44 protein-coding genes (2 of these 44 only partly in view) are annotated in these 57671 nt (G+C 64.4%); 19 read left to right on the top strand and 25 right to left on the bottom strand.

Features of this window, described 5'->3' with window-relative positions:
• A protein-coding gene (locus HH213_RS06050; RefSeq protein ID WP_169111428.1) for an NRAMP family divalent metal transporter crosses the window boundary here: on the bottom strand, window positions 1–290 show its beginning. It extends 1027 nt beyond the left edge of the window; the window shows 290 of its 1317 coding nt (coding positions 1–290); the start codon lies at window positions 288–290; the stop codon falls past the left edge of the window.
• A gap of 187 nt (window positions 291–477) precedes the next feature.
• On the opposite strand from HH213_RS06050, the gene HH213_RS06045 reads away from it, so the two are divergent.
• The 4 genes from HH213_RS06045 (at window position 478) to HH213_RS06030 (ending at window position 5861) form a co-directional block, all read left to right on the top strand.
• Complete coding sequence (locus HH213_RS06045) at window positions 478–2730, top strand: TonB-dependent receptor (protein ID WP_169111426.1); 2253 nt, start codon at window positions 478–480, stop codon at window positions 2728–2730.
• Window positions 2731–2843: 113 nt separating this feature from the next.
• Window positions 2844–4550: a methyl-accepting chemotaxis protein gene (locus HH213_RS06040; protein ID WP_169111423.1), complete on the top strand. Its 1707-nt coding sequence runs from the start codon at window positions 2844–2846 to the stop codon at window positions 4548–4550.
• Window positions 4551–4639: 89 nt separating this feature from the next.
• Window positions 4640–5221, top strand: a complete 582-nt coding sequence (locus tag HH213_RS06035) for a TetR/AcrR family transcriptional regulator (RefSeq protein WP_110845061.1) — start codon at window positions 4640–4642, stop codon at window positions 5219–5221.
• Between the two features lie 82 nt (window positions 5222–5303).
• Window positions 5304–5861 (top strand): DUF308 domain-containing protein, encoded by a 558-nt coding sequence (locus HH213_RS06030; protein WP_229263321.1) that lies wholly within the window; start codon window positions 5304–5306, stop codon window positions 5859–5861.
• Window positions 5862–5882: 21 nt separating this feature from the next.
• On the opposite strand, the gene HH213_RS06025 is transcribed toward HH213_RS06030, so the two are convergent.
• Window positions 5883–6041, bottom strand: coding sequence for an oxidoreductase-like domain-containing protein (locus tag HH213_RS06025; RefSeq protein WP_110845059.1), 159 nt, complete (start codon window positions 6039–6041; stop codon window positions 5883–5885).
• Window positions 6042–6049: 8 nt separating this feature from the next.
• Window positions 6050–9148, bottom strand: a complete 3099-nt coding sequence (locus tag HH213_RS06020; RefSeq protein WP_169111419.1) for a diguanylate cyclase — start codon at window positions 9146–9148, stop codon at window positions 6050–6052.
• A gap of 141 nt (window positions 9149–9289) precedes the next feature.
• Here HH213_RS06020 and HH213_RS06015 point away from each other — a divergent pair, with 141 nt between their 5' ends.
• Window positions 9290–10768: a DEAD/DEAH box helicase gene (locus tag HH213_RS06015; RefSeq protein ID WP_169111417.1), complete on the top strand. Its 1479-nt coding sequence runs from the start codon at window positions 9290–9292 to the stop codon at window positions 10766–10768.
• Between the two features lie 41 nt (window positions 10769–10809).
• Here the strand turns inward: HH213_RS06015 and HH213_RS06010 are convergent, their stop codons facing one another.
• The 15 genes from HH213_RS06010 to HH213_RS05945 form a co-directional block, all read right to left on the bottom strand.
• Window positions 10810–11211, bottom strand: a complete 402-nt coding sequence (locus HH213_RS06010; RefSeq protein WP_169111415.1) for a GtrA family protein — start codon at window positions 11209–11211, stop codon at window positions 10810–10812.
• Window positions 11198–12139, bottom strand: coding sequence for a glycosyltransferase family 2 protein (locus HH213_RS06005; protein WP_229263320.1), 942 nt, complete (start codon window positions 12137–12139; stop codon window positions 11198–11200). Before HH213_RS06005 ends, HH213_RS06010 begins: the two co-directional genes overlap by 14 nt.
• On the bottom strand, window positions 12136–13833 hold the full coding sequence (locus HH213_RS30060) for a DUF6311 domain-containing protein (protein ID WP_229263319.1): 1698 nt from the start codon (window positions 13831–13833) through the stop codon (window positions 12136–12138). The genes HH213_RS06005 and HH213_RS30060 overlap by 4 nt, the downstream gene beginning before the upstream one ends.
• Window positions 13834–13856: 23 nt before the next feature.
• Window positions 13857–15005: a dTDP-4-amino-4,6-dideoxygalactose transaminase gene (gene rffA, locus HH213_RS06000; protein WP_169111411.1), complete on the bottom strand. Its 1149-nt coding sequence runs from the start codon at window positions 15003–15005 to the stop codon at window positions 13857–13859.
• A 10-nt stretch (window positions 15006–15015) separates the two neighbouring features.
• The gene (locus HH213_RS05995; protein ID WP_169111409.1) at window positions 15016–15378 is read right to left on the bottom strand and encodes a DMT family transporter; all 363 of its coding nucleotides are present in this window, start codon (window positions 15376–15378) and stop codon (window positions 15016–15018) included.
• On the bottom strand, window positions 15375–16109 hold the full coding sequence (locus tag HH213_RS05990; RefSeq protein ID WP_169111407.1) for a GNAT family N-acetyltransferase: 735 nt from the start codon (window positions 16107–16109) through the stop codon (window positions 15375–15377). Before HH213_RS05990 ends, HH213_RS05995 begins: the two co-directional genes overlap by 4 nt.
• Window positions 16110–16118: 9 nt before the next feature.
• A complete protein-coding gene (locus tag HH213_RS05985; protein ID WP_169111405.1) occupies window positions 16119–17072 on the bottom strand; it encodes a glycosyltransferase family 2 protein in 954 nt (317 codons plus the stop codon).
• A gap of 3 nt (window positions 17073–17075) precedes the next feature.
• Window positions 17076–19109 (bottom strand): hypothetical protein, encoded by a 2034-nt coding sequence (locus HH213_RS05980; protein WP_169111403.1) that lies wholly within the window; start codon window positions 19107–19109, stop codon window positions 17076–17078.
• Between the two features lie 77 nt (window positions 19110–19186).
• The gene (locus tag HH213_RS05975; RefSeq protein WP_169111401.1) at window positions 19187–22951 is read right to left on the bottom strand and encodes a glycosyltransferase; all 3765 of its coding nucleotides are present in this window, start codon (window positions 22949–22951) and stop codon (window positions 19187–19189) included.
• Entirely contained in the window at window positions 22951–24294 is a 1344-nt protein-coding gene (locus HH213_RS29835; RefSeq protein ID WP_217363493.1) for a class I SAM-dependent methyltransferase, read from the bottom strand. Before HH213_RS29835 ends, HH213_RS05975 begins: the two co-directional genes overlap by 1 nt.
• Window positions 24291–25511, bottom strand: a complete 1221-nt coding sequence (locus tag HH213_RS05965) for an ABC transporter ATP-binding protein (RefSeq protein ID WP_169111399.1) — start codon at window positions 25509–25511, stop codon at window positions 24291–24293. Before HH213_RS05965 ends, HH213_RS29835 begins: the two co-directional genes overlap by 4 nt.
• Window positions 25511–26308 (bottom strand): ABC transporter permease, encoded by a 798-nt coding sequence (locus tag HH213_RS05960; protein WP_169111397.1) that lies wholly within the window; start codon window positions 26306–26308, stop codon window positions 25511–25513. The genes HH213_RS05965 and HH213_RS05960 overlap by 1 nt, the downstream gene beginning before the upstream one ends.
• Before the next feature lie 146 nt (window positions 26309–26454).
• Complete coding sequence (locus HH213_RS05955; RefSeq protein ID WP_169111395.1) at window positions 26455–27222, bottom strand: Crp/Fnr family transcriptional regulator; 768 nt, start codon at window positions 27220–27222, stop codon at window positions 26455–26457.
• A 64-nt stretch (window positions 27223–27286) separates the two neighbouring features.
• On the bottom strand, window positions 27287–28609 hold the full coding sequence (locus tag HH213_RS05950; protein WP_169111393.1) for a tetratricopeptide repeat protein: 1323 nt from the start codon (window positions 28607–28609) through the stop codon (window positions 27287–27289).
• Window positions 28597–30408, bottom strand: a complete 1812-nt coding sequence (locus HH213_RS05945) for a CHASE2 domain-containing protein (protein WP_169111391.1) — start codon at window positions 30406–30408, stop codon at window positions 28597–28599. Before HH213_RS05945 ends, HH213_RS05950 begins: the two co-directional genes overlap by 13 nt.
• 250 nt (window positions 30409–30658) lie before the next feature.
• On the opposite strand from HH213_RS05945, the gene HH213_RS05940 reads away from it, so the two are divergent.
• The 6 genes from HH213_RS05940 to HH213_RS05915 all read left to right on the top strand — a co-directional run bounded on the left by HH213_RS05940 (window position 30659) and on the right by HH213_RS05915 (window position 40965).
• Window positions 30659–32032, top strand: coding sequence for a FecR family protein (locus HH213_RS05940; RefSeq protein WP_169111389.1), 1374 nt, complete (start codon window positions 30659–30661; stop codon window positions 32030–32032).
• A gap of 352 nt (window positions 32033–32384) precedes the next feature.
• Entirely contained in the window at window positions 32385–35885 is a 3501-nt protein-coding gene (locus HH213_RS30525; RefSeq protein WP_169111387.1) for a beta strand repeat-containing protein, read from the top strand.
• A gap of 312 nt (window positions 35886–36197) precedes the next feature.
• Window positions 36198–38033 (top strand): type I secretion system permease/ATPase, encoded by a 1836-nt coding sequence (locus HH213_RS05930; protein WP_169111385.1) that lies wholly within the window; start codon window positions 36198–36200, stop codon window positions 38031–38033.
• 2 nt (window positions 38034–38035) lie between these two features.
• On the top strand, window positions 38036–39397 hold the full coding sequence (locus HH213_RS05925) for an HlyD family type I secretion periplasmic adaptor subunit (RefSeq protein ID WP_169111383.1): 1362 nt from the start codon (window positions 38036–38038) through the stop codon (window positions 39395–39397).
• Window positions 39397–40755, top strand: a complete 1359-nt coding sequence (locus HH213_RS05920; protein WP_169111381.1) for a TolC family outer membrane protein — start codon at window positions 39397–39399, stop codon at window positions 40753–40755. The genes HH213_RS05925 and HH213_RS05920 overlap by 1 nt, the downstream gene beginning before the upstream one ends.
• A gap of 6 nt (window positions 40756–40761) precedes the next feature.
• The gene (locus tag HH213_RS05915; RefSeq protein ID WP_169111379.1) at window positions 40762–40965 is read left to right on the top strand and encodes a DUF6447 family protein; all 204 of its coding nucleotides are present in this window, start codon (window positions 40762–40764) and stop codon (window positions 40963–40965) included.
• A gap of 46 nt (window positions 40966–41011) precedes the next feature.
• On the opposite strand, the gene HH213_RS05910 is transcribed toward HH213_RS05915, so the two are convergent.
• Window positions 41012–41887, bottom strand: a complete 876-nt coding sequence (locus tag HH213_RS05910) for a sulfurtransferase (RefSeq protein ID WP_169111377.1) — start codon at window positions 41885–41887, stop codon at window positions 41012–41014.
• Window positions 41888–41972: 85 nt separating this feature from the next.
• Here HH213_RS05910 and HH213_RS05905 point away from each other — a divergent pair, with 85 nt between their 5' ends.
• The 3 genes from HH213_RS05905 to dnaE all read left to right on the top strand — a co-directional run bounded on the left by HH213_RS05905 (window position 41973) and on the right by dnaE (window position 46116).
• Window positions 41973–42209, top strand: coding sequence for a ParD-like family protein (locus HH213_RS05905; protein WP_169111375.1), 237 nt, complete (start codon window positions 41973–41975; stop codon window positions 42207–42209).
• Complete coding sequence (locus HH213_RS05900; RefSeq protein ID WP_217363492.1) at window positions 42209–42490, top strand: type II toxin-antitoxin system RelE/ParE family toxin; 282 nt, start codon at window positions 42209–42211, stop codon at window positions 42488–42490. The genes HH213_RS05905 and HH213_RS05900 overlap by 1 nt, the downstream gene beginning before the upstream one ends.
• Before the next feature lie 68 nt (window positions 42491–42558).
• The gene (gene dnaE / locus HH213_RS05895; RefSeq protein WP_169111373.1) at window positions 42559–46116 is read left to right on the top strand and encodes a DNA polymerase III subunit alpha; all 3558 of its coding nucleotides are present in this window, start codon (window positions 42559–42561) and stop codon (window positions 46114–46116) included.
• A gap of 95 nt (window positions 46117–46211) precedes the next feature.
• Here dnaE and HH213_RS05890 read toward each other — a convergent pair whose 3' ends face one another.
• On the bottom strand, window positions 46212–46445 hold the full coding sequence (locus HH213_RS05890) for a DUF6139 family protein (protein WP_110845026.1): 234 nt from the start codon (window positions 46443–46445) through the stop codon (window positions 46212–46214).
• A 42-nt stretch (window positions 46446–46487) separates the two neighbouring features.
• Window positions 46488–47459 (bottom strand): VirK/YbjX family protein, encoded by a 972-nt coding sequence (locus HH213_RS05885; RefSeq protein ID WP_169111371.1) that lies wholly within the window; start codon window positions 47457–47459, stop codon window positions 46488–46490.
• A gap of 233 nt (window positions 47460–47692) precedes the next feature.
• On the opposite strand from HH213_RS05885, the gene HH213_RS05880 reads away from it, so the two are divergent.
• Complete coding sequence (locus tag HH213_RS05880; protein ID WP_169111369.1) at window positions 47693–49318, top strand: sensor histidine kinase; 1626 nt, start codon at window positions 47693–47695, stop codon at window positions 49316–49318.
• Window positions 49305–49919 (top strand): response regulator transcription factor, encoded by a 615-nt coding sequence (locus tag HH213_RS05875; RefSeq protein ID WP_229263318.1) that lies wholly within the window; start codon window positions 49305–49307, stop codon window positions 49917–49919. Before HH213_RS05880 ends, HH213_RS05875 begins: the two co-directional genes overlap by 14 nt.
• Before the next feature lie 31 nt (window positions 49920–49950).
• Here HH213_RS05875 and HH213_RS05870 read toward each other — a convergent pair whose 3' ends face one another.
• Both HH213_RS05870 and HH213_RS05865 read right to left on the bottom strand, forming a co-directional pair.
• Window positions 49951–51033 (bottom strand): glycosyltransferase family 2 protein, encoded by a 1083-nt coding sequence (locus HH213_RS05870; RefSeq protein ID WP_169111367.1) that lies wholly within the window; start codon window positions 51031–51033, stop codon window positions 49951–49953.
• Window positions 51030–51842 carry a glycosyltransferase family 2 protein gene (locus HH213_RS05865; protein WP_169111365.1) on the bottom strand — a complete coding sequence of 271 codons (813 nt, stop codon included), beginning with the start codon at window positions 51840–51842 and terminating at the stop codon, window positions 51030–51032. Before HH213_RS05865 ends, HH213_RS05870 begins: the two co-directional genes overlap by 4 nt.
• A 217-nt stretch (window positions 51843–52059) precedes the next feature.
• Between HH213_RS05865 and HH213_RS05860 the strand changes: the two genes are divergently transcribed.
• The 3 genes from HH213_RS05860 to HH213_RS05850 all read left to right on the top strand — a co-directional run bounded on the left by HH213_RS05860 (window position 52060) and on the right by HH213_RS05850 (window position 55756).
• Entirely contained in the window at window positions 52060–53127 is a 1068-nt protein-coding gene (locus HH213_RS05860; protein WP_229263317.1) for an O-antigen ligase family protein, read from the top strand.
• On the top strand, window positions 53124–54167 hold the full coding sequence (gene waaF, locus HH213_RS05855) for a lipopolysaccharide heptosyltransferase II (RefSeq protein WP_169111363.1): 1044 nt from the start codon (window positions 53124–53126) through the stop codon (window positions 54165–54167). The genes HH213_RS05860 and waaF overlap by 4 nt, the downstream gene beginning before the upstream one ends.
• 65 nt (window positions 54168–54232) lie before the next feature.
• Window positions 54233–55756 (top strand): sensor domain-containing diguanylate cyclase, encoded by a 1524-nt coding sequence (locus HH213_RS05850; RefSeq protein WP_169111361.1) that lies wholly within the window; start codon window positions 54233–54235, stop codon window positions 55754–55756.
• An 82-nt stretch (window positions 55757–55838) separates the two neighbouring features.
• On the opposite strand, the gene HH213_RS05845 is transcribed toward HH213_RS05850, so the two are convergent.
• Entirely contained in the window at window positions 55839–56447 is a 609-nt protein-coding gene (locus HH213_RS05845; protein WP_229263316.1) for an alpha/beta hydrolase, read from the bottom strand.
• A 128-nt stretch (window positions 56448–56575) separates the two neighbouring features.
• A protein-coding gene (locus HH213_RS05840) for a methyl-accepting chemotaxis protein (protein WP_169111359.1) crosses the window boundary here: on the bottom strand, window positions 56576–57671 show its 3' portion. Its footprint extends 716 nt past the window's final position; 1096 of the gene's 1812 nt are visible here — the last part of the coding sequence; the start codon falls outside the window, past its right edge — the gene reads right to left on this strand; its stop codon occupies window positions 56576–56578.

Below are 57671 nucleotides of genomic sequence, written 5' to 3'. Positions count from 1 at the left end.
TGGCGGCGGATATTGGTCGCCAGGCCGTGCCCGCTAACGCGGCCGATCTGCGCGCTGATGGCCTGAATGCCGACCATCAGCGGATAGGTCAGGATCAGCGTCCACACCATGCCGTAGCCGAACTGCGCGCCAGCTTGCGAATAGGTGGCGATGCCGCTCGGGTCGTCGTCGGCGGCGCCGGTGATCAGGCCGGGGCCAAGCTTGCTGAGCCAGCCCTTGGCCGCTGCCTTGGCGGCCGGCGGCGGCGCGCTAGCGTCGGCTGCCTGCGTGGGTACTTCTGCTGTGTCCATGATGTCTCCTGTTTGCTTGATGCTAAGGCGGCCCGGGCGGCGCTTCCGTACGCAGCCGTACTGAGACTGGCTGAATAACTGTTGCTGTGTCATCAAGATGTCACGCCAGCGTCATCGCTTGGTCACATGCGCTTCCTACAATCTTGCCAGTTGATTATCCACCACCCTTGCAAGAAAGAATACTCTCATGTCACAGCGCTTCCCTTTGAAACCTTTGTGCCTGGTCGTCCTGCAAGCCTTGGCTTGCCAGGCTTATGCTGGCACCGCGGACGTTGCCGATGCCGCCGCCGATGACAGCGCTGCGGTCGGCGCCATGGCCGGTCCGGTGCAAACGGTGGAAATCACCGGCCGCGGCCAGTCGCGTCAGGTGCAAAACATCAATAAGGCCGACCTGGCCGAAGTCCTGCCGGGCACCAGCCCGCTGAAGGTGCTGGACAAGCTGCCAGGCGTAAACTTCCAGTCGGCCGATCCGTTCGGCGCCTACGAATGGTCCACCAGCTTCAGCATTCGCGGCTTCAACCAGAGCCAGCTGGGCTACACGCTGGACGGCGTGCCGCTCGGCGACATGAGCTACGGTAACAACAACGGCCTGCACATCAGCCGCGCCATCTCGTCGGAAAACATCGGCAGCGTGTCGGTGTCGCAAGGCGCCGGTTCGCTGGGCACCGCGTCGTCGAGCAACCTGGGCGGCACGGTACAGTTCTTCACGCTCGCGCCAACCGATGAGCGCGGCCTGACCTTCGCGCAAACCGTCGGCAGCGATTCGACCTCGCGCACCTTCGCCCGCGTCGACACCGGCCTGATCAACGGCGTCTTCAAGGCCTTCCTGAGCGGCACCCGCCAGCGCACCGACAAATGGAAAGGCGACGGCGGCCAGGACCAGGATCAGTGGAACTCGCGCTTTGTCTTCAACTTCGGCGACAACAGCCTGACCGGCTTCCTGAACTACTCGGACCGCAAGGAAATCGACTACCAGGATATGTCGCTGGAAATGGTGCGTCGCCTCGGCTACAACTGGGACAACTACCAGCCGGACTGGCAGCGCGCGGTCAATGCCGCCAAGGGCGTCTTCACCGGCGGCGTCACCAGCCTGGACGATGCCTACTATTCGGCTGGCGGCCTGCGCAAGGACACCATCGGCGGCCTGACGCTGGACCTGCACCTGACCCAGGGCGTGGATCTGAAGACCACCATCTACCACCACGACAACAAGGGCCAGGGCCACTGGTACACGCCATACGTGGCGACCAATGCCGCCAACCCGATCTCGCTGCGCACCACCGAGTACACCATCAACCGCGATGGCGTCACCAGCGACCTGAGCTGGGAAATCGGCGACCACACCGTCACCGCCGGCCTGTGGGGCGAGCGCAACAACCACACCGCCAGCCGCAACTACTACGGCGTGACCGGTCCGGCCGACACCATGTTCTACCTGACCAATCCGTTCGCCACCGACTGGAAGCAGAACTTTATCACCACCACCTCGCAGTACTACCTGCAAGACGCGCTGGCGCTGATGGACAACAAGCTGAAAATCAACGCCGGCTTCAAGGCGCTGGACGTCGATATCAAGGCCACCAATATCGTCGGCACCCGTGCCGCCGGCGACCTGGACGCTAACAAGAAATTCCTGCCGCAAGCCGGCTTCAACTACGCGCTGACCAGCGACGACGAAGTGTTCGGTTCGGCATCGAAAAACATGCGCGCGCACCAGCCGGGCGTCAGCGGTCCGTTCTCGCAAACGCAAGCCGCCTACAACGCCGGCGTCGCCAGCCTGAAACCGGAAACCTCGACCAACGTCGACCTCGGCTACCGCTTCAAACGCGCCAGCCTGCAAGGTTCGGTCGCGGTGTACAGCGCGCGCTTTGATGATCGTCAGCTGAGCGTGGCGACTTGCGCCGGTATCGTCGGTTGCCCATCGACCTTCGTCAACGTCGGCAAGGTCGACACCAAGGGTGCGGAAGCGGTCGCCGTGTGGAAGTTCAACCGCGAATTCAGCTGGTTCAACTCCTACACCTACAACGATTCCAAGTACAAGTCGAACTACATGGATGGCACCACGCTGGTCGCAGTCAGCGGCAAGACGGTCGTGAATGCACCACGCCAGCTGTTCAACACCGAAGTGTCGTATGAAGGCGGTCCGGTATTCGCCCGCCTGGGCGCCAAGTACACCGGCAAGCGCTACTACACCTACCTGAACGACCAGGGTGTGGACGCCTTCTGGCTGGCCAACCTGTCGGCCGGCTACAAGCTGAAGTCGCTGGGCTGGGCCAAGGAACTGTCGCTGCAGTTGAACGTGACCAATCTGTTCGACAAGCAGTACATCAGCACCATCGGCACCAATGGCTTCCAGGCTAGCGATCCGAACGGCACCGCGCAAACGCTGCTGACCGGCGCGCCACGCCAGTTCTTCCTGACCCTGAACGGCAAGCTGTAAGCAAGTCCAGCGCCACGTTGTTGCACGGAAAACACAAGCACAGCGTGGCGCTGGCATGGCGCTGCACATAGTTGCATACTGGCTAGCCAGAAGCCGCTATGAGGAGTTGGGCCATGAAATGGTTTTACGATCTGAAAATAGCCACAAAACTGTTCGTTTCTTTTGGCGCTGTGCTGATGTTGACCTTGGTGCTGGGCATCAGCAACATGGTGTCAATGGATCGCGTCAACCAAGCTTCGACCGACCTGGCCGAAAACTGGATGCCCAGTGTGCGCGCGGTGATGGACCTGCGCACCGACGTGGGCGAAGTGCGGCGCTGGGAACTGGCCCATCTGCTGAACGAGGACCCGGCCGCCATGGCCGATTATGAACAGCGTCTCGACAAGTCGCTGGCCCTCCTCAAACAACACCGCGACAACTACGAAAAGCTGATTTCCAGCCCGGAAGAAAAAGCCATTGCCACCGAGTTTGACAAGGGCGTGACGGCGTTCCTGGCCGACCACGGCAAGATGATCGAGATGTCGCGCGCCGGCAAGAAGGCGGAGGCGCGCACCTTGTCGTCCAACAGCTCGGCGCAGGCGCTGACCATCATCACTGACAACGTCAACAAGCTGGTCAAGCTGAACGTGGATGGCGGCGATGTCGCCAGCGACGCCGCTTCGGCCACCTATCAGAATGCCCGCATTACCTCGATCGTGCTGCTGGTGGTAAATATCGGCATCGGCATGGCGCTGGCGATGTGGGTGGCGCGCATCGTCGCCACGCCCTTGCAGGAAGCGGTGTCGCTGGCGCGCGATGTGGCCGACGGCGACCTGACCCGTTCCATCGACGTCAAGAGCGCTTGCGAGACGGGCCAGCTGATGCAGGCGCTGAAGGACATGACCGGCAATCTGCAGAGCCTGGTCAGCCAGGTGCGCAACGGTACCGACACCATCGCCACGGCGTCGTCGGAGATTGCCAGCGGCAACCAGGACCTGTCGTCGCGCACCGAGGAGCAGGCTAGTTCGCTGGAAGAGACGGCGTCGTCGATGGAAGAGTTGACCAGCACCGTCAAGCAGAACGCCGACAACGCGCGCCAGGCCAACCAGCTGGCGCAGTCGGCTTCCGGCATTGCCATGAAGGGCGGCGATGTGGTGGGGCAGGTGGTTGGCACCATGGCGTCGATCAATGAATCGTCGCGCAAGATTGTCGATATTATTTCGGTGATCGACGGGATCGCGTTCCAGACCAACATCCTGGCGTTGAACGCGGCGGTGGAAGCGGCCCGCGCCGGCGAGCAGGGCCGCGGCTTTGCGGTGGTGGCGAGCGAGGTGCGCAATCTGGCCCATCGTTCGGCGGCGGCGGCCAAGGACATCAAGCTGCTGATCAGCGATTCGGTGGACAAGGTGGAGGCTGGCTCGGTGCTGGTCAACCAGGCCGGCGAGACGATGAACGAGATCGTCACCAGCATCACCCGCGTGACCGACATCATGAGCGAGATCACCTCCGCCAGCGTGGAGCAGAGCGCCGGCATCGAGCAGGTGAACACGGCGATTGTGCAGATGGATCAGGTGACGCAGCAGAATGCGGCGCTGGTGGAACAAGCGGCGGCAGCGGCGGAGTCGATGCAGGAGCAGGCGGCCAAGCTGAGCGAAGTGGTCAGCGTATTCAAGCTGCTGGCGACGTCGCAATCCGCGCCGTCGGTGAAGCGTCCAGCGGCGCCGCGCAAGCCGGCGGTGCCGGCCTCGGTAGTGGCCAGTGCCAAGGCGCCGGCGCCACGTCCGGCGCTGAAAAAGCCGGTCAAGGAAACCGTCGGCGGCGACGAGTGGGAAGCGTTCTGACCGGGTAGCGGCCAGCAGCCGGCGCCTCTGAAAATGCGCCGGCTTTTAAATCGCTTGACTCTCAACCTACTAGAAGGTAGGATGAATGCATGAGTAAATTATCCAACACAGCGGAAGACATCCTCGGCAGCGCCCGGGTGCTGATCGCGGCGGGTGGATACAACGGCTTCAGCTATGCCGACATAGCCGAAGTGATTGGCATCCGCAAAGCCAGCATTCATCATCATTTCCCCAGCAAGGTGGACCTGGTGCGGACGCTGGTGGAGCAGTACCGCGCCGCCGCCAAGGACGGACTGGAAAAGCTGGAACTCAGCTTGCCCGATCCGGCCCAGCAACTGCGCGCCTACATCCAGTACTGGGAAACCTGTATTGGCGATGCCAGCGCGCAGTTTTGCGTCTGTGCCTTGCTGGCCAGCGAGTTGCCGATCCTGCCGGAAGAGGTGGCGCTGGAAGTCCGGTCACATTTCCGCGCACTGGCGGCGTGGATGGCACGCGCGCTGGAACGGGGACAGCAGCAGGGTGTGCTGAAGCTGGCACGCGCACCGCAGGTGGAGGCTGAAATCTTTATGGCGTCGGTCCATGGCGCCATGCTGTCGGCGCGGGCTTATGGCGATCCAGCCATGTTCGGCGCCATCATGAAACCGCAACTGGATTTGTTGACTGCAGTCTAAGCAGGGATGCCGGAATGATCAGGCATCCCTTTTTTAAAAACCATCGCTCTACCAACTAGTAGGTAGAAACAAAGGAATGATCATGAATGACAATCTCAACCAAGAAAGCTGGCTCAAGCAGTACTACTCCCTGCGTGCGGCGTTTTCCATCGCCTGGGTGATTGCGGCCTTGACGGTCGGCAAGCAATCGTGGCTGATCGGCGCGGTGCTGCTGGTCGCCTATCCGGCATGGGACGCGGTGGCCAACTTCATCGACGCCGCCCGTAACGGCGGGCTGGCCGCCAACCGCACCCAGGCCATCAACTTCGGCGTCAGCCTGGCGACCGCGCTGGCGGTCGGACTGTCGCTGCAAAGCATGCAGGCGGTGCTGGGCGTATTCGGCGCATGGGCGATTCTGGCGGGCCTGCTTCAGCTGGGCACCGGCGTGCGGCGCTGGAAAACCAACGGCGCGCAGTGGGCGATGATCCTGAGCGGCGGCCAGTCGGCACTGGCGGGTGGCGCCTTCATCTTCCAGGCGCTGCACACGGCCGAACCGCCGGCACTGGCCACGGTGGTGGGCTATGCGGGATTCGGCGCGTTCTACTTCCTGATCTCGGCGCTGTTGCTGGCATTCAGCGCGCGCCGTCGGCAACGCGCATAACGGCGAGGGTGCGCCGCCGGTTTATTCCGGATGGCGCGCCTGCCAGGCCTTGAGCGCCTCGCGGTAGCGGTCCAGTTCTTCCTGGTACAGGTCGTCTACGCAGTAGGTGCAGCCGCTGTGGCAGCAGTCGCCCGGTTCGGGCGGGGTGGGTGGTTGCGGCTTCGGGTCATCCATACTCATACTTTTCTCTACATCGGCGGCATGGCCAGCAGTGCCATGTTGCGTCCTTTTTCCTTGGCGCGATACAGGGCCCGGTCGGCCAGTTGCACCAGATCCTGCGGCGAGGTGTCGTCGGTCGGCACCATCACCGCCACGCCGATACTGATCGTCATGATACCAAACGGCGACTGTTCGTGCGGCAACGCCCGCCGCGCTAGCTCGGCGCAGATATCCTGCGCCACGCCAAATGCATCGGCCGCATCGGTGGCTGCCGCCAGCAACGCGAACTCTTCGCCGCCATAGCGCGCCACCAGGTCGGTGGTGCGGCGGCCGTGGCTGGTGATCAGATCGGCCACGGTGCGCAGCGCGGCGTCGCCGGCCAGGTGGCCGTAGTGGTCGTTGTATTTCTTGAAGTAATCCACGTCCAGCATCGACAGCGCCAGCGTCTGACCGGTGCGCGCGGCGCGCCGCCATTCGGCTTCCAGCGCCAGGTCGAAACCGCGCCGGTTGCTGACGCCGGTCAGGCCGTCTGTGGTGCTGAGCGCGGCCAGCTTGCGGTTGGATTCTTCCAGCTCGACGGTGCGCGCCGCCACGGTCTGTTCCAGCTCGGCCTGATGGCGCGTCAGCCGCGTGATGCGCACCTTGTACGCCAGCGCCAGCGAGCCCACCACCAGCGCCATCAGGCCGGAACGGAACCACCAGCGCTGCCAGAACGGCGGGGTGATGGTGATGTTGAGGGTGGCCGGCACCTGGTTCCATACGCCCAAGTGATTGGCGGCCTTGACGCGGAAGATGTACTTGCCCGGATTCAGATTGGTGTAGCTGGCGGTGCGGTGGCCGGCGTCGGTCTCGACCCAGTCGCGGTCGAAGCCTTGCAGTTGATATGAGTAGCGGTTGCCGGACGGTTCGGTGTAATGCAACGCGGCGAACTCCAGCGCAAACACCGACGCCTGCGACGACAAGGTCAGCGCCGTGGGCGCCGTCACCGGACCGTCGGCCTTGACGTTTTCGCTGGGCTGGCCGTTTTGCAGCGAATGGTTGAACACGGTGATGTCGGTAATCGCCACCTGCGGCGGTACCGAACTGGTCTTCACTTTCGACGGCGTCACCGCCGTCATGCCGTGCACGCCGCCGAAGAACAGCGTGCCGTCCGCGCCCAGTGCCGACGAGTTGACGGTAAAGCCTTCGGTCAAACCATCCGACGCGGTGAAGTGCGTGACCTTGCCGCTGTCCGGCTCCAGCCGGTACAGGCCGGTGATGGTGCTGCACCAGATCTTGCCCTCGTGGTCGTGCTGAATCGACAGGATCTTCGGCGCGCGCATCGCGGCCGCGTAGGACTTGAAGGTGATCGAGCCATCCGGCTTGACCACCACCAGGTTCAGTCCCTTGCTGGTGCCGACCCAGATGCGGCCTTGCGCATCTTCATGCAGGCTGGCGATGTTGTCGTCACTGAGGCTGTTGGCGTCCTGGTTGGCGTGGCGGTAGTGGCGGAACTTGCCGCTGGCCTGGTCCAGCAGGTCGAGGCCGCCGCCATTCCATTCCGAACCGGCCCACACGCGGCCCTGGCGATCTTCCAGCACCGCCGAGGTGCCGTTGACGCTGCGCGAACTCGGGTCTTGCGGATCGTTGTAGTAAATCTTGCGTACGTCGGTCTTGATCTCGTAGCGGATCAGGCTGTTGCCGGTGGCCAGCCACAGCATGCCGCCGGCGCCGGGCGCGATGGCGTTGATGTAGTCGCTGGCGGTGTTGCCGAAGTGGATGGCCTGGAACGGGCTGTCCGGCGTGTCCAGCCGGTTCAAGCCGTTGGACGTGCCTAGCCACAGCGGCCCCTTGCCGTCGTCGTCCTGGTACATGCTGTAGACGATCGAATGCGATAGCTTGCCGGGCACCTTGTCGTCGGCGTGGTAGCTGCGCAGCACCTTGCTGGATGCCGGGTCGTACAAGCTCATGCCCACATTCCCGCCCAGCCACATCTTGCCGTTCGGCGCGCGCGACAGGCTCAGCAGCGCGTTGCTGGCCGGCGCCGAGCGGCTGTCGATGCGGAACGGCACGTGGCGGGTAAAGCCTTCGCTGCTCAGGTTGGCCATGGCGATGCCGTCGGTGAAGGAGGCGATCCACAGCATGCCGCCGCGGTCCTGCATCACCGCGCGCAGGTTGTCGCCGGGCAGGCTGTACGGATCGTCGGCGGCGTGCACGAACTGGTCGAACGCTTCGTTGGCCTCGTTCCAGCGCAGCAGCCCGGCCGACAGCGTGGTGGCCCACAGCACGCCCTTGTTGTCGAGGCCGAAGTTGGTGATGCGGCTGTACGGCGAGACGATCGCCTTGCGCGTGTCCCAGTCGCTCTTGCCGTCCCAGCGGATGATGCCGGACTCGGTGCCGATCCACAGCGCGCCGGTGGTGTCGAACTGCAGCGCGCGGACGATGTTGACGCGCGCGTCCGGCTTGGCGGCCGGATCGACCTGGTGATGGCGGAAGGTCTTGGCGCCGGGCGCCAGGTAGTCGAGGCCGCCGGGCCAGGTGCCGATCCACACGCCGCCTTGCGCGTCCAGTGCCAGCGCGTTGAGGTCGTTGCTGGCCAGGCTGTCGGGATCGGCGTCGCTATGGGCGTAGATGGCGTCGAACTTGCCGCTGCGGGGATCGAAGTGCTGCAGGCCGCCCCAGGTGCCGATCCACAGGCCGTCCTTGCCGTCGGAAATGATGTTCTTGACGATGCGGTGGTTCTTCGGCGCCTTGTCGGAGGTAAACGTGGTGAAGTTGTTGGTGTCCGGATTGAAGCGCGCCAGGCCGTTCTGGGTGGCGGCCCAGATGCGGCCTTGCCGGTCCTCGAAGATGGCCGACACGCGGTCATGCGGCAGGCTGGCCGGATCGGCCGGATTGTTGGTGTACTTCACCGCCTGGTAGCCGTTGTAGCGGTACAGGCCGTCCGTGTGGGTGCCGACCCAGACGAAGCCCTTGCGGTCCTGGATCAGCGACAGCATCGACGGTTCGTCGCCGGCCAGCGGGCCGAGTTTCTTGAAACGCAACGACGGCGAGGGCGCCGCGCTGGTGACGGTGACACTGGCGGCGCTCAGCGCCAGCAACAGGCAAAGGAAGAGCAGGCGGCGCAGGGCCGAGAAGGGCGCTAACATGGGGGATCACAGTGAATTCTGGACAGATTGGCTATTATACATGCCATTGATGCAAGGGTTTCGTGATAAAAGCTGCTGGTTTTTAGCGCAGTTGTCAAAAATTAGGGTATAGTTTACGGCGCTTCACCATCCGTCCAGAATATGTCCGATACCGAGATCACCACCCCTACCGTCCCCGAGCAAGCCGCCGTCGCTGCCGCCGCCCCCGTCCGTTTCGCCGATTTCGGCCTGTCGCCCGACATCCTGCGCGCGCTGAACGACCAGGGCTACGAGCACCCGACGCCGATTCAAGCCCAGGCTATCCCTGTGCTGCTGCAAGGCCGCGACGTCATGGGCGCGGCCCAGACCGGTACCGGCAAGACCGCCAGCTTCGCGCTGCCGATCATCCAGATGCTGCTGGCGCACGCCAGCACCAGCACCTCGCCGGCGCGTCACCCGGTGCGCGCGCTGATCCTGACGCCGACCCGCGAACTGGCGGTGCAGGTGGCCGAGAACGTCAAGGCCTACGCGGTGCATACGCCGCTGCGCTCGACCGTGGTGTTCGGCGGCATGGACATGAAGCCGCAGACCGTAATCCTGAAAGCCGGCGTGGAAATCGTCATCGCCACCCCGGGCCGTCTGCTGGACCACGTGGAGCAAAAGAACATCAGCCTGGGCCAGGTGCAGATGCTGGTCATGGACGAAGCCGACCGCATGCTGGACATGGGCTTCCTGCCGGACCTGCAGCGCATCATCAACCTGCTGCCGAAGAAACGCCAGAACCTGATGTTCTCGGCCACCTTCTCGCCGGAAATCAAGAAGCTGGCCAACACCTTCCTGACCGACCCGATCACCATCGAAGTGGCGCGCAGCAACCAGACCGCCGACAAGGTGACCCAGGTGGTCTACAAGATCGCCGAGAACCAGAAGCATGCGCTGACCGCGCACATCCTGCGCCAGCGCGAGCTCAAGCAGGTGATCATCTTCTCCAACACCAAGCTGGGCGCCTCGCGTCTGGCGCGCGAGCTGGAACGTGAAGGCATGAAGGCAGTGGCGATCCACGGCGACCGCACGCAGCAGGAACGCATGGCGGCGCTGGACGCGTTCAAGAAGGGCGAGATCGACATCCTGGTGGCGACCGACGTGGCCGCGCGCGGCCTCGACATCTCCGACCTGCCGTGCGTGATCAACTACGACCTGCCGTACAACGCCGAAGACTATGTGCACCGGATTGGCCGCACCGGCCGCGCCGGCGCCTCGGGCGACGCCATCTCGATCTATTCGGACAAGGACGAGCGCCTGCTGGTCGATATCGAAAAACTGATCAAGCAGACCATCCGTCGCGCCGAGCCGGAAGGTTTCAATCCGGCCCCGAGCTTTGCCGACGAACGTGGCGAACGCCGTCCACGCCGCACCGAAGACATCGGCCGCGCCCCGGCCGGCCGTCCTGCCGAGCGCAGCGAACGTCCGCCGCGCAGCCTGGGGGGCGGCGGTCCACCACGCCGCGAGAAAGTCGATCCGTGGTTCCTCAAGCCCTACGAGCCGGCCAAGACCGCACCAGCGCCGGCGCCCGCAGCCGGCGGCGCGCTCACCAAGGCCAAGCCCAAGCTGGCCTTCCTGCTGGGCGGCGTACCGAAGTAATAAAAAAGCCATGTGCTCACAGTCACATGGCTTTTTTGTATTCAGGGCTGGTGTTTGCGGAAGGTAAAACTCTTGTGCAGCAGATAGGTCAGCACCGGCCCGCACAGCAGCACCATCGCCAGCCCGATCAGATAATGCCAGTGCATCATCTCGGCGAAGCCGGACAACAGCACCGTCAGCGCCAGGCTGCCCATCGACACCAATAAAAACTTCCAGTACAGCGCCAGCGTCGGCTGGCGGCGGAAGGTCAGATAGCTGTTGGCGTAAAACGACGCCGTATTGGCCAGCGCAAAGCCGGCCACATTGGCCGGCACCGGCGACACGTGGGCGCGTTCCACCAGCAGCACCACCATGCCCGAATGCAGCAGCGTGTTGACCACGCCGATGACGCCGAACACCAGCACATCGCGGTAGCGCAGCAATAGTTGCTTAAGGCTGGTCACGGCTGTGCTCTTCGCGTACCAGGTAGACCGGCCGGCGTTTGACTTCGTGGTAAATGCGGCCGATATATTCGCCCAGCACGCCAATCCCGATCAGCTGCACGCCGCCGAGGAACATCACGCTGACGATCAACGACGCGTAACCCGGCACATCGATGCCGAAGATCATGGTCTTGATGATGATCATCAGCGTGTACAGCAGCGCGAACGCCGAGGTGCCGAGGCCGATATAGGTCCAGATCTTCAGCGGCGCCGTGCTGAAACTGGTGATGCCTTCCAGCGCCAGGTTCCACAGCTTCCAGAAATTGAAGCTGGAGGTGCCGGCGCCGCGCTCGCCATGTTCGTACGGAATGGTCACCGTGCGGAAGCCTACCCAGGCGAACAGGCCCTTCATGAAGCGGTGGTTTTCCGGCAGCTGGCGCAGCGCCATCACCACCCGCTTATCCATCAGGCGGAAGTCGCCGACGTTGGCCGGCACGCGGATATTGGAAATCTTGTTGTGGAAGCGGTAGAACGATTCGGCCGACAGCTTTTGCAGGCGGCCGTCGGTGACGCGGTCGGTGCGCTGCGCCAGCACCACTTCGGCGCCTTGCTCCCACTGCGCCAGCATCTCGGCGAGCAGTTCCGGCGGGTGCTGCAGGTCGGAATCGATCGGCACCACGGCGTCGCCGTGCGCGCGGTCGAGGCCGGCGGTGAGGGCGGCTTCCTTGCCGAAGTTGCGCGACAGGTCGATCACCTGCACGCGCGGATACAGGGCGTGCGCTGCCAGCAGCTCGTTCCAGGTGTTGTCGCGGCTGCCGTCGTTGACGGCGATGACTTCGATGTCATAGGCCGGCAGGGCGGCGGCAACGACGGCCACGCGGCGGAAAAACTCCGCCACATTGCCCGATTCGTTGTAGAACGGGGCGACCAGGGATACTAGCTTCTTCACGGTTTCTTCTCCAATGCGACGGCCGGCTGGCGTTTGCACAGCCAGGCGAAGTCGGCTTCGATACAGGTGGCGGCGGCATCGCCCAGCAACTGTCGCACGGCGTTCAGGTCGACAAATTCCTCCTTGATGAACACAAACGCCGTACTCGGGGCGCGGATGCCGGCAATTTCTTGCGCGTAATTGTCGCATGGCTTCCGGACGCGCGCCACATAGCCGGTCGATATCGGCAGCTGGCGCGCCACCGCATAGCCCATGGTCGGCAACAGTGTCTGCAGCGCCACACCCTTGTTGCAGCCGAACGGCGGATACACTTGCAGCGCCTTGACGTCGGCGCCGAGGAAACTATCCCATTGTGCCGCATGCAGGCGCTCGACGGCGCCGACGCTGACCGATGCGCGCACCCGCTTGGCGTGCGGCCACAGATCCCAGGCGTGCAGGCACAGCAGCGCCAGCAGCAGCGCGCCGGCGCGCCGTGGCGGCAGGTGGCGCGTCAGGCTGATGACTGCAAACGCGGTGATGGCGTAGCCGACCGGCCAGAAGAAGCGGCCGGAACTGCGCAACACGGCCGTGATCTTGCCCACCCAGCCCGGCAGGTCCAGGTGGAACAGCTCGACCGGACCGAGGTAGACGATGTTGGAGAGGGCAAAGCAGGTCATCGCGGCCAGCGCCGCCAGCAGCGCGCGGTGGCGGGTCCAGAATGCCGGATCGAGGCGGCGCCGCAACGACACGCCGTAGGCGGCCGCCATCAGTACGAAGATGCCGACATAGGCATAGCCTTCGCCCTGGCCGTCGGTCGCGGTGGCATGCTGGAACTGCAGCAGGCGGCCGCCGGCGAACGGTCCCAGCAGGTTCATCGAGTAGTAGCCGAAGCCCCACTCGCCACCGCCGGCCTGGCCCGGCACCGGCAGCATCGTCACGAACAGGCTGGCCACCAGCAGCACGCCGCTGGCCACGGCGGTCAGCAGCGCGCGGCGTTGGTCGCCGCCGGTGAAGTGGCGCCACAGGTCGGCCGCGAACACCAGCGCCACCATGGCAAACAGGTAAATGTGGACATAGAACGCTGCCAGCACCAGCGCCACCCAGGCGCCGGACGCCAGCCGGCCCAGCCGCGTGCTGCGCAGGTAGCAGGCCAGCGCCAGCGGCAGCAGCCACTGGCCCATCAGGCCGAGGTGGTTGATGCGGTAGGCGAACGGCGGGAAGGCGGCCAGCAGCAGCGTCATCGCCAGCAGCGCCATCCACGAGCGCAGCTGCGCTTCGCGGCAGATCCACCACGCGCCCACGCCCTGCAGCACAAAGCACAGCGCGATCCATACCGGGTAGGGATTGCGGAACGGCGTATCCGGCCCGTGCTGCCACAGCTTCAGTAACAGCGAGTACAGCGGCACCGTGTCGAGGAAGGTGGCCAGCGTGCCGTCCGGCGCATTGATCGAATTGACGCGCAGCAGCGGCCAGTGCCACGCTTCGCGCACGAAGGCGTTGAAGCCGGCCACGTATTGGGCGATGTCGTTGTCCTGCTGGTGCCAGAACGGCAGCAGGCCGCGCATGAACGGTGTCGAGTACAGCAGATGGGCCAGCGCCAGCGCCAGCAACGCGGCCAGCACCAGGGCCAGCGGGCCGGCCGGAGCGGCCAGGGTGCGCGCCACCGGGGCCGGGCGCCAGCTCGGCGCCGCAGCGCCAGAAGTCAGAGGATTCACAGGGGCTTGATCAAAAATAAAAACTAGTGGTGCGCCGGATGCTCGCGCAATGCTTGCTTGAGCGCGTCCAGCACCTGTTGCTGCTGCGCCTCCAGGCCGACCCACAGCGGCAGCCGCAGCAGGCGTTCCGACAGGCGGTCGGTCTCGGTCAGCTCACCGTGGGCGCGGCCGAATTTGCGGCCGCCGGGCGCGCTGTGCAGCGGTACGTAGTGGAACACGGTGTTGACCCCCTGCGCCTTCATGCTGTTGATGACGGCAGTGCGCTGGTCCAGCGATTCGAGCAGGATATAGTACATGTGGGCATTTTGCACGCACCCGTCCGGCACGCGCGGACGGCGCAGCAGGCCGTCCGCCTCCAGCGGCGCCAGCGCCGCGTGGTAGCGGTCCCACAGCGCCAGCCGGCGCGCGGTGATGGCGTCGCCTTCCTCCATCTGCGCCCACAGGAAGGCGGCGATCACTTCGCCCGGCAGATAGGACGAGCCGATATCGACCCAGGTGTACTTGTCCACCTGGCCGCGGAAGAACTGGCCGCGGTTGGTGCCTTTCTCGCGGATGATCTCGGCGCGCTCGGCCAGCCGGGCGTCGTTGACCAGCAGCGCACCGCCTTCGCCGGCGATGATGTTCTTGGTCTCGTGGAACGAGTAGGCGCCGAGGTGGCCGATGGTGCCCAGCGGCCGTCCCTTGTAGGTCGACATGATGCCCTGCGCCGCGTCCTCCACCACCAGCAGGTTGTGGCGCCGGGCGATGTCCATGATGGTGTCCATCTCGCACGCCACGCCGGCGTAGTGCACCGGCAGGATGACCCGGGTGCGCGGCGTGATGGCGGCCTCGATCTTGGTCTCGTCGAGGTTCAGCGTGTCGGCGCGGATGTCGACAAACACCGGCACCGCGCCGCGCATGACGAAGGCGTTGGCGGTCGAGACGAAGGTGTACGACGGCATGATGATTTCGTCGCCCGGTTCGACCTCGGCCAGCAGCGCCGCCATTTCCAGCGCGGCGGTGCACGAGTGGGTCAGCAGCGCGCGGCGGGTGCCGGTGGTCTGTTCCAGCCAGGCGTGGCATTTCTTGGTGAACTGGCCGTCGCCGGACAGGTGGCCGTTGGTGTGCGCCTGGGCGATGTACCACAGCTCGCGGCCGGTCATGAAGGGCTTGTTGAATGGAATCGGGGTCATGGGATTTTCCTCAACCTTGCGAAGCGACGACGGTGCCGATGCAGATCAGCGCCACGCCCGCCATGCGCATCAGCGACATGGGTTCGTTGAACAGCCAGGCGCTTAGGCCCAGCACGATGACGAAATTCAGGCTCATGAACGGATAGGCATGGCTCAGCTGAAACTTGCTCATGGCGCCCATCCACGTCACCGAGGCCAGGAAGGCGGCGGCGAAGGCGGCGATGATCCACGGATTCAGCAGCAGCTTGATCAGGAACCACAGCTTGTCGGTGGCGTCGGCCGGCAGCGCACCGGCCTTGGCCACCTGCATCTTGATGGCGATCTGGCCGAATACGGTCAGCACGATGGTTGCGGCGATATACAGGTAATTCATGCGGCGTCTCCCCACCATTGGTGGAAGGTGTAATAACTGGACGAGGGTTCAAAGCCGAGCCGGCACCAGACCTTCTGCACCGCCAGGTTGACCACCTGGGTGGAGACGGTCATGGCGCCGAAGCCATGCTCGCGCCCCCAGTGCTGGGCTTGCTGCATCAGGGCCTGGTACAGCCCGCGTCCCTGGTGGGACGGGTGGACGCCGAACAGCACGCCTTCGAACAGCGGCGCGCCGCGGTCCTTGAGCGTGGCGAAAGCCACCGGCTGGCCGTCGTGTTCGATCAGCAGCACGGCGTCGGCCACCGCCGGGTGGCGGCAGGAGTTGGCGGCCCAGTCGGAATACACCAGGTCGGCGGTAGCGCGGTCCAGCCGCGGATCGGCGTGATAGTGGCCGGCATAGCCGGTGAAGGTCAGCGCTGCCAGGGTCGCAACGGCGTCGGCGTCGGCGGCGTTGGCCAGGCGCCAGCGGTAGCCGTCCGGCAGCACGGCCGGCTGCTCGGACAGCTGCTTGCGGCTGTAGTACAGCAGCGTGTCGGTCAGGAAGGCGCCGCCTTGTTCCAGCTGCTGCACCAGGGTGACGGCGCAGGTCGGCACGCGCGCGATCAGCATCTGCACGGCATGCGCGCGGCACCAGGCCGTCACGGCCGGCGCCTGGTCGTCGGCAGTCAGCGCCGCCTTGGCGGTCGTCACGCCGAAGCGTTCCAGGTCGAGGGGGGAGAGAGACAGGTCCATGCTGGTCTTTCAGAGATCGCGCACGACCGTGTTGGGCGTGGCGCGGCGCACGATGTACAGCGGACGCTTCTTGGTTTCGTCGAAGGCCTTGCCGAGGTAGATGCCGAGGATGCCGAGAATGCCGATGATCAGGCCGCCGATGAAGTACAGCGAGACGATCAGGCTGGACCAGCCGGCGATCGGCGAGCGGTGCACCAGCGACGACACCAGCAGGTACAGGCCGGCCGCCAGCGACACCGCCGCCATCGTCATGCCCAGCTTGGCGGCCATGCGCAGCGGCTTGTCGGAATAGGCCAGGATGGTATCCATCGCCAGCCGCCACAGCTTGGCGAAGGTATAGGTCGAGGTCCCCTCGGCGCGCTCGGCGTGCTGCACCTGGATGCCGGTGGTGGGGAAGCCCATCCACTGCACATGGCCGCCGAAGAAGCGCAGCTGCTCGCGCATGCGGACGAAATTCTTCACCACCTGACGCGACATGATGCGGAAGTTGCCGCTGTCGCCATCGATGTCGAGGTCGGCCAGGTAGCTGAACAGGCGGTAGTACAGCCACGAGGTGGCGCGCTTGAGCAGCGGGTCCTGGCGTTTGCCGCGCAGCGCCAGCACCACGTCGTAGCCCTCCTGGGCCTTGGCGTACAGGCGCGGGATTTCTTCCGGTGCGTCCTGCAGGTCGCAGTCCATCACCACCACCCAGTCGCCGCGGCACTGGTCCATGCCGGCGGTAATGCCGTAGTGCTGGCCGAAGTTGCGCGAGAATTGCAGGCCGACCACGCGCGGGTCGGCCTGCGCCAGGCGCTCGATCACCTCCCACGAGCGGTCGCCGCCGCAGTCTTCGACCAGTACGATCTCAAACGCGGGGCTGACGGTTTCCAGGGCGTCGCGCAGGCGACGGTACAACTCGTCGAGGATCTTCTCGGCCTTGTAGACCGGAATCACGACGGAAATCAAAGGGGTGCTTGTGCTCATTTTTTATTTTTGCTTGCCGGAAGTGGTGTTCAGTTCGATATTGCGCAGCGTGATGGCGCCATTGCCGTTGCTCAGCACCCGCAGTTCCAGCTGGGCGCCGTTCAGCGGCGGCACCGTCAGCGGCATGCTGAGGCGCTGGCGGCCCTGGGCCTTGATTGGCTGGTTGGCCAGCAGCACGGCGCCGTTGTCGGTGGCAGCGTCGACCATGCCGTATTCGGCCACGCCGTCGCCGCTGGTTTCCAGGTCGAAGCTGACGAGGTAATCGCCGGGCGGCGGCGTGACGATGCTGCCGAAGCGCAGGTGGCCGCCTTCGCCGGCCGCGCTATGCAGCGCCGTGCCGTTGTCGGTCAGCTGGCCGATGTGGTGCTGGGTGGCGGCCGTGACCGGCACTTGCAGCGCCGCGCCGTGCTGCAGGTTCCACAGCGGCAGCCTGGTGGCGATGTCAAAGTCGTAGATGTAGAACTTGCAGCCGGCGAAATCCAGCACCCGCACTGGCTGGCCGAGGTAGGCGGCCAGCTGGTTCCAGTCGATCTGTTTGACTTCGTCGTAGTTCAGCATCAGGTAGGTGACGCCGGCCGGCTGCGTGCCCTCGTACCAGCGCGACGACGACAGGTGGCGCACCGGCATCGGCAGGCCGTGGTCGATGGCGATCGGCCGCTGGCGCAAATCGTGGCCGCTCAGCACGGTGATGGTGCCGGCGCTCCAGAAGGTCGAGTAGCCGCGCTGCAGTCCCTGCTGCTCGATGAAGCGGGCAATTTTGCCGAACAGGTTGTATTCAACGATGCCGCCGCGCGGGAAATAGCGTGGCACGTCCGGCACATGGTAGTTGCGCGCCGGCGTCAGGCCCAGCAGCAACAGCGCCGCCAGCGCCGCCAGCGTAGCCGGACGGTCCCAGCGCAGCTGGTCCACCGCGTCGCCGGTCAGCAGCACCAGCGCGCCCAGCAGCGCTAGCACCAGATAGCGTACCGATGCTTCCGGCGAGCCCATGTCGGGAATGCTGGTCGCCAGCGCCACCAGCAGGTTGATGGCGGCGCCGGTCAGCGTATACATGGCGAAGTAGCGGCGGGCGTCGTGCTGCGCGGTACGCAAGGCGCGCCACACCGCCCACGGCAGCAGCACCAGCAGCGCCAGCGCGCCGCACAGGCGCAGCGCGTCCAGCGCGCCGCCGGTGGAGGCCACCTTGGCGCCCGCCGGCGGCAGGCCGCCGAGCAGACTGAGTACGCCGCGCAACGTGCCCAGCGTGTTGCGCACCATGCCGTCGAAGTCCAGCCAGGTCGGCGGCGGCAAGCCGCTGTTGCCGACCTGGCGCACCACCGCGCCGTGCAGCACGGCGCCGATGACGATGGCGACCAGCAGCAGCGCCGCCAGCAGCACGGCGCCGCGGCGTTGCACGGACAGCACGGGCGCTTGCGTGAGCGCCAGCGCGGCCAGCAGCGGCAGCGCGTAGAACACCAGCGCCCGTTGTGGATTGGACCAGCACACCAGCAGCGCCAGCACGGCAAACAGCGTGCCCCAGCGCCAGCGGGCGGCGCCGCAGGCGTGCAGCAGGCGCCAGCCGCTGACGGCCAGCAGGCACGCGTACGCAAACAGCACGCCATACGCACCCTGGCCGTACAGGTTTTCCGCCATATTCGGGGAGATGCCGCCGGCCAGCAGCAGCAACAGCAGCGTGCGCGCGGTGCGCGACTGGCCGAGCATGCCGCTGACGCACCAGGCGCTGCCCAGCACCAGCGCCGCGCACACCAGGCTGGAGAAGGCGTGCAGGCCAAAGGTGTTTTTGGTGAAGGGCAACAGCGCCGCAATCGGCAACTGGGTGGTGGCGATCCACAAATCGCCGTTGGCGTAATACCAGCTGGAAGGGAAGAAACTGCGCGTCTCAATCATTTCCTGCGCCAGCAGGTTCATCACCGCAGAGTCCGCGTGAAGTCCGACTTGATAATCGATGGCAACGTAGTACAGCAAGAGCAACAGATTGAGCGCGATCGCCAGCGGCAACAGCCGGCGCACCCACTGCTGCAGGAAAGGGGTTACCTGCATGGAAAGCTTAGTGATTTGAGAATTATCGAGAGTATAAGCCATCGCGGGCTGGACCGGCACCGCGATGTTACACTTTCTTACGCCGCTGGCGGGCCCTCATCCAGCCATGCCAGCAGCTGGACGGTATTGTCGTGCCAGCTGTTGCGCTGCATGCCGGCCGAGGCCGGGGCGGCGCCGGCCTGCTGCTGCGCCAGCCAGTGGCGGACGGCGTCGGCCAGCGCGGCCGGCTCCAAGCCGCTGAAGTAGCTGGCATGCTGCTGTGCCACTTCGCGGAACACTGGGATGTCGCGCGCCAGCACTGGCAGGCTGTGGTGGGCCGCCTCGATCAGCGGCAGGCCGTAGCCTTCGCCTTCGCTGGCCATCAGCAGGCAGTCGCTGGCCTGGTAGACCTTTTGCAGCAGCGTGTCGTCGATGCCGCGCAGCCAGAACAGCTGGCGTTCGCGCTGCGGATGCTGCTGCAGGCGCTCGACAATTTGCGGAATGGTGCGGCGCTCGGCCGCCGGCAGCGCGGTCCAGCCTTCGTGGCCGACGATGGCCAGATTGACTTCCACGCCTTGCTGCCATAGCAGGTCGAATGCGGCCAGCGCCTGCAGATGGCCCTTGCGCGGCTCGATGGTGCCGACCATCAGGAAGGTCGGCGCGCGGCGCAGCTGCGCCAGCCGGGACTGGTCGGCCGGATCGGCCGCGACGGCGGCCGGCACCGGCGCCTGTTCGAAGTCGGCGCCGTGGTGCAGTACGCCCAGGCGCGGCTGCCGCCCCTGCAGGTCGGCGCGGGTGGCGATCCAGGCGCGCAATTCCTGGCGCACCGCGTCGGAAATGCTGATCACGCTGTCGGCTTCGCTGACGATGGCGGCCAGCCAGGCGGCATGGCCGTCGGCGGCGCCGAGCGGGAAGAATTCCGGCCGCAGCACGGGCAACAGGTCGTGCACCAGGAAATGCACGCCAACGCCGCGCGCGCGCCACTGCGCGTACAGGCCCTGGCGGGCGGCCGCCATCATGGCTGCCGGCGCCGAGTCGGCGCTGTAGAAGGCGTCGCCGGCGGTGACGTCGGCGCGCGCGTCAACCACCTGGCCGGCGTCCAGTCCCAGCAGCTCGAGCGCGTAGCGGCGCGCGTAACGGTAATGCCAGTGGCCGCCTTCGTCGCTGAGATAGACCGGTTCGACCCGCCAGCCCGGGGTGCGCTGGCGCAGCAGTGCCAGCAGCTGCGCCCGCACCACCCGTTCGATGCCGGTCTTGAGGTCGTGGCGCGAAATGGCGGTCACGTCCACCAGCAGCTGGCGCGGCGCCAGCGCATCGGGCGCGCGGGCGATGCAGGTCGCCAGCTGCTGCAGGTAGCCGTCGTCGGCCGGCAACTGCGGCAAGGCCGCCAGGGCGCGCAGCAGGCCGCGCCGGCTGGTGGCGGCCTCGGCCTGCGCGAGGTCCAGCGCGTCGGCGTACAGCTGGGCGCAATGTTCCTGGCTGTGCTGGCGCAGCAGCAGCGCGCGGCTGGCGGCGGCCAGTGCGGCGCGCCGCCCGGCATCGCTGCGCAGGGTCTGCAGCGCGTCGCGCAGGGCATCCGGGGCGAACTGGTCGTCCAGCTTGCAGACCGCGTCGTCCGGCAGCGCCGCGAACGCGCCGTTGGCGTTGACGATGGTGGGCAGGCCATAACTCATGCAATAGAGCACCGCGCCCGAGGTTTCGCCGCGTGAAATCGCGCGCAGCTGCACGCCGACGTCGGCCGCCTGCAGGTATTGCCGGAACACCGCGTCGTCGGTCCAGCCGGCGATCCGGATGCGCTGGCCGCCGTGGTTGGCTTCGGCGATCAGTTCGCTCAGCTGCGCGCCGTACTCGCCACCGTGGTTGGCGCCCACCAGCACCAGTTCGCAATCGGGGTCGGCGTGCAGGCTCGAGGCCACCCACGCCGCCACCAGTTCACGACTCAGTTTGGTCGGATCGATAAAGCCGAAGCTGCACACGACGAACGCCTCGGGACGGATGCCGAGCGCGGCGCGCGCGGCGGCGCGGTCATGCTGGACCGGCAGCGCGCGCGGGTGCGGCACCATGCTCCAGTTGTGGCCGGCTTGGGGGCCGTACCACGCGCGCGCCAGTGTCAGCGCATACTCGGAATGGTAGATCACCCGGGTGGCGCCTTCCAGAACGCCGAGGCTGGCCGGGTAGTCGTATTTGGCGCGCTCGACGCCGTCCGGCTGCTGGCTCGCCAGCAGCGCCGGATAGCCGTGCGCATGGAACAGCGCCTGGTTCCACACGCCCGGCATGGCGCCGGTGATCTGCTCATACGACAGCATGCCGCTGAGGAAGAAATCGTGCAGCACCACCACGCCCGGATATTCCTTGAGCAGCTCCAGCATGTGGCTGTGGAACGGGCTGTTGCCGAACTGGTAGAGAATCTGGTCGAACTCGCCGGCGTGCTGGCGGAACCAGGCCACGTCGTGCTGCGCCAGCTGCGCCAGCGACGGCGGCAGCGTGCAGCGGGTCTGGTGCAAGATCAGTGCGATATCGAAGTGGGCGGTGAGCGCCGGCAACACTTCCAGCGCATAGTCGGCAATGCCGGTGCGCTCGGGCGGCAGCGGGCAGACGAAGGCCAGGCGGCGGCGCTGGTGGGGAATCACGGCCGGCGCGCGCTGCGCCACGTGGGCTTCCATCGCCCGCAGCGCTTTCTGTGCCGAGACGTCCCACGAGAAGCGGGCGGCCTGGCGGCGGCCGTGCGCGCGCAGGCGCTGCTGCAGCGCTGCGTCGGTCAGCACGGCGGCGATCTTGTCGGCGATCGCCTGCGGCGAGGCGGCGTCGAACAGCGCCTCGTCGCAGCCGATCACTTCCGGGATGCTGGTGTTGTCGGCGCCGATCACCAGCGCGCCGCAGGCCATCGCCTCCAGCGCCGGCAGGCCGAAGCCCTCATGCTTGGACGGGAACACGAACAGCGTGCAGGCGCGGTACAGCGCGATCAGCGTGGCGTCGTCGACATAGCCGGTCATCACCAGTTCGTCGTCGCGCAGGCCGGCGGCGCGCGCCGCGTCCAGCAGGCGCTGGCGTTCGCCGTCGTTGATCTTGCTGGCGATCAGCAGTTGATGGGCGTCGCGCACGGCGGCCGGCAGCAGGCCGAAAGCCTGGATCAGGCCGTCGATATTCTTGCGCGAATCGGCGCCGCCGGGGGCGTACATCAGCATGCCGCGGGTAATGCCGAAGCGGGCCCGCAGCGCCGCGACGGCAGCCGGGTCGGCCTCGGCGCGGCAGAAGCTGGCGTCGACCGCGGTGGAGATCGGGTGCACGCTGTCCGGCGCCAGTTGCAGCAGGTCGATTGCCTCCTGGCGCGAGTAGTCGGAAATCGACAGCACCAGGCCGGCGCGCTTGAGCGAGGCCAGCTTCCCTTCGTAGTGCTGGCGCTGGGTGGCGGTGGCGAGGTAGGCGGCCGGGTTCAGCGCCGGGATCAGGTCGTACAGGATGACGGCGGTGTCGGCGCCGCTGGTGAAGGCGCCGATCGAGGTGACGCTGTCGTCGACATAGCCTTCGAACAGGCTGGTGACCAGCACCATGTCCGGCTGCAACTGGGCGATGACGTATTCGCGCAGCAGTTCGGCGGCGCGCGCGCGGCCGTGGTTGCCGGCGTCCAGTTCGGCCACGTGCGGCACCACGTCGAACACGCGGATGCGTTCGGCCGGCACCAGGCCGGTAAACGCGGCGCGCAGGTCGGGGATGGCGGCGGCCAGCGCGCCGTTCAGCGCCAGCCAGACTTCGTGCTGGCCGGCGTTGCGGGCGATGCCCAGCGCCAGCGCCAGCGAATAGCGGCCGATGCCGCGGAAGCGGCTTTCCGATTGGGCTCCCTGCAGGTCGATGACAATGCGCATCAGTGTTTTCTCGCTTCCAGCGTTTGCTTCAGTTCTTGATAGATGCGGGCGGCGCGCGGCGACAGGTCGCCAGCGGCCGGCAGCGGTTCGGGCGGCAGCGCGGCGCCGCCTTGCACCGGCTGGTACAGCATGCCGCGCAGGCGCGCGTAGACGCCGGGGAAGCGGCGCACCACGCCGCGGGCGACGGCGCGCAGCAGCGGCTGGCGCAGCACGGCGCGGATCAGCTGCAGTAGCGGCCCGTGGGCGCGGTGCTTGAACGCTGCCTTGGCGCGCAGCACCTGGCCGCCGGCATAGCGGTAGGGGCGGGTGATGCGCCACGAACTGCTGTTGAGCATGGCCAGCACCTGCTGGTGCATGGCCTCGGCGTGTTGCAGCGCGGCGTCGGCGCGCTGCAGTGCCGCTTCGGTGGCCAGGTTGGACTGGTCGATGCGGCCGGACAGGTGGCCCAGCTGGCCTTCGACGCTGGCCGCGTGGCGGTTCAGGGCCGCGACGTCGGCGGCGACGGCGGCGTGCAGCCGGTTCAGCGTGACCAGCCCTTCGGCCTGCTGCGCCACCAGGGCGTGCACTTCGTCCAGGCGGGCGGCGCCGGTCTGTTCGAAGCGTTGCGCCATGGCGCCCAGCGAAAAACCATAGTGGCCGCTCCAGGCGGCGTCGAACGGCGCCAGCACGGCGGCCGGCGCCGCCTTCTGGGCAACGATGGCGTAGTCGGGGCTGACGTTTTCCAGCACGTCGATCAGGCCCACCGGGCGGGCGGCGTCATGCAGGTGCGCCGGCTCCTGCAGGCGCACGGTGCGCTGGCGGCCGAAGCCGGCGTAGTCGGCCAGGAATCCCAGCAGCAGCGGCGGCAGCGGCTTTTCGTGCGACGGGTCAAGATAGAAACTGGTGGCGCCGACGCTGAGGTTTTCCGGATTCGGCGTTTCCATGATCAGCAGGCCGCCCGGTTGCAGCGCGCGCAGCGCTTCGGTGATCAGCGCCTGCAGCACCTCGAACGGAATGTGCTCGACCAAGTGGAAGGCCGACACCAGCGCCAGGCTGTTGTCGGCGCAGGCGCGCAGCGCGCTGACTGCGTCGGTCTGCTCGACCTGCAGGCCGCGCTCGTAGCAGGCGGCCAGCATGCCGGCGTCGAGGTCGACGCCGCGGGCGGCGATGCCATATTCGCCCAGCAGCTCCAGCCACTCGCCGCGGCCGCAGCCGAGGTCGAGCGCGGCCGGTTGCGCGGCCGGGCCGCTCAAGGTCGCCAGCTGGTCGAGGAAGGGCGCGTAGGCGCGCAAGCGCTGCTTGATGACGTCGCGGTCGCCGCGATACGCATCTTCAAAGGCGCGGTAGAAGGGCACGGTGCTCATCGGCTGATCTCGATCTGCGGCTCCAGCCAGCTGGTGCCGACGAATTCTTTGCGGTTCATGTTCATCACGATAAACAGCAGCGCCAGATCGCGCCACTCGTAGTTGTTGGCCAAATGGGTTTCATTGCTGGTCAGCGCGGTGGTCACCGAATAGCTGCCCGGCCCCAGGTTGAGCGGGAAGGCGAAGCGGAACTCGATCTGTTCGCCGGCCTTTACGTTATCCAGCGCCTGTTCCATGTGGTGCGTGTTGGTGCCGTAGATCGGCTGGCCCAGGCGGTCCTTGATCATATACCCCAGCACCAGGCGCGGCAGGTCGGCGTGCGCCTGCACCCGCACCCGCAGCTGCACGGCGGCGCCGACGTTGGCCACTTCGATGGGCGCGCCATGCTCGTCGAGCAGCGCGATGTCGGCCACGGTGGCCTCGCGGCTGCCGGAGCTGGTCTGCACGCGGCCATCGTCGGTGACGCTCTGCGCGATGCTGCTGCCTTCGCGCTCGGCGATGACGGCGTTGTAGTAGTCCATCACTTCTTCCGGCTTGCCCTGATGCGCCAGGCGGCCGCCGTCCAGCAGGATGGCGCGGTCGCAGATCGACTGGATGGCGCCGCGGTCATGGCTGACGATCAGTAGCGTGGTGCCCTGCTGGCGGTAGTCGCGGATGCGGTCGAAGCTCTTGTGCTGGAAATAGGCGTCGCCGACCGACAGTGCCTCGTCGACGATCAGCACGTCCGGGCGCTTGACGGTGGCCACGCTGAACGCCAGCCGCATCTGCATGCCGGACGAATACACCCGCACCGGCTGGTCGATATAGTCGCCGATATCGGCGAACGCCTCGATCTGCGGCATCAGCGTGCTGATTTCATCCACCGTCAGGCCGATCAGCTGGCCCGCCATGTAGGCGTTCTGGCGGCCGGTGAAGTCGGGATGGAAACCCATGCCCAGTTCCAGCAGCGCCGCCACGCGGCCGGTGATGGTGACGCTGCCGGTGGTCGGCTGGGTGGTGCCGGTGATCAGCTTGAGCAGCGTACTCTTGCCGGCGCCGTTGACGCCGATGATGCCGACCGCCTCGCCCGGCGCCAGCTGGAAGCTGATGTCGTGGATTACCCACTTCAACTGATGGCGCGGGCCGCGGAACGGCAGCAGCCATTCGCCCAGCCGACTCCAGCGGTTGCCGTATTGCTTGTAGGCCTTGCCCAGTTGTTTGACGATAATTGCGCCCATTACAGTTCATCCACCATTTCGCCGGCGCGTTTACGGAACAGGCGCAGGCCCAGCGCGCAGCAGGCCAGGCCCAGCAAGGTGACCGGCAGCAGGCTGCCCCAGTGCGGCCAGGCGCCGTGCACCAGCACGGTCTGGAACGCCTGGATCAGCGCCACCATCGGATTCCAGCCCAGCGCCGCGCGCACTTCCTCGGGCAGCGTGGTGACCGGGTAGACGATCGGCGTGAACCAGAACCAGAATTGCAACAAGATGGTGAAGAACTGGCCGACGTCGCGGAAGAACACGTTGAGCACGCCGAGGATCATGCCGAGGCCGATGGCGAACAGCGCCATCAAGGCGATCAGCGGCAGCAGCGCCAGGTAGCTCCAGCCGGGGAAGGTGCCCGACAGCAGCAGGAAGGCGGTAAACAGGCCGAAGATGATGGCGAAGTTGACGCCGGCGTTGAGCACCACGATGATCGGCAGGCAGATGCGTGGAAACTGCAGCTTCTTGATCAGGTTGGCGTTGTCGATGAACATGCCGAGGCTGCGCGTGGTGATCTCGGCGAACAAACCCCAGGTCAGCACGCCGGCGCACAGGTAGATGCTGTAGGCGAACGGCGTGGTCGCGCCTTGCAGGCGATTGTGCATCACTTGCGAGAAGATCACGGTGTAGACCACGATCATGGCCAGCGGATTGAGCACGGTCCAGGCGGCGCCGAAAATCGAGTTGCGGTATTTAGACTGGAATTCACGCTTGACGCTGCCAAGGATGAAACCTCGGTAGCGCCAGATGGCCTGCAGCAGGGCGGCTGCCATGCTCAGGCTCCAGGCACGTGCGCAGGCACGGTGCGGACGGTCGTAGGGAGAATCATGCAGCAGAGAGTGGCCTTGCAGCGGCCGCTGAGTTGGACAAGGCGGCGATTATAGCATTACACAAGCATTGAAAAAAATGCAATTTGTAACTAACTTTGTGCGAGTTTCTGCAGCGCTTCCGGGTTGATGATGATCAGTTTGTGCGTGCCTTTTTTGATGATGCCCTGCTGGACCAGTGTCAGCAGCGTGCGGGTCACGGTCTCGCGGCTGGTGTTGATCATATTGGCAATATCCTGGTGGGTCGGCAGGTTTTCCACCACTTCCTGGTCGTCTTCCTTTTTTTCTTTCAGTAGTTCCAGGAAGCTGTAGATGCGCTTGGCGGTGTTGTGGATGCTGAGCAGGGCGCGGAATTCCGAGTCGCGCTGCACCTTGTTGGCCAGGAAACGCAGCATCTGGTTGGCCACCGACGGCGAGTGGGAGAACAGGTGCAGCGCGGTGGCGCGCGGCAGCAGCGCCACCAGCACCGGCGTCAGCGCCACCACCGAGGCCGAGCGGATTGAGTCGTTGATGACCGCGATCTCGCCGAAGAAATCGCCCGGCGCCAGCATGCGCAGGCCGATCGCGCGGCCGTCCTCGGTGATGTCGATTACCTGCAACTGGCCTTGCAGCAGGAACAGCAGGCTGTCGCCGGCACCCCCCTTTTGCAGCACCACCTCGCGCTTCGCGTAGTGGCGGATGCGCAGATCGGCCTTGACACGCGCCATTTCGTCATCGGTCAGCTCGGCCAGCAGCGGAATCTTGCGCAGGTGAATTTGCAGATTGACCGATGGCTCGGCGGCCGGCGGAGTCAGTGCCGCATTGGCCGCGTCGGTGTCGGCGGCCGGCGACAGCGCGGGCGCCGGATCAGGCGTGCTCATACCATGCTCCAGGCGTAAATCGTCAGTTGAACCATGCTCAAACGTAGTGGCGCGCGCGGCGCCGTCAGAAGTTGTCCCAGCGCCAGTTGAGCTGGATGGAACGGCTATTATATTGAAACAGCGAGATGTTTTCCTGATTTCTTATCGCGCGCCATTCCAGTTGCACGCTGTGGTGCGGCGCCAGCGTGTACTGCAGGCTGGCGCGCAGCTGCCGGGTATCCTGGTGGCGCACCAGGTCGATCTGGCCGGGGGCGTACACTTCGCTGCTGTGCCACACCTGGCGGCTCCAGCCCAAATCGCCGCGCAGACTGGCCGTCACCGGCTGACTCAGTTGCAAGGCGCTGTACCAGCCGTGACGGTCGCCGCCGAGACGGCCGTTCTGGCCCTGGTCGGCCATGCCGCTCAGCGAGAACGACCATTGGCGCGCGCCGCGCCAGTAGAAGTTGGTGCCGAGCTCGACGATGTTGGCATCAAACTTGGTGCGGGTAGGATAGCGCACATGGCTCATGCTGGCCAGCAGCGACCATTGCAGCTCTTCCGGCAGCCGCTGCGCCAGCGGCGGTGTGGCGCGCAACTGCACCTGTTCTTGACGCTGGTACAGCTGCCCTTGCAGCTGCAGTACACTGACGGCAACGGTGCCGTAACCGCGCCAGCGGCCCCATTCCCACGGCCGCTCGTAGCCCAGCAGCACCGACGCGGTGTCTTGTTCATGCACGTGGTCGTTCTGGCGCAGGCGCACCTGGGCCAGCACCAGTGAACCGGCCTCGTCGGCTTGCTGCATGTAGTCGAAGCTGGCGGTGGTCTGGTGGTCCGGCTTGGGCAGGAAGTCGGGCGACAGTTCCCACTGCGTGCTGTCGCTGCCGCTGCCGGTGGTAAACAGGTTGCTGCTGGCGCCCTGATTGACATTGTTGTCGTAGCCGCGCCCCAGCGACACCGCCCATAGCGGTCGCCAGCTCGGTTTCTGGTTGCAGCCGCGCGCGCGGTGCTGCTCGATCAGCTCCATGATGCCTGGCGGCGGCTTGAAGCGGGCTTCGATTTCGCGGAACAGCCGCTCGGCGTCGGCCGAATGGCCCAGCGTGCACTCGGTGAATGCCAGGTCCAGCCAGGCGCCGGCGTGCAGCGGCTCGTCCTTGACGAAGCGTTGCAGCAGCTCGTTGGCGCGCTCCGGCTGGTCGGCCGCCAGCGCACGCAGTGCTTCCAGATACAGCGCTTCGTTTTGTACCGGGCGCGGCTCGGACGGTGCGGTTGGGCTGTCGCCGCTGTCGCTGGCGGCCTCGCTGGCCGGCGCGGCATGGTCGGCGGCCGTCAGCGTTTGCGCGGCCAGCGGCGCGCCCTGCCACAACAGCAGGGCGGTCAGCAGCGTGCGCAATGTGGTCAGGCCGCGCATGGCGCGTCCTCCAGCGTATAAATCTCGATCGGGTGCTCCTTGCCGCGCAACACGCGCTGGCCCAGGTGGCGGAAACGGTGGCGCGTCGCATGGCGCACCGTGCCTTCGCCGATGATGATATCGCACGGATAGTCGCGCGCCGCCTGCTCCAGGCGCGAGGCGGTGTTGACGCTGTCGCCCACCGCCGTGTAGATACTGCGCAGCGCGGTGCCAAAATCGCCCGCCATCGCGGTGCCGCTCTCGATGCCGATGCGCACCCGCAGCGGCGCCAGGCGATCCTGGGCCCGGATGGCATTCAGCGCCGCCACTGCCGCGACCATGGCGCGCGCGGCGTCCAGCGCCAGGTCGGCGTGGGCCGGATTCGGCAGCGGCGCGCCCCAGAACGCCACCATGCCGTCGCCGGTGTACTTGTCCAGCGTGCCATGTTTGGCCAGCACCGGCCGCGTCAGGCAGTCGAGGAAGGTGGTGGTCAGCTGCGCTGCCTGTTCCACCGGCAGGGCTTCGACGTGGCTGGTGTAGCCTTCCATGTCGGCGATCAGCGTGGTGACTTCGCAACGGCGCGGCGCCAGCGGATCTTGCAGGTTGCTGCGTAACAGTTCGTCCACCACGTCGCCCGCCACATACTGGCGCAGCGTGTCGAGCAGCCGACGCGAACGCTGCTGCGCCAGCTGCCAGTGGAAGGGCACCGCCACCACCAGCAGGAACAGCAGCGACAGCAGCGGCGCGGCCGGGCTGAAGTCGCCGTCGTGCGGCAGCAGCAGGTGCGCCAGCGGCAGCCACAGCAGGGCGCCGCCCAGCAGCAGGGCGATGTTGGCGGCGGCGGCGCGGCGCGGCAGCATCCGGCCGGCCAGCGCGGTCAGCAGCAGGCAATAGCCCACCGCGATCAGCTTGCCCGGCCAGGGCGCCGGCGCGCGCCCGGCCTGGCTGTCGAGCAGGCCGCTGAGCATGGAGGCGTGCACCATCAGCCCGGCGCTGAGGGCGCCCAGCGGGGTCGCCACGCGGTCGCCGATACTGAGCGCGGACGAGCCGACCAGCACCAGCCGGTTGGCGATCATAGTGGGCGGCACCTGGTGGTCCAGCAGGTCGGCGGCGCGCGCCACGTCGTAGGCGCCCCAGGTGCGGCGGTAGGGCACGCGCACGGCGCCGCTCTGCTGCGGCGGCAACGGCGCGCCGCCGGCGCAGCAGTCCACCAGCGCGCGCGACAGCGTCGGGTACTGGCGGCCGTTGAACACGGTGTACATGGGCACGCGGCGCAACACGCCGTCCGCATCGGGAGTGACGCCGATGCTGCCGAAGTGGGCCGACTGTGCCAGGCCGGCATGGTTGGCCAGGTAGCCGCTGGCCGGCACGCCGGCGTGGCCGGGAACGCCGCCCGCCAGCACGCCGCCGCGCAGCGGCTCCTCGCGCGGGCCGAAGTCGAACAGCTGGGCCAGCACCAGTGGCGCATGTTGCGCCAGCATCGCCATGCGGGCGTCGCCGCCGGCGTCGCCAGGCTTTTCCTGCAAGATGTCGAGCGCGACGCCGCGGGCGCCGTCCATCAGCAGGTTCTCCACTAGCTCAGCCATGCGGTCGCGCGACCACGGCCACGGGTAGCGCGCCAGGCTGGCTTCATCGATGTCGACCAGCAGGATGCGCTGGTCCGGCTGCGGACTGGCGTGCAGCAGCAGCGAGCGGTCCCGCAGCCAGTTGTCGAGGCGCTGCACGCTGCCGCCGTGCCACTGCCCGAGGGCAGTGATCAGCAGGGCTGCTAATAATATGCAGCCGCGCACGACGGTGGTGAGGGAAAAGGAAATGCGCAAGTGCCGGTACTCGTTGTGGAACCGGGCGCCACTGCGGCCGGGTACTTTGTTCAGGGTAAAATCGGGCCAAGTATAACGTTTTGTTCCCTGGAGGAACAGAGTTGATTAGCTTTTTTGCATGATCTTTCAGCTTTTTTACGCCAGTGTGACACCATCTGCGCGCAATTTGTATCCAAATGAAAGAATGTGACCCGAGTCACATACTTTCACGCACGATGGCGGAAAATGCAGGCTGAGGGAGAATCTAATTATGACTAAGCAAGTTAAATCCATTGTTGCCGGCAGTCTGCTGGCCGTGCTGGCGGCGCTGTCGTCTGCGGCCATGGCGGCGGAAGCCGGCAAGGTGGTGTTCGTCGCCGGCGAGGTCAAGCTGGCCGCGCGCGCAGCCGTGCTGGACGCGGCGGTGCAGGAAGGCGACGAGCTGACGACCGGCGCCGATGGCTATGTGTACGTCAAAACTGTCGACCAAGGCTTCCTGGTGTTGCGCCCCAACAGCAAGGCCCGCATTGTGACCTACCATATTGATGCCGCCAACCCGGCCAACACCCGCGTCAAGCTGGAGTTGCTGCAGGGCGTGGCGCGCAGCATCTCCGGTAACGGCGTCAAACACGCGCGGCAGAATTTCCGCTTCAATACGCCAGTGGCCGCCATCGGCGTGCGCGGCACCGACTTCGTGGTCTACACCGACCAGCAGACCTCGCGCGTGACGGTGGTCTCCGGCGGCGTGGTGGTCAGCGGCTTTGCCGGCGCCTGCGGTCCGGATGGCGGAGGCCCGTGCGAGGGTGGCGCGAGCCGCGAACTGTTCGCCGGCCAGGCGGGCTTGATGCTGCAGGTGCAGCGCGGCCAGACTGCACCACAACTGCTGCGCAGCCCGGTGATGTCGCCGGCTGACCAGGGCACGCCGGCACGGCCGGATGAACCGGTCGGCAAGGTCGGCGCCAATGCTGCTGCTGATGTTAACCTGGATGCGCAGAAGTCGGTCAGCGTGCTGAGCGGTTCGAAGTCGCTGGTAAATAATTCTAACCCGCCGCCTGTGGTGACCGTGCCGCCGGTGGTGGACACGTCGCCGCCGCCAACCACCACCCCCACCACGCCAGTCGTGGAGTTGCCGCCAGTAGTCAACCCGGGGCCGAAAGAAGTTATCTGGGGACGCTATGCGGCGATTGCCGGCGGTGCGGCGGATGCCGAGGTGCAAGCCAAGCTGAATAGCGGCGCCTACACTGCCCAGCAGTTTCTGGGGTCGTATCAGATCGCCCGCCTGAAGGATACGGCGTATGTTGCACCGCGCGAGGGGACAGCGTCGTTCGTGCTGGCCAGCAGCGATGCGATTCTGCAGCGGACTGATGGCTTTGCGGTTCCAGCATCGGTACAGGATGCGCGGCTGACGGTGAATTTCAGCACCAAAACTTTTGATACTGGATTAACCGTAGTAGGCGACGGCCTGCGCGTGCCGGTTAATATTACTGGCGATGTTACCAAGGTAGGTGAGCTGGTGAATACCGGCCTGACGGATTCCAAAATACGCGGTTATCTGGGCGGCGCACACGCGGAAGAAGCGGCGTATATTTTCCAGTATAAGACGCTGGGTGTGATGGTGAATGGAGCGACTACCTGGTCGCGCTAAATCCGCAGTCGCACACCCGCCGAAGGACAATGTTGTGTCTACAACATTGTCCTTTTTGTTTTGTAACGCCGCTTGTGATATAAAGAGCGCCGGATGGGTTTTATTTCTACAACAGGTGTGATAATTGGTGAATATTTACTCTTTTTGCATAAATATTCAGCAGTTAATTTACAACTTGTTGCAACTTGCTGTGAAAAAAAATTGTTTTGTGACGCCCGTCACAACATTAGTTTCCCTGTGTGGCAATATACTCCCACCTTCTGCATAAAGGGTTCAGTGTCATACGGCGCTGTATGCTCTGAACAAGCAGAATTTCTGGTTTAAACCAAAATCTTTTTAAGGAATCATCATCATGGCGGCAGCTGATTACAATGCAGTAGTACAACAACTGTATGTCTCCTATTTCGGTCGTCCTGCTGACTACTATGGTCTGCAGAACTTCGAAGCGCAACTGAACGCCCTGGGCGCGCCAACCACCGTTGCTGAAATCAATTCGGCAGTGCAAGCTGACCCAACTTCGGCGCTGGCCAAACTGGTCAACAGCTTCAACTCGGCACCAGAATCCGTCGCTCTGTACGGCACCGGCACCGACATCATCAGCATCTCGAAGTTCGTTAACGCGATCTACAACAACGTGCTGAACCGTGATGCTGACACCGACGGCGGCACTTTCTGGATCAACGAAATCGTTTCGGGTCGTCTGAGCAAAGCCAACGCTGCTCTGGCCATCACCCAAGGCGCCATGGCTAACACCTCGGCTCAAGGCCTGCTGGATGCACAGACCGTGTCGAACAAAGCTGCTGTCGCTGACGACTTCACCAAGTCGCTGGACACCATCGCTAAAATCAACTCGTACTCGGGCGACACCGCTGCTGGCGTAGCACGTGATCTGCTGGGCACCGTTGACTACACCACCAACCTGACCACCGAACACGCTGCAGTTGTTGACGCGATCACCGGTCTGATCCCAGTTGTTGTTGTGAACACCGCTCTGACCACCGGTACCGACAACTTCGTTGGCACTTCGGCCAACGACGTGATCACCGCTTCGTTCAACAACGGCACTGCTACCACCCTGACCGCATTCGACACTATCGACGGCGGCGTCGGCGTGAACACCCTGACCATCAACGACTTCAGTGTCGTTGCAGGCACCGTAACCCCGCTGACCGGCGTTTCGATCAAAAACATCCAGAACCTGAACATCCAGTCGCAAGAAGGCGTGATCGCCGACAGCAGCGCAATCGCTGGCGTGACCAAGCTGACCGTGTCGGCTGCTGGTACCGAAACCATCACCGCTGCTGCTACCACCGCTGTTGTGGCTAACAACTCGGCACTGGTTGCTGCCACCGTTTCGGTTACCGGCGGCTCGTCGATCACCGCCAACATCGCTGGCGTAACCACCGGCGGCGCAGTCAATATCGGCAGCGCAGCTACCGCCGGCGCCATCGTTGCAACCGTATCGGACAACAACACCACCGCAGCTGACGTAGTCGGCAGCACCGTCACCGTCAAAGGTGGCACCACCGTTACCGTTACCCAAAACATCGCTGCTGCTACCTCGGCTGTGGGCGCTGCTCACACCTCGACCGGCGGCAACGTTGTTGTTAACGGCGGCGCAGCTACCACCGCAGTGACCGTGAACCAGAGCGCTGAAGTTGCTGCGGTTGCAGGCGTGGCTTTCGTTGCAGCTTCGACCGAATCGTCGACCGTGACCTGGCAAGCCTTCACCGCTGTTGGTACCCAAACCATCGGTGGCATCACTATCACCGCAGGTGGCGCAGGTACCTTCACGGCTGCTCAAGTGGCAACCGTTGCTGGTGGCGGCACCGTTGCAGGCCTGACCATCACCGGCAACACCGGCGCATGGACTGTTAGCGCCGCTACTGGCGCTACCAACGTGTTCACCAGCACCACCGCAGCTACCAACGTTACCGACTTGGCAGCTACCGGCTCCGCAACTGGCGGCGGCACTGCTCCTACTTCGACTATTATCGGCCAAGGTGGCGTAGGCGGCACCGCTGCTGTTACCGCTGTTGGTGGTATCGCTGACGGCGCTGTGACCATCAACGACGTGAACTCGGCTAACACCGACGGCACCAAAGCCAGCACCATCACCAGCGTCACGCTGAACAACTTTGCCAGCGCCACGGTTAACACCAACGCGCTGTCGACCCTGTCGCTGACCAATGGTAGCGGCACCGTGACCGTGAACGACAACCTGGCCACCACCAAAGCTACCGCTCTGGCGCTGACCGTGAACGGCGTTGACAGCACCCTGGTTGACAGCAAAGTACAGACCCTGAACATCACCGCGACCGGTGCTGCTTCGGATCTGGTTGTGACCGGCGCCGCAGTAAAAGCCATCACCGTTGCTGGCGACAAGGCTTTGGACCTGACCGGTTCGACCGTTGCTAACGCAACCTCGATCACCTCCAGCAACACCGCTGGTGTGACCGTTGCCCTGAACGTTGCTGAAACCGGCTCGTTCACCGCAGGTAACAACGTTGTGACCCTGGCTGCTGCTGCAACCAAGGCCGTAACCTTTGGTAGCGGCGACGACACCGTTATCGTTAGCACCCTGAACGGCGCAACCGTTGCTGGCGGCGCAGGCGTGAACACCCTGCAAATGACCGGTGCCGATGCACAAACCGCTTCGGGCGTGGCTCAGTTCGCTGCTGGCTTCACCGGCTTCAGCCGTCTGGCAATCACCACCCCAGGTTCGACCACCATCGATGCTAACGCACTGGGCGGCTTCAACTACGTGACCACCGCCGGCGCAACCGCGCTGACCATCAACAGCCTGACCTCGGGTGCCACCCTGGCCCTGACCGGCGCTGCTGCTGGTGGTACGTACACCACCAACCTGACCGGTTCCCTGGCTGCCACCAACGACGTGCTGAACGTACGTCTGTCGGGCAGCGGCGCGACCGACTTCGGCGCTGTTACTGCTGCTAACGTTGAGACCATCAACGTTGTAGCAACCGACACCGCAACCACCCCAGCTGGCACCTCGGCAGCTACCCTGTCGATCACCGGCAACGACGTGAAAACGATCGCTGTATCGGGCACTTCGCACACCGTGCTGACCGCTGGTTCGACCGCGCTGACTTCGTTCGACGCATCGGGTCTGGTTGTTGCTGGTTCGGGCGCAGCTGGCACCGGTATTTCGTTCACCACCGGCGCACTGGTGGCTTCGAGCGCTACCCCAGCAGTGGTTGCAACCATCAAAGGTTCGGCTAACGGCGGCGACGTGATCAACGCTGCGGCTTCGCTGAAAGGTGTAACCATCACCGAAGTTAAGGGCACCAACAGCATCACCGGTAGCTCGACTGTTGCCAGCACCCTGACCGGTGGCACTGGTAACGACACCATCGTTGGCGGTTCGGGCAAAGACGTTATCGTTGGCGGCGGCGGTGCTGACAAGATCACCGGCGGCGCAGGTGCTGACTCGATCACCATCAGCGGCAACACCTCGACCATCATCCAGGGTTCGGGCCACTCGGGTACCAATGCAACTCTGAATACCGCTACCAGCGAACTGACCGCTACCTTCGACGTCATCAAAGGCGTAACTGCTGGCACGAAGATCGATCTGAGCAGCTTCGGCGGTGGCCTGACCATCGGTTCGGGCGACTTGGCAGCTACCAACCTGGCTGGCGTTACCGGTCACGTTGTGTTCGCTTCGGGTACCTTCGATGCAGCTAACGGCATCTTTGCCTACGGCGCAGCTGGTGCTGACACCGTTGTAACCTACGATGTTGCTGGTCACTTCGAGTCGATCGTTCTGGTTGGCTACCACGCTGCTTCGACCACCGCAATCAGCGGTGCCGGCGTCATCACCCTGGCTTAATCTCCAGGTTCCACCTCGGGACGGGGCAACCCCTCCTGATGTGTGCAAAAAGCCGGGCTTATGCCCGGCTTTTTTATTTTTTTGCCTCCCGTTTGTTACGCTTCAATACGGATAAAGGCAAAATAGAGTTTGTGTTGCTCCACGTGTACCACTCCCGGCCTAAAGTGTAAAAAATGTGATACAGGTCACATTTCTCAGTGTTTTTAGGCGATAATCTCTCGGCTCCATCATTCGGCCCATGCCAGTCGGAAAGTTGATTAAATTACATCCTTTCTGCGCAACAGTGGTTCTGTCGTATCGCACACGCACATTATGAAAAATAAATTACTCAATACTAAGAACGAGATTGAAGAGGTTCTACGGACCTTCAAGTCGACCTTTGTCACAGTCGGCACGTTCAGCGCCATCAGCAATTTGCTGATGCTGGTACCGTCGTTGTACATGTTGCAGGTGTACGACCGCGTGCTGAACAGCCGCAACGAACTGACGCTGCTGATGCTGACCTTGATGATGTTGGGCGGCTATCTGATGATGAGCGCGCTTGAGCTGATCCGTAGTTTCGTGCTGATCCGGGTTGGCGCCCGCTTCGATATGCAACTGAACAAGCGCGTGTACACGGCCGCGTTTGAACAGAATCTCAAACGCAGCGGCACCAACGCCGGCCAGGCGTTGCAGGATCTGACCAATGTGCGTCAATTCCTGACCGGCAGCGCCTTGTTTGCCTTCTTCGACGCCCCATGGTTCCCGGTCTATCTGATCGTGATTTTCGTGTTCGAGCCTTCGCTGGGCCTGTTTGCGCTGGGTGGCACCGTGATCCTGGTGGTCTTGGCCTACGTAAATGAACGCGTGTCCCACAAGCCGTTGGCTGACGCCAACGCCACGTCGATCGCCGCCACCAATCTGGCCACCAATAATCTGCGCAACGCCGAGGTGATCGAGTCGATGGGCATGCTGCCCAATTTGATGGGCCGCTGGTTCAAGATCCACGGCCGTTTCCTGCGTCTGCAGGCGGAAGCCAGCCAGAAAGCAGGCCTGGTCGGCGCGATCACCAAGTTTGTCCAAGTGTCGTTGCAGTCGCTGGTGCTGGGCTTTGGCGCGCTGTTGGTGCTCGAAAATAAGATTACCGCCGGCATGATGATTGCTGCGTCGATCCTGGTAGGCCGCGCACTGGCGCCGGTGCAGCAAGTGATCGCGGTCTGGAAGTCGTTTGCCAGTACCCGTAGCGCCTATGAGCGCCTGACCAAGCTGCTGGAAGTTAATCCGGTGCGTGAAGCGGGCATGGAACTGCCGAAGCCGCAGGGCCATGTCGCGGTGGAGAACGTCGCTGCGGCGCCGCCAGGCGCACAGGCTGCCGTACTGAAAGGCGTAAGCTTCGCAATCCAGGCTGGTGATGTACTGGGCGTGATTGGACCGAGCGGTTCCGGTAAGTCGACACTGGCCCGCTTGCTGGTGGGAGTATGGCCTGCCGCCATGGGCAAGGTGCGTCTGGATGGTGCTGATATTTACCAGTGGAACAAAGCCGAACTGGGGCCGCATCTGGGCTATCTGCCGCAGGATATCGAACTGTTTGCCGGTACCGTGAGCGAGAACATCGCCCGCTTCGGCGACATTGATCCTGAAAAAGTGGTGCTGGCCGCCAAGCGCGCCGGCGTCCACGACATGATCCTGCATCTGCCGAAAGGCTACGATACCGAACTGGGCGACGGCGGCGCAGGTTTGTCGGGCGGTCAGCGTCAGCGCCTGGGCTTGGCGCGCGCCATGTATGGCGACCCGTCGGTGATCGTGCTGGATGAACCGAACTCGAATCTGGATGATGCCGGGGAGTTGGCGCTGGTCCAGGCTGTGAGCGATTTGCGCGCGCGCGGCAAGACCATCGTGTTGATTACCCACCGTACCAATGCGATTGCCGTGACGACCAAATTGCTGTTGCTGCGCGATGGCACGGTCGCCTTGTTTGGCGAAACCAACCAAGTACTGAACGCGCTGAACGAAGCGAACCAGAAGCAGGCTTTGCAAGCACAGGCACAGGCACAAGCCCAGCAGCAGGCGCAAGCCCAGCAACAGGCACAGCAACAAGCCGCACAGCAGGCTGCTGCGCAAGCGCAAGCCGGCAATACCGCGCATACCGCGCCGGTGAATGAGGAATAATCATGGTTAATATTGTAAAGTCGCAAGAAGCCGCCACCGAAGTGATCACGCACGACGTCACGCCGTTGACGGTCGACACGGACGCGGGAAGCTACGCCAAAGTAGGCTGGGCCATCGTGGTGATTGGCTTCCTGGGTTTCCTGATCTGGGCCACGTTCGCACCATTGGACAAAGGCGTGCCGATGTCGGGCACGGTGGTGAAGGAATCGAACCGTAAATCGGTACAGTATTTGCAGAATGGCATAGTGCAGGACATCCTGGTTCAGGATGGTGACGTGGTCAAAGCGGGCCAAGTGCTGGTGCGCATGAACAACGTACAGGTCAAGTCGGCGCTCGATATCACCGAAGTCCAATTTGTCAGCGCCCGCGCGACCGAAGCCCGCCTGCTGGCGGAGCTGGCCGGCCAAAGCTCGGTGACGTTGCCGGCTAGCCTGAAGGTCTACAAGGATCAGCCTGCCGTGACCGAAGCGATGACCCTGCAAAACCAGTTGCTGCAAGCGCGCCAGGGTTCACTGCGTAGCGAGTTGAGCGCCGCCGATGAAAACATCGAAGGCCTGAAGCTGCAAATCACCGGCTTACAGCAATCGCGCGACAACAAGAAGGATCAGTTGGGTTCGCTTAAGGAGCAGCTCGACAATTCGCGTGAACTGTCGAAGGAAGGCTACCTGGCGCGCAACCGCCTGCTGGAACTGGAACGCACCTACTCGCAGACCAACGGCGCGATTTCCGAGGACGTGGGCAATATCGGTCGCGCCCAGCGCCAGATTTCGGAATTGCAAGCGCGCAAGAGTCAGCGCCTGCAGGACTATCAAAAAGAGGTCCGCACGCTGCTGGCCGATACCCAGAAGGAAGCCGAAGCGCTGGAAGGCCGCCTGGACGCGCAAAAATTTGACGTCGCCAATGTCGAGGTGAAGTCGCCAGTCGATGGCATCGTGGTCGGTTCGAACATCTTTACCCGTGGCGGCGTGGTGGCTGCGGGCGCCAAAATGATGGAAATCGTGCCGAGCGAAGACGCGTTGGTGGTGGAAGGCCAGTTGCCGGTCAACCTGATCGACAAGGTGCGGGTCGGCATGCCTGCCGAGCTGATCTTCTCGGCATTCAACTCCAACCGGACGCCGCATATCCCTGGCACGGTGATCCAGGTGTCGGCCGACCGGTCGGTGGAAGAGCGCTCCGGCCAGCCGTACTACAAGGTGCGTGCGCGCGTATCGCCGGAAGGTGCCAAGCTGATTGCCGAGAAAAAGCTGGATATCCAGCCCGGCATGCCAGCGGAAATGTTTGTGAAGACTGGCGAACGCACCATGATGAATTACTTGTTGAAACCGGTGTTTGACCGCGCCAAATCGTCGATGTCGGAGGATTGATGATGGCAACGATGCAAATCCGCTCGCGCCTGCTGGCAAGCGCTGCGGCTGTGAGCGCGGCGTTGGCACTGTACAGCCCCGGCGCAATGGCAGTCACCCTGATGCAGGCGTACGACATGGCACTGCAGAACGACCCTACCTATCGCGCGGCGTATTACGCCAACGAAGGGGCCAAGGAAAATGCCAAGCTGGGCTTGTCGAATCTGCTGCCGAATATCAGCGGCAGCTGGAGCGGCAGCCAGAATCGCGATACGGTGACCGACCGCAGTGCGCAATTCGTGGGCGGCTTGGTGTCGCCGCGTGACTTCATCTCGCGCTCGGCCATGCTGCAAGTCCGCCAACCCCTGTTCAATCTGGATGGTTGGGCACGCTACAAGCAGGGCAAGGCGCAGGCGCTGTATGGTCAGGCCTTGTTCGAGAGCCAGCAGCAGGAAGTGATCTACCGCGTGGTGGCGTCCTACCTGGATGTGCTGTACAAGCAGGAGTTGTTGGCGCTGGCGCAAGTCGAGCGGGAGATGTATGCCGAACAGGGCCAGCTGAACAATCATCTGTTTGAAAAGGGTGAGGGCACGCGCACCGACATGCTGGAAACCCAGGCCCGCCTCGATGTAGCGGAGGCAACGCTGCTGGAAGCGCAGGACAATCTGACGGTCTCGCGCGAAACCCTGGGGACCGTGATTGGCGGCGAGGTGGGCGAAGTGCAGGAGCTGGTGCCGGATTTTCGCGTGCGCCCGGTCGATGACAAGCCGTTCGATTACTGGAAGACGATCGCGCTGGAACGCAACCCGGACATCAAGACGCTCAAGTATGGGGTCGATATCGCCGAGCAGGAAGTACTGAAGCAGCGCGCCGGCCATGCGCCGCGGATTGATGTGGTCGGCAGCTATGGCAAGACGTCATCCGATTCGATTACGACTTTCCAGGAAGACCAGAAGATCCGCAGCATCGGCGTTCAGGTGAATATTCCGATCTACTCGGGTGGCCAGGTGAATGCCTCGTCGCGCCAGGCCGTCGCTTCGCGGGAGAAGGCCAAGGAAGACTTGCAGGCGCAAATCGACAAGATCATGCTGGAGTTGCGCAAGGATTATGCGGTGATGGCCAGCAGCGTCAAGCGGGTGGATGCCTTGATGAAGTCGGTTTCCTCATCGGAAAACCTGATCATCGCGACCGAGAAAAGTATCAAGGGCGGTGTCCGCATCAACCTGGATGCGCTGAACGCCAAGCAGCAGCTGTACACCGCCAAGCGTGACCTGGCGCAGGCGCGGTTCAATTACTTGCTGACGTCGTTGCGGATGCGCGCCTCGGTGGGGACCGTCAATGTAGACGATGTGCGCGAGATCGCCGCCTATTTCCGCTAACGCAGCATGGAAGAGGAAACCGAAGTCACGGTCGACGGCGTCACCTACAAGCTCAGCGAACTGAGCGACGCCGCCAAGGAGCAGGTCGCCAGTCTGCAGTTTGTGGAAGCACAGATGACGGAGCTGAACGCCAAGCTGGCCGTATTCCAGACCGCGCGCAACGCCTACCAGGCAGCCTTGCAGCAGCTGGTGCCGCGGTTGAAGCAGTAAGAAAAAATCCTCGCCACGGCGAGGATTTTTTTTGCGGGGCGCCGGCTTATTTGCCGTAGCAGGCCGGGCATGATTTCTCGTAGACGTATTCCGGCGCCAGCTGCTGGCGCGGGGTGACCACGGCGCGGCAGACGAAGCATTGCACGGTTTCGGTCGGTTGCAGCTGCGGGTTGAGCGCGGTGCGGTAGTCGAACACGAAGCAGTCGCCGGTGTAGTGGGCGCCGCCGACTTCCTCGAAGTACTTGAGGATGCCGCCTTCGAGCTGGTAGACGTTGTCGTAGCCGATGTTCTGCATGTGGATCGCGGCTTTTTCGCAGCGGATGCCGCCGGTGCAGAAGGTGACCACGGTCTTGCCTTCAAAGTCGTCCTTGTGGGCGGCGATCAGATCCGGGAATTCGGTGAACTTCTTGATGCGGTAGTCGACCGTGTTGTCGAAGGTGCCGACGTCCACTTCAAAATCGTTGCGGGTGTCGACCATCACCACCGGCTTGCCGTTGTCGTCGACGCCGTTGTCCAGCCAGCGCTTGAGCGTCTGGGCTTCGACGAACGGCGCGCGGCCGTCTTCCGGCTTGATCAGCGGCATGCGCATGGTGATGATTTCTTTTTTGATCTTGACCAGCATGCGCTTGTGCGACTGTTCGGCCGACAGGCTTTCTTTCACTTCCAGGTCGGCGAAGCGGGCGTCGCTGCGGACCCAGGCCAGGAATTCGTCGATATTGCCGCGCGGGCCGGACAGGAACATATTGATCCCTTCCGGCGTCAACAGGATGGTGCCTTTCAGGCCCAGGCGATTGCAGATGTCCTGGTACTGCGGGCGCATCGCCTCGGTGTCGTCGAAGGTGATGAATTTGTAGGCGGCGATGTTGACGTGCGGAGCAGCGCCAGCATGCGCTTCAGCTTGTAAAGCAGTATTAGCTTGCATGATGGTGAGATCAAAAAGGGAAAGGCGACATTATACGCGTTCTGGTGCTAAGATTATTACCACAAATGTGGTAACGGAGGTTGCGATGGCGGGGAGTACATCGATTCGTATCAATCAGCAGCTGTATGAGCAGGCCAGGCAGGATGCGGCGATAGAGCATCGTTCCATCGCCGGGCAAATCGAGTTCTGGGCGAGGGTGGGGCGGGCTGCGCTGGACAATCCTGATTTACCTGTCGGCTTTATTGCCGAGTCGTTGGCTTCGCTCTCGGAGCCGCGCGAGGATGCGCAACCGTTTGTGCCGCGCAGTAGCCCGGGCAAATAATGTGGGCGGTGCGGCAGACCAGACGATTTGCCAGGCAGTATAAAAAACTGCACGACAACACAGCCGGCGATGTCGACATCGCCGTGGCGGCGGTGCAGGCAGATCCGCACGTGGGGGAGCGAAAAAAAGGTGATCTGGCCGCGCTCTTTCTCCACAAGTTCCGCAGCGGCGGGCAGCTTTATCTGCTCGGTTATACCCTGGATGAGGGCATCCAGCTGATCTATTTAGAGGCGGTCGGACCGCACGAGAATTTTTATCGCGATATCAAACGGTCTGGCTGAATCAGATTTATCGGTCCGGGCCGCTGCGCGGTAAAATAGGGGGTTATTGAACCAGCCTTGAGTCGCATATGAACCAGGTAGTACACCCAGTGGTAGCAAATGAACAAGCAGTAGCCGGCAGTGCCGTGGCGCCGGTGGGACCGTCTTTTGTCCATTTGCGCGTCCATTCGGAGTATTCCATCGTCGACGGGCTGGTGCGCATCGACGATCTGATCAAGCAGGCTGTCAAGGACAAGCAGGGCGCGCTGGCGGTCACCGATCTTGCCAATATGTTCGGCATGGTCAAGTTCTACAAGGCGGCGCGCGGCAAGGGCATCAAGCCGGTGGTCGGCGTCGATGTCTGGATCACCAATGACGACAACCGCGACAAGCCGTCGCGCCTGATGCTGTTCGCCAAGAACCGCATGGGCTATCTGCAGCTGTGCGAGCTGCTGTCGCAAGCCTGGCTGACCAACCAGTACAAGGGCCGGGCCGAGATCCGTACCGAATGGCTGGCCGAGCTGACCTCCAAGACCTATGCGCTGCTGCCCGACGACAACCCGGCCAACGGCCTGATCGTGCTGTCCGGCGCCCATTTCGGCGACATCGGCACCGCCATCGAAAACGGCAACCCGGCGCTGGCCGAAGCCAACGCACAGAAGTGGGCGGCGCTGTTCCCCGGCCATTTCTACATCGAGATCCAGCGCGCCGGTCAGGCCAACCAGGAGATGCAGGTACGCCACTCGATCGCGCTGGCGGCCAAGCTGGGTCTGCCGGTAGTGGCGACCCATCCGGTGCAGTTTGTCAGCAAGGACGAGTACATCGCCCACGAGGCGCGCGTCTGTATCGCCGAGGGCGAGATGCTGGCCAACGCCAAGCGCGTCAAGCGCTTCAACGAGCAGATGCGCTTCCTGACGCAGGCCGAGATGGCCGAGCTGTTCCACGACCTGCCGGCCGCGTTGCAGAATTCGGTGGAAATCGCCAAGCGCTGCAATCTGACGCTGACCCTGGGCAAGCCGCAGCTGCCGAACTTCCCGACGCCTGGCATGACCATCGACGATTTCCTGCGTGCCGAAACCAGGAAGGGTCTGGAGGAGCGGCTGGAGCAGCTGTATCCGGACCCGGTCAAGCGCGAGGCCAACCGCCAGCGCTACGAGGAGCGGCTGGAGTTCGAGAACAACACCATCATCAACATGAAGTTCCCCGGCTACTTCCTGATCGTGGCCGAGTTTATCCAGTGGGGCAAGAACAACGATGTGCCGATCGGCCCGGGCCGCGGTTCGGGCGCCGGTTCGCTGGTGGCGTATGCGCTGAAGATTACCGATCTGGATCCGCTGAAGTACAACCTGCTGTTCGAGCGTTTCCTCAACCCTGAGCGGGTGTCGATGCCCGACTTCGATATTGACTTCTGCCAGGAAAAGCGCGAGCTGGTGATCCAGCACGTGAAGGATCTGTACGGCCGCGACGCGGTGTCGCAGATCGCCACGTTCGGTACCATGGCGGCCAAGGGCGCGATCCGCGACGTCGGCCGCGTGATGGATTTCGGCTACAACTTCTGCGACGGCGTCTCCAAGCTGATTCCGTTCAAGCCGGGCAAGCCGGTGTCGATTGCCGAGGCGATCGAGGAAGAGCCGATGCTCAAGGAGCGCCAGCAGAACGAGGAAGAAGTGGCGCAGCTGCTGGACCTGGCGCAACAGGTCGAAGGCATCACCCGTAACATCGGCATGCACGCCGGTGGCGTGCTGATCGCGCCGGGCAAGCTAACCGATTTCTGTCCGCTGTACACGCAGGGCGGCGACGGCGGCGTGGTGTCGCAGTACGACAAGGACGACGTGGAGGCCGTGGGCCTGGTCAAGTTCGACTTCTTGGGTCTGACCACGCTGACCATTCTCGACCGCGCGGTGCGCTACATCAAGGCGCTCGATCCGGAGGAAAAAGATTTCGACCTGTCCAAGCTGCCGCTGAATGACCGTCCTTCATACGACCTGCTGACCAAGGCCAAGACGGTCGCGGTATTCCAGCTGGAGTCGCGCGGCATGCAGGGCATGCTGAAGGATGCGCGTCCCGACCGCTTCGAGGACATTATCGCGCTGGTGGCGCTGTACCGTCCGGGCCCGATGGACCTGATCCCCGACTTCTGCAAGCGCAAGCACGGTGAAAAGTTCGACTATCCCGATCCGCGCACCGAATCGATTCTGTCCGAAACCTACGGCATCATGGTGTATCAGGAGCAGGTGATGCAGATGGCGCAGATCGTCGGCGGCTACTCGCTGGGCGGCGCCGACATGCTGCGCCGCGCGATGGGTAAGAAAAAAGCCGAGGAGATGGCCGAGCACCGCGAGATCTTCCGCGCCGGCGCCGCCAAGGATGGCCTGAGCACGCAAAAAGCCGACGAGATCTTCGACTTGATGGAGAAGTTCGCGGGCTACGGCTTCAACAAATCGCACGCGGCCGCCTACGCGCTGCTGTCGTATCACACGGCCTACCTGAAGGCGCACCATCCGGCCGCTTTCATGGCAGCCAATATGTCGCTGGCGATGGAGGACACCGAGAAGGTCAAGATTCTGGTCGAGGACTCGATCGACATCTGCGGCCTGACCATCCTGCCGCCGGACATCAACAAGTCCGACTTCCGCTTCATGCCGGACGGCCCGCCGCCGTCGGTCACCGGCAAGAAGGTCACGCAGATCCGTTACGGCCTGGGCGCCTGCAAGGGTGCGGGCCAGAACGCGATCGAGGCGATCATCGCCGCGCGCAATGCCGACGGTCCGTTCACCAGCCTGTTCGATTTCTGCAAGCGCGTCGACAAGAAGCAGATCAACCGCCGCACCATCGAATCGCTGATCCGCGCCGGCGCCTTCGACTGCCTGGGCGTTGACCGCGCCGTGCTGCTGGCCTCGGTCAGCTTCGCGATGGAATATGCCGACCAGCAGGCCAAGTCGGCCAACCAGGTCAGCCTGTTTGGCGGCGACGACAGCGACCTCGAACCGCCGCCGGACTACGTCAAGGCCACGCCCTTCACCGACCGCCAGCGGCTGGCTGAGGAAAAGATGGCGCTGGGCTTCTACCTGTCCGGCCACATGTTCGATTCGTTCGCGCCGGAAGCGCGGCGCTTCTCGCGCACCAAGCTGGCCGACCTGGAGCCGTCGCGCGATCCGCGTATGCTGTGCGGCGTCATCACCGGCATCCGTCCGCAGATGACCCAGCGCGGCAAGATCCTGATCGTCACGCTGGACGACAAGAGCGCGGTGGTGGAAGTGACCGTGTATGCCGAGGTGTTCGAGGAACACAAGCATATGTTCAAGGAAGATGAATTCCTGGCGGTGATCGGCAAGGTGTCGGAGGACCGCTTCAACGGCGGCTTGCGGATTTCGGCTGAAAAAGTGTTCGACATCATCTCGTCGCGCGTCAAGCACGGCAAGCAGCTGAGCATGGCGTTGCCGGTCTCGGTCGATGCGAAGAAGGTGGCGGAAGTGCTGGCGCCGTACCGCCAGACCGATGGCTTGCCGATTTCGGCGCGCATTCAGCCGCAGGGCGTCAGCTGTGTGTTGCAGTTGGGGGAAGGGTGGCGCGTGGCGCCGTCGGATGAGTTGCAGCTGGCGTTGCAGCAGGTGCTGGGCGCACGCGAAGTCGCGGTCGAATATTGACACCGGACACAAGGGTCTGACCCCGTACGGGGTCAGACGGGGACGCCGAGTCCCTGGCGCCGGCGCCGTGCGGGTTGCGCCGGCGCCGTCAGCTTTTAGAACTGGGCACTGACGCCGGTAATGGCGTAACCCTTGGCGCCGATCTGTGCCAGCGGCTGGTCGATATGGTATTTGGGCAGCGTGTCCTGGCCGTCGTCGATTTCCACGTGCTGCGCTTCCGCATGCCAGTCGGTGTTGGTGGCTTCTTCCGGAATCGGTTTACCTTCCGGCACAGCCAGATAGGTATGCTTGCCTTGTGCTTCTTCGCGGCTATAAATGTCCACACGCATGGTGATTCTCCTCTGACGAAAAACCCATGGTAGCGGATTTCATCAAGCGAGGGCGTACTTCTCGGCTTCCTCTGCCATAGGCAGGAAAACCGGCACCGTCAGCACCTGCTGCTGCACCGCCTCGATGCGCGGCGCGTGCAGGCTCACCGCCACCGCCTGCGCCAGTTCGCACAGCGTTTCATGGCGCTTGCGCGCTTCCGAACGTTTCTTCGACGCAATCGCGTTCAGGTCCGGCGCGCAGATCGCTTCGCTGGCCAGTGCATAATCGCCGTCGCTGCGCGCCACGGCGCCCAGTTCCTGCCACAGCGCATCGTAATCCGCGTGCACCTTGCCCTGGCGGGTGGCGCCGCACACCGCGCGGTTGGCATTGCCGACCAGGCGCAGCGCAGCGCAATCGTGGTCGTGGGCGATCTGGCTCAGCAGCTTGACCATCAGATTCTTCGGCCGCAAGCCATGCAGCTCGCGGGTGGCGTCCTTGATCAGTTGCAGGCCGCTTTCGCCCTTCGGTCCCTGCATGCAGCCGATGCCCAGCGCCATGCCATCGTGGCCGCCGTCGAGGAAGGAAAACGCCGCGCTGTAGACCAGATCGCCGCCCTGCAGCAGTTGCAGCACCAGTTCGCCTTCGCGCTCCATCGGCTCGATGGCGCGCAGCTGCACCTGGTAGGCCACGCCGCTCTTGCCTGCGATGGTGGCCAGCACCACCGCGTGGCGCGCCGCCTGCACCGTCAGCGGCCCCATGCCGTGGCGGAAGATGTGGCGGTAATGGCTGCGCAGCAGCGCCAGACGCTGGCTGGCGTCCATGGTGTTGCTCAGGTAAGGGCGGTAGATTTTGTAGATCAGGCGCGGCCGCGCCTTGACCAGTTCGGCAAACAGCGGATGGGAGTTCAGCAGTTCCAGCCAGCCGAAGGTGGCGTGGCGGTGCAGCCGGGCGCGCAGCGACAGTTTAATGGTCTCACGCAACTGTTTCAGGCCGGTAAAGCCTGCGGCGCCGGCGCGGATGGTAATGGACTGCATCGTCAACTCTTCCAAAAGGGGCCTTGTGGGCAAGTCGCGATGGTAGTGGGCATGTAACGCAATGTAAATTCGGGTAAAGATCTACGAATTACCCTTAATAATTGCATCTTGGATAAACGCGCTGTTGTATAGATGCGATGCCTAAGCCATAAGGGTTGCACCTAGTTGTAAAATGCAAGACAAGATGAAATGAGGCAATGCATAATGATACATTGCGATACAAACCACCCTGTATGACAGCGCCTTCCCCGTCCCGCCATCTGCTGTTTCCCGCGTTTATCGGCTTGTACGTGCTATTTGACTGGGCCACATACATCGATCCCTTGTATGGCCTGAATATCACGCCTTGGAATCCGGACCCGGCGCTGGGGCTGGTGTTCTGGCTGCGCTATGGCTGGCGCGCCGCGCTGCCGTGGTTTATCGCGCTGATGCTGGGCGAGTGGCTGGTGCGCGGCATGCCGGCCGGCTTGCCGCTGTCGCTGCTGCTGTCGCTGTGGCTGACCATCGGCTACGGCCTGCTGGGCGTTGCGCTCAAGCGCACTTTCGGCAGCGGCGGCGTATTCGACAGCCGGCACAAGCTGTTCCAGTGGGTATTAATTGTGGTGGTCGGTACGCTGCTCAACGATGTGGTGTATATGTCGCTGCTATCCTTGGCCGGGCTGATCCCGCCGGGCGAATGGGTGGCGGTGGTGCTGCGCTTTGGCATTGGCGACATGGTGGGCGTGCTGGTCTCGATGCCGCTGATCTGGATGCTGTCCAGCGCCGACGGCCGCCAGCGGCTGCGCCAGACCGTGTGGCACTACGAGACGCTGGGCTACCTGGCGCTGGCGATCTGCGTGCTGTACCTGGTGTTCGGCACCATAGCGACCTCGGAGTTCAAGCATTTCTACTTCCTGTTCCTGCCGGTGATCTGGGCCGCTTCGCGCCAGGGCCTGTACGGCACGGCGCTGATGGTGTTTGTGCTGCAACTCGGCATCGGCGGCCTGGTCAAGTGGAATAATGCGGTCAACATCGAGGTGCCGGAACTGCAGATGCTGGATGCGATGCTGGCGCTGGTCGGCTTTTCGCTGGGCATCGTGGTCGACGAGTTGCGCCAGGTGTCGAATGATTTGAAGCAGTCGCTGCGGCTGGCGGCGGCCGGCGAGATGGCCGCCGCACTGGCGCACGAACTGAACCAGCCGCTGACGGCGCTCAGCGCCTACGGCAAGGCCTGCGAATTCCTGATCGAGCGCAACGAGGGCGGGCAGGGCGGCGAGATGCTGAAAAGCGCGGTGCAGCGCATGATCGCCGAGTCGGGCCGGGCGGCGGAAGTGGTGCGGCGGCTGCGCGATTTTTTCCGCACCGGCGCCATGAAGCTGGAGCCGGTCGACGCCGGCCAACTGGTGTCGTCGGTCAGCCAGCAGTTCTTTACCCAGCTGCGCCAGCATGGCGTGGTGCTGCAGGTCGAGGACATGCCGACGCTGGCGATGCTGGCCGACCGTTTGCAGATCGAGCTGGTGCTGCGCAACCTGCTGGCCAACGCGCTGGACGCGGTGCAGGAGCGGCCCGAGGGCGGGCGCCGCATCACGGTCTCGGCGCAACTGCTGGACAGCAAAAAGCATGGCAAGGGCAGCTGTTTGCAGCTGTCGGTGGAAGATAGTGGCAAGGGCGTGTCGGCGGCATTGCTGGCGCGCTTGTTTGAACCGTTTGTCTCGTCCAAGGCCACCGGCCTCGGACTGGGCCTGGTGCTGAGCCGGGCCATCATGGAAGCGCACGGCGGCTCGCTCTGGGCCGAGGTGGGCGATCACGGTATATTCAGGATGGCGCTGCCGCTGGCGCGCCCCGTAGTGGAAGGTCAGGAGAACTATGTTGCAGCATGATTTAACCGTATTCATTGTCGATGACGACCCGGCCGTGCGCGATGCGCTGGGCTTGCTGCTGGGCGTGCGCGGCTATCGCACCGCCGTGTTCGCCAGCGCGGAAGCCTTCCTGCAGGGCTGGCAGCCGGCCTGGAGCGGCGCGCTGCTGATCGATATCCGCATGTCCGGCATGGACGGGCTGAGCCTGCAACGGGAGCTGATCGCGCGCGGCTGCACCATGCCGGTGGTGATCATGAGCGGCCATGGCGATGTCAGCACGGCGCGCATGGCGTTCAAGGCCGACGCCGTCGACTTCCTCGAAAAACCGCTCGACGACGCCAAGCTGATCGGCGCCATCGACGAAGCCCTGTCGCGCGCCCGCACCAACCAGAGCGAACAGCAGCGGCGCAGCCGCAGCGTCAGCCTGCTGAGCGAATTGACGCCGCGCGAGCGCGAGGTGATGCAGCTGGTAGTGGTGGGGCGGCACAACCGCGACATCGGCCCGGAGCTGGGCATCAGCGTGCGCACGGTGGAAGTCCACAAGGCGCGCCTGATGAGCAAGCTGGGGGTCGACAATGTGGCCGACCTGGTCCGCATCAGCATGCTGGATCAGGGCGAGTAGCCGTCATTCCCGCGCAGGCGGGAATGACGGGTTAGCGGCGCTGCAGCGCGCGGGTCTGGCGCATGCGGCGCCACAGCTTGAACTTGCGCACCACGCTCTGGCGCACATGGAACCAGCGGTTGCCGTCGATCACGTGCTGCACCTGCAGCGCGGTGCGGGCGTCGCGCAGGTTGCGCGTCATGCCGGACAGCACCTGCTGCGGCGGCGAAAACAAGCTGGACAGGAAAATCTCATGCACCCGGCGCCGCACCACCGCGCCGGCCGCCGCCGGCAGCTGGTAAGAATTCTTGATCATGCTCAGGTAGAAGTGGCACACCGCCACGTCGAACTGCGCGCGCACCTTGGCGCTGACGCCGGCGCGCTCCAGATGCGGCTTGACGGTGGCCAGCGCCGAGACGAAATCCACGCACCACTGTTCGCTGATCAGGCGGGTGATGCTGACCGGGTGCTGGCGGTAGGCTAGCAGCACATGCGGTAGGTAGACCAGGCTGGCGCACCCTTGCAGCAGCAGCGGCACAACCGCCACGTCCTCGAACACCCGTTGCGACGGGAACACCGGCATGGTCCTCTGGGCATAGATCGCGCGTCGGAACACCTTGCACCACACATACATTTGGCGGTCGTCGAAGAACGGCGTGAGGATCGCGTCCTGGCAGGTGATGGCCTGATCCGGCGCGTAGCTCATGAAGATATCCTTGTCCTTGTGCGGCGCATGGGGATGCCACATGCGCAGCGCCGTGGCGATCACGTCCGGCTGATGGTGCGCGATGGTCTCGCACAGCACGTCCAGCGAGCGCGGCAGCAGGCGGTCGTCGCTGTCGATGAACAGGATGTAGTCGCCGCTGGCTTCCTTCAGCGCGCGGTTGCGGGCGTCGGCGATGCCGCTGTTGCGCTGTTCGATCAACGTGATGTTCAGCCGCGGCCAGGCGGCCTGGACGGCGCGGATGCGTGTCAGCGTGTGGTCGGTGGAGCCGTCGTCCACCACGATCAGTTCGTGGCGCGCATCCATCTGGACGACGATGTGCTCCAGGCAATCGGTGATATAGCGCTCGACATTGTAGGCCGGCACCAGGATGCTGAGCCGCAGGCCGCTGTCCACCACGACGGGTTTCATGCGCGTAGCCCTTTCACTGCCAGCGTGGTGCGCTCGGCATGGCGCTGGAGCACGGTGGCGCGGTTGCTGGTTTCCTGGTCGCGGGCGTTTTCGCGGTGCCACAGGTGGAATACTTCGGTGGCGTAGGCGCCGTCCTTGCGCAGCACGCCGGCGTGGTACAGCCGCACCACCAGGTCGGAATCTTCATGGCCCCAGCCGAGGAAGCTTTCATCGAAGCCGTTGACCAGCTCCAGGTCGCTGCGCCAGACGGCCAGGTTGCAGCTCTTGATGCGGCGCCAGGTGAAGCGCTTGCTGGTGCGGCCGATGTCGGGCAAGGTCAGCAGCAAAGGCAGCACCTTATTGAGGGCGCCGCTGCTGCGCCACGCCAGCTTGTCGCCGGCGCTCAGCACGCCCAGATCGATATGCTGGCCCAGCACGCGGCTGGTCGCGGCTTCATCCAGCAGGATGCGGCTGCCTTGCACCAGATAGCCGGGCTGCGCCAGTTTGCGGTGCTGGCTGATAAAATTCCGCTGCGGCACGCAGTCGCCGTCGAGGAAAATGATGTAGTCGCCCTCGGCGTCCAGCGTGCCGAGGTTGCGCGCGCGGGCGGCGCGGAAGCCCAGGTCTTCCTGCCACACGTGGCGCAGCGGCACCGGCGCGCGCGCTTGCAGCGCCGCCACTGCTTGTTGCGTGTTGTGGCCCGAGCCGTCATCAGCGATAATGATTTCAAAGCCCAGGTCGTCCTGGGCAAAGCAGGCTTCAACGACGGCAGTCAGCGCATCCGGCCGGTTATAGGTGGTGACGACGACGGAAATAAGCACGGGTGACATGGTGGGCAACTTGCTGTAGCGGATTGCTTTTTTGCAATAAACGATAATATGAATGAATAATACCTCAGCCCAGTCCCGCGCCAGCACTGTCTTTATCCACAGCCTGATTTTTCTGTTTCCGTTCCTGTTGCTGATTACACGCTTCGGGATCGGCCTGTGCAGCTTTACTTTTTTGCTTGCGGCCATCGTTTATCGGCGCCAGGGCTGGCCGGTCCTGATGCGTCATCTTACTGAGATTCGCGGGGTATTGGTAGCTTTTGGCGCGCTGCTGCTGCTGGCACTATTGTGGTGCACGCTGAGCGGCGACGGCCGCCTGCGTGACCTCGAAAAACCGGTCCGTATGCTGGCTGCCAGCACCGTCATGCTGACGGTGCTGGCCTGCCGTCCCAGCCGCAAGGCGCTGTGGTGGGGCCTGATCGCCGGCGCCATGGCCGGCGCCGTGTTCATTGCCTACCAGCGCTGGTTTATCGGCCTCGACCGTCCGGGCGGCCTGATTAATTCGATCACGTTTGGCGACATCATGCTGTGCATGGGCCTGATGTGCCTGGCTGGCACGTTGGACTTCGCCGGCCGCAGCGCCCTCTGGCCCAGCCTCGGTGCGCTGGCCGGGCTGGTCGGCTCGGTGGCGACCGGCACGCGCGGCGGCTGGATCGCGATCGCGCTGGCGGCACTGTTGTTGGGGCGCTACGGTCACGTGTTGCGCGGCCGCTGGCGCAAGGTGCTGGCGCTGCTGGCGCTGGCGCTGCTGGTCAGTACGTATTTCATTCCGCAGACCGGCACCCGCCAACGCATCGACCAGGGCTTCAACGATGTGCACCAGTATTTCAATGGTGGGGAAACGTTTACCAACATCGGCATCCGCTTCGAGCTGTGGCGCAGCGCGCTGCAACTGATCGAACGCCGGCCGCTGCTGGGCGCCAGCATTCCGACCGCCCGGCGCGAGATGGAAGAATTGGTGGCCCAGCACCGCGCCCATCCTTACGTGCTGGAGTTTGAACACTTCCACAACGACATTCTGCAAGCGCTGGTGTTCGGCGGCGTGGTCGGCCTGCTGGTGTGGGGCGGCACGCTGGTGGCGCCGTTCGTCTTCTTCCTGCGCCAGATGCAGCGCGGCGGCGGCGCCCGCAACGCGCCAGCGCTGGCCGGCCTGCTGCTGGTGCTGAGCTACTTCAGCTTCGGCCTGACCGAGGTGATCTTCTGGTCGGTGCGCAGCTGCATGTTCTACGCCATGATGCTGTTCCTGCTGGCTGGCCTGTGTCTGAACGCCAAGGAGGATGCGCAATGAGCCAGCCGCGCACCCTGATCATTTCGCCGAACTGGATCGGCGATGCGGTCATGGCGCAGCCGCTGCTGCAACTGCTGCGCGCCGCCCATCCGGAACGGCCGATCGATGTGCTGGCGCCGCCGGCGGTGTCGCCGGTGTGGCGCCAGGCGGCCGAGGTGGACGAGGTGCTGGAAACGCCGTTCCGCCACGGCGCCTTGCAGCTCAAGCAGCGCTGGCAGTTTGCCCGCCTGCTGCGCAAGCGCGGCTACGTGGATGCCTACATCCTGCCCAACACCATCAAGTACGCGCTGATCCCGTGGCTGGCCGGGATTAAAAAACGCGTGGGCTACAAGGGCGAGAGCCGCTACGGCATGATCAACGTGATGCACCACGACGAAGTGCCGCCACGGCCAATGGTGCCGTTCTACGCCGCGCTGGCCAAGCCGCCGGTGACGGTGCAGGGCCCCGGCCTGCGCGCCGCCTTGCCGCGTCCGCGCCTGGTGGCCAGCGCCGAGCAAATGGCGGCCGTGTGCGAACGCCTCGGCATTGATCCGGCGAGGCCGGTGGTGGCATTGGCGCCGGGCGCGGAATTCGGCGCCGCCAAGCGCTGGCCGGCGCAGCATTTCGCCAGCCTCGCCAAGGCGGTGCTGGCACGCGAGCCAGCGACCCAGATCGCCTTGCTCGGTTCGCCCAAGGACCACACGGCCTGCGCCGAAGTGGCGGCCGGGCTGCCGGACGGCACGGCGGTGTTCAACCTGGCCGGCGCCACCAGCCTGGCCGAGGCGATTGCGCTGATCGCGCGCGCCGCCGCCGTGGTGGCCAACGATTCCGGCTTGCTGCACATCGCCTCGGCGCTGAACCGGCCGGTGCTGGCGCTGTACGGCCCGACCGACCCCGACCACGCGCCGCCGTTCTCGGACCTGGCCGCGTCGATTTCGCTGCGGCTGGATTGTTCGCCATGTAAGCAACGCGAATGTCCGCTCGGTCATCACGACTGCATGGTCAAGCTGACGCCGGATCTGGCGTGGCAGCGCTTGCAGCCGATGCTGGCGGCGGGCTAAGCCGCGCAACATGACGGGCGGAATTACTGTATAAAAGCGGTAAGAACAACGCCAGTTGTAAGCTTATGTTCAAGCGCCTTTCCATCACTTTCTGGGCCACCGTGTTTGTCACGGTGGTGTGCCTGTCGCTGGTCGGCGTCGACGTCTGGCGCAGCATTAACGCCCGCAGCGAACAGCTGCTGGAAAAAGAACGGCAGGGCGCCAACTTGGCGCGCGCCATGGCGCAGCAGGCCGACGACACCATCAAGGCGGCCGACATCGCGCTGGCCGATATCGTCGAACGCATCGAGTCGGACGGCCGCACGCCGCGTGCGCTGGCGCGCCTGCAACAGCAGATGCGCGCGCAGGTCGCCAATCTGCCGCAGCTGGTGGGGCTGTTTGTCTACGATGAAGGCGGCAGCTGGATCGCCAATTCGCGTGCCGTGGTGAGCCAGGCCTACAACAACGCCGACCGCGAATACTTCATCTATCACCGCACCCATACGGAGCGCGGGCCGCATGTCGGCCTGCCGGTGATCAGCCGTTCCAGCGGCAAGTGGATCATGCCGGTGTCGCGTCGCCTCAACAAGCCGGACGGCAGTTTCGGCGGCGTGGTGCTGGCCACGCTGGACATCGATTACTTCCGCCGCTTTTACGAAAGTTTCGACCTCGGCACGCGCGGCGCGGTGGCGTTGCTGTCCAATGACGGCACGCTGCTGCTGCGCCAGCCTTTCGACAGCGGCCGGGTCGGCAGCAGCATGCGCGACAGCGAGTTGTTCCGCCATTATGCGGCGGCGTCCGGCGCGGCGCGCACCGGCAGTGCCTTCTTCCATTCTTTCCACGACGACGAGGTGCGGCTCAACAGCTTCCGGCCGCTGGAGCACTATCCGCTGTTCGTCACGGCGGCGTTGTCGCGCGAGGAGATGCTGGAGAACTGGCGGCGCGATACGTTCACGCGTTCGATCGGGGTGGTGGTGCTGGCGGCGCTGCTGGGCTTTTTCGGCAAGCGGCTGGTGGACCAGATCAAGCTGCGCGTACAGGTCGAGGCCGAGCTGCGGCTGGCGCGCGATGCGCTGGAGAGCGCCAACCACACGCTGGCGCGGCAGGCCATGTCGGATGGCCTGACCGGGCTGGCCAACCGGCGCCAGTTCGATGTCACGCTGGGCAATGAATTCAGCCGCGCGATGCGGCACCAGGATACGCTGGCGTTCATCATGATCGATGTCGATTACTTCAAGCAGTACAACGATATGTACGGCCACAGCGCCGGCGACGAGGTGCTGCGCGCGGTGAGCAAGCTGATCCGCGCTTTGACGCCCAAGCGGCCCGGTGATCTGACGGCGCGCTATGGCGGCGAAGAGGTCGGCATCCTGTTGCCGAATACCGATCTGGCCGGCGCGCAGGCGGTGGCCGAACGCATCCGCGAGGCGGTGCAGAATTTGCAGATGGCGCACCACGGCAGTCCGTTCGGCGTGGTGACGCTGAGCGCCGGCGTGGCGACCATCGCGCCACAGCGTGGCGTGCATATGGCCGGCATGCTGGTGGAGGCGGCCGACAAGGCGCTGTACGTGGCCAAGTCGGCGGGGCGCAACCAGGTCAGCCTGGCCTGAGGTCGTACCGGCGCAAGCCGGTACCCATGGCACCTGCGCATGGCATCTTCAGCATGGGTTCCCGCGTGCGCGGGAACGACGGTTAGCGCTCTTCCAGCCGTTGCAGGGCGGCGCGCGCCTCTGGCGGCGAGACGATGTGGGCGCCGTCGAATTCATTGTAGTGGACCTCGTAGCTTTCCTGCGTTAGCCGCTGGGCGATATCGTGCCCACGGAGCACCGGCAGCACCGGATCGTCCTTGCCGTGCACCACGGCCACGCGCGGCTGTCCTTCACGCCGCAACGGCGCCATGTAGCCGGGCGAAAATGCCAGGATGTCGCTGAACAGGTGGCCGTTCATCAGGCCCACCGACAGCGCGTACGAGGCGCCGTCGGAGAAGCCGGCCAGCGCCATCGCGTGTTCGTCCACCTGGTAGCGCTGCATGGTCCACAGCAGCGCGCGGTCGAGGAAGGCGAGGTCGGGGCCGAAGCCGCCGCGCAGCATGTCCCAGCTGGTCGACAGCGCTTCCGGAATCAGCAGCAGCGCGCCGTGGCGGACCGCATGCGCCAGCGCGATGTGGTCGCCGCCGCCGTGCTGGCCGCCGGCGCCGTGCAGCCAGACCAACAGGTGCAACGGCTGGCCGCCGGCGCCGCTGCCCGAGTCCAGATGCGGCGGCACATGCAGCACCGCCTTGCGGCCATCGTTAAACGACAACTGGTGTGTGCCGCAGTCCAGCGCCGGCTGGCGCTGGTGGGGAATCAGCCGAAGCAGGTCGGGCCGCGCATGCAGGCGGCCGTCCGCGTAGGGTGTGGACGCGGGCGCCGGTGCTGGTGCCGGGGTGTTCAGAATTCCTCCCAGTCGTCACCGCCCGCTTTGACCGGCGTGCCGCGTTGGGCAGTGGTGCGTCCCGCGCCGGACTGGCCGCCTGTCGCCGCTGAGCCGACCGCTGCCGCGCCTGCGGACGACGGGGCCGCACCGGTCCGGCCAGCGCCCGGCCTGCCGCCGTTGCTGCGCGCGCCGCCGATGGCGATGGCCGGACCCGGTGCGGCGGATGGCAGCCTGGCGGGCGGCGGCGGGGCGGCTATCGCCATCGCCGTGGCGCGGTCATCCAGCTTGAACACGCTGACCACATTGGCCTGGCTGGCCGCCTGCTCCTGCAACGACGCCGCCGCTGCCGCCGCTTCTTCCACCAGCGCCGCATTCTGCTGCGTCACATTGTCCATCTGGCTGATCGCGTGGTTGATCTGCTCGATACCGGCGATTTGCTCTTCGCTGGCCGACGCAATATCCTGCATGATGGTCGTCACCCGTTGCACGCTGCCGACAATTTCTTCCATGGTCGCGCCGGCCTGTTCCACCAGCTTGCTGCCGGCATCGACCTTGCCGACCGAGTCGTCGATCAGCATCTTGATTTCCTTGGCCGCCGCCGCCGAACGTTGCGCCAGCGTCCGTACTTCCGACGCCACCACCGCAAAGCCGCGCCCCTGCTCGCCGGCGCGCGCCGCTTCCACCGCCGCGTTCAGCGCCAGGATATTGGTCTGGAACGCAATGCCGTCGATCACCGCGATAATCTCCACGATGTTTTGCGACGAGGCGCTGATCGAGTGCATGGTCTCGACCACCTGTGCCACCACCGCGCCGCCCTTGCTGGCGACCTGCGAAGCCGATGCCGCCAGCTGGTTGGCCTGGCGCGCATTGTCGGCGTTCTGCTTGACGGTGCCGGTCAGCTGCTCCATCGACGATGCGGTTTCCTCCAGCGAGCTGGCCTGCTGCTCGGTGCGGCTCGACAAGTCCTGGTTGCCGCGCGCGATTTCGCTGGTGGCGGTGGCGATCGTATCCGTGCCGCGCCGCACTTCGCCGACGATGTTCAGCAGGCTCTGGTTCATATCGCCCAGCGCCTCCAGCATCTGGCCGGTTTCATCGCGCGAGTGCGATTCG

The sequence above is a fragment of the Duganella dendranthematis genome, from assembly GCF_012849375.1.
GTDB lineage: Bacteria > Pseudomonadota > Gammaproteobacteria > Burkholderiales > Burkholderiaceae_D > Rugamonas > Rugamonas dendranthematis.
Note: the sequence above shows the minus strand (reverse complement) of the source record. Positions and strands in the feature narration are given on the sequence as shown.

What these genes read in the sequence shown, in the direction of transcription:
- HH213_RS06045 (WP_169111426.1), top strand. Translation starts at nt 478, where the DNA reads ATGTCACAGCGCTTCCCTTTGAAACCTTTGTGCCTGGTCGTCCTGCAA.
- HH213_RS06040 (WP_169111423.1), top strand. Translation starts at nt 2,844, where the DNA reads ATGAAATGGTTTTACGATCTGAAAATAGCCACAAAACTGTTCGTTTCT.
- HH213_RS06035 (WP_110845061.1), top strand. Translation starts at nt 4,640, where the DNA reads ATGAGTAAATTATCCAACACAGCGGAAGACATCCTCGGCAGCGCCCGG.
- HH213_RS06030 (WP_229263321.1), top strand. Translation starts at nt 5,304, where the DNA reads ATGAATGACAATCTCAACCAAGAAAGCTGGCTCAAGCAGTACTACTCC.
- HH213_RS06025 (WP_110845059.1), bottom strand. Translation starts at nt 6,041, where the DNA reads ATGAGTATGGATGACCCGAAGCCGCAACCACCCACCCCGCCCGAACCG.
- HH213_RS06020 (WP_169111419.1), bottom strand. Translation starts at nt 9,148, where the DNA reads ATGTTAGCGCCCTTCTCGGCCCTGCGCCGCCTGCTCTTCCTTTGCCTG.
- HH213_RS06015 (WP_169111417.1), top strand. Translation starts at nt 9,290, where the DNA reads ATGTCCGATACCGAGATCACCACCCCTACCGTCCCCGAGCAAGCCGCC.
- rffA (WP_169111411.1), bottom strand. Translation starts at nt 15,005, where the DNA reads ATGACCCCGATTCCATTCAACAAGCCCTTCATGACCGGCCGCGAGCTG.
- HH213_RS05995 (WP_169111409.1), bottom strand. Translation starts at nt 15,378, where the DNA reads ATGAATTACCTGTATATCGCCGCAACCATCGTGCTGACCGTATTCGGC.
- HH213_RS05990 (WP_169111407.1), bottom strand. Translation starts at nt 16,109, where the DNA reads ATGGACCTGTCTCTCTCCCCCCTCGACCTGGAACGCTTCGGCGTGACG.
- HH213_RS05985 (WP_169111405.1), bottom strand. Translation starts at nt 17,072, where the DNA reads ATGAGCACAAGCACCCCTTTGATTTCCGTCGTGATTCCGGTCTACAAG.
- HH213_RS05980 (WP_169111403.1), bottom strand. Translation starts at nt 19,109, where the DNA reads ATGCAGGTAACCCCTTTCCTGCAGCAGTGGGTGCGCCGGCTGTTGCCG.
- HH213_RS05975 (WP_169111401.1), bottom strand. Translation starts at nt 22,951, where the DNA reads ATGCGCATTGTCATCGACCTGCAGGGAGCCCAATCGGAAAGCCGCTTC.
- HH213_RS29835 (WP_217363493.1), bottom strand. Translation starts at nt 24,294, where the DNA reads ATGAGCACCGTGCCCTTCTACCGCGCCTTTGAAGATGCGTATCGCGGC.
- HH213_RS05965 (WP_169111399.1), bottom strand. Translation starts at nt 25,511, where the DNA reads ATGGGCGCAATTATCGTCAAACAACTGGGCAAGGCCTACAAGCAATAC.
- HH213_RS05960 (WP_169111397.1), bottom strand. Translation starts at nt 26,308, where the DNA reads ATGGCAGCCGCCCTGCTGCAGGCCATCTGGCGCTACCGAGGTTTCATC.
- HH213_RS05955 (WP_169111395.1), bottom strand. Translation starts at nt 27,222, where the DNA reads ATGAGCACGCCTGATCCGGCGCCCGCGCTGTCGCCGGCCGCCGACACC.
- HH213_RS05950 (WP_169111393.1), bottom strand. Translation starts at nt 28,609, where the DNA reads ATGCGCGGCCTGACCACATTGCGCACGCTGCTGACCGCCCTGCTGTTG.
- HH213_RS05940 (WP_169111389.1), top strand. Translation starts at nt 30,659, where the DNA reads ATGACTAAGCAAGTTAAATCCATTGTTGCCGGCAGTCTGCTGGCCGTG.
- HH213_RS30525 (WP_169111387.1), top strand. Translation starts at nt 32,385, where the DNA reads ATGGCGGCAGCTGATTACAATGCAGTAGTACAACAACTGTATGTCTCC.
- HH213_RS05930 (WP_169111385.1), top strand. Translation starts at nt 36,198, where the DNA reads ATGAAAAATAAATTACTCAATACTAAGAACGAGATTGAAGAGGTTCTA.
- HH213_RS05925 (WP_169111383.1), top strand. Translation starts at nt 38,036, where the DNA reads ATGGTTAATATTGTAAAGTCGCAAGAAGCCGCCACCGAAGTGATCACG.
- HH213_RS05920 (WP_169111381.1), top strand. Translation starts at nt 39,397, where the DNA reads ATGATGGCAACGATGCAAATCCGCTCGCGCCTGCTGGCAAGCGCTGCG.
- HH213_RS05915 (WP_169111379.1), top strand. Translation starts at nt 40,762, where the DNA reads ATGGAAGAGGAAACCGAAGTCACGGTCGACGGCGTCACCTACAAGCTC.
- HH213_RS05910 (WP_169111377.1), bottom strand. Translation starts at nt 41,887, where the DNA reads ATGCAAGCTAATACTGCTTTACAAGCTGAAGCGCATGCTGGCGCTGCT.
- HH213_RS05905 (WP_169111375.1), top strand. Translation starts at nt 41,973, where the DNA reads ATGGCGGGGAGTACATCGATTCGTATCAATCAGCAGCTGTATGAGCAG.
- HH213_RS05900 (WP_217363492.1), top strand. Translation starts at nt 42,209, where the DNA reads ATGTGGGCGGTGCGGCAGACCAGACGATTTGCCAGGCAGTATAAAAAA.
- dnaE (WP_169111373.1), top strand. Translation starts at nt 42,559, where the DNA reads ATGAACCAGGTAGTACACCCAGTGGTAGCAAATGAACAAGCAGTAGCC.
- HH213_RS05890 (WP_110845026.1), bottom strand. Translation starts at nt 46,445, where the DNA reads ATGCGTGTGGACATTTATAGCCGCGAAGAAGCACAAGGCAAGCATACC.
- HH213_RS05885 (WP_169111371.1), bottom strand. Translation starts at nt 47,459, where the DNA reads ATGCAGTCCATTACCATCCGCGCCGGCGCCGCAGGCTTTACCGGCCTG.
- HH213_RS05880 (WP_169111369.1), top strand. Translation starts at nt 47,693, where the DNA reads ATGACAGCGCCTTCCCCGTCCCGCCATCTGCTGTTTCCCGCGTTTATC.
- HH213_RS05875 (WP_229263318.1), top strand. Translation starts at nt 49,305, where the DNA reads ATGTTGCAGCATGATTTAACCGTATTCATTGTCGATGACGACCCGGCC.
- HH213_RS05870 (WP_169111367.1), bottom strand. Translation starts at nt 51,033, where the DNA reads ATGAAACCCGTCGTGGTGGACAGCGGCCTGCGGCTCAGCATCCTGGTG.
- HH213_RS05865 (WP_169111365.1), bottom strand. Translation starts at nt 51,842, where the DNA reads ATGTCACCCGTGCTTATTTCCGTCGTCGTCACCACCTATAACCGGCCG.
- HH213_RS05860 (WP_229263317.1), top strand. Translation starts at nt 52,060, where the DNA reads ATGCGTCATCTTACTGAGATTCGCGGGGTATTGGTAGCTTTTGGCGCG.
- waaF (WP_169111363.1), top strand. Translation starts at nt 53,124, where the DNA reads ATGAGCCAGCCGCGCACCCTGATCATTTCGCCGAACTGGATCGGCGAT.
- HH213_RS05850 (WP_169111361.1), top strand. Translation starts at nt 54,233, where the DNA reads ATGTTCAAGCGCCTTTCCATCACTTTCTGGGCCACCGTGTTTGTCACG.